Genomic DNA, 51097 nt, shown 5'->3' with positions numbered 1-51097 from the left:
GCGGCCGGCACTACCCCAGGTCGTCGAGCAGGTGCGCCGCCAGCACTTCACCACTGGCATCCGGCAGATGCGGCAGCCGTCCCCAGCACGGCATCGGCAGGCGCTGCTGCAGCGTGGCGATGTTCTCGTCCTGGCGCTGCATCGCCGGGTCGATGTGGTTGCCGATCCAGCCCAGGCAGTCCACGCCGCTGGCCTGCAGTGATTGCGCAGTCAACCGCGCGTGGTTGACGCAGCCCAGCCGCATGCCCACCACCAGCAGCACCGGCAGCTGCAGCGCACGCACCAGGTCGAGCTGGTCCAGCGTGGCCGAGACCGGCGCCAGCCAACCGCCCACGCCCTCCACCACGACGATATCGGCCTTCGCGCGCAGGCGTTCGAACGCGGCCACGATCGGCGCCAGCGCCACCTGCACGCCGTCCTCGGCAGCGGCCAGCTCCGGTGCCAGCGGCTGCCGCAGCGCATAGGGATTCAGGTCGGCATACTCCGGTACCGGCCAGCTGGCCGCCTGCAGCGCCAGCGCGTCCTCGTTGCGCAGGCCCTGCCCCAGGTCCTCGCTGCCGCTGGCCACGGGCTTCATGCCCACCGCGCGCAGGCCACGCTGGCGCAGTGCATGCAGCAGCGCGGTGCTGGCCGCGGTCTTGCCGATTTCGGTGTCGGTGCCGGTAACGAACAGGGCGGGCGGCAGCGTAGCGGGCAACGGCATCGATGGGCTCCAACAGGGCAACAGTGCGTGCATTATCGCCGGCCCGGTGCACTTGCTAGACTGCAGGCATGTTCGCCAATGCCTCGCTCACCGGCAGCAAGCCGGAACAATACGCCCAGCTGCTGGAACAGGCCCGTGGCCTGGTCTACGCCGAGTCCGACCGCATCGCCAACGCGGCCAACCTCTCCGCACTGGTCTATCACGCCCTGCCCGACCTGAACTGGGTGGGCTTCTACCTGTATGACGGCAAGGAACTGGTGGTCGGCCCGTTCCAGGGCCTGCCGGCCTGCGTGCGCATCCCGCTGGACAAGGGCGTGTGCGGTGCCGCCGCCAGCCAGCGCGTAACCCAGCGCGTGGACGACGTCGATGCCTTCCCCGGCCACATCGCCTGCGATTCGGCCTCGCGTTCGGAGCTGGTGGTGCCGCTGCTGCGCGGCGATGAACTGATCGGCGTGTTCGATATCGACAGCCCGAAGGTCGGCCGCTTCGACGCCGACGATCAGGCCGGCCTGGAAGCCATCGCCCGCGTGTTCGTCGAGGCACTGGGATGAGCGCACCGAAGCTGCGCAACATCGGCCCGAAGAGTGCAGCCTGGCTGCGCCAGGTCGGGCTGCGCAGCCGCGAGGACCTGGTGGCGATCGGCGCAGTCGGCGCCTTCGTCAAGGTCAAGCGGGCCGGCTTCAAGCCCAGCCTGAACCTGCTGTACTCGCTGGAAGGCGCATTGCTGGACTGCCACTGGCAGGAGCTGAGCGAGCCGCAGCGTGAGGCGCTGGTGCAGGACTATGAGGCGCGCATCGCCGCGCATCCGCTGAAGGCGGCCGGCCCGGCGTCGGGCCCGGTGCACGAGCAGCGCTTCGATGCCGACGATGACGCCGAGGACAACGTGGCCGAGCGCGCGGACGAGGATTGAGCCGCGCCCTCCTGTAGAGCCGAGCCCACGCTCGGCTGGCCTTTCTGATCGAAGTGCAGCCGAGCATGGCTCGGCTCTACAAGAGCAGATCAGGGCTGCTGCAGTTCCAGCAGCTCGCCCACCAGCCCGACCTCGCCCCGCTCCAGCCACACCCGCAGGCGCGTGCCGTGGTCGATGCGCAGGGCCCAGCACAGCGACATCGGCAGGCCGCAAACCTGCGACAACACCATGCGCAGCGGGCCACCATGGCTGACCACCAGCGTCGGCACCGGATGATCATCATCATCGAGCAGGCGATCCAGCGCGCGCGCGATACGCCGCTCGAAATGCCCCCAGCTCTCGCCGTTCGGCGGCGGGAACGCATTCGGATCGGCGTGGAAGGCGGCCAGCGCATCTTCCGGCAGGTCGAACAGCGACTGCCCGTCCCAATCGCCGAAATCCAGTTCTTCCCATTCCTCGTCCGCTTCGACGTCCAGCCCGCGTGGGGTGGCCAGCGCCATCGCCGTGTGCAGCGCGCGCAACCGCGGTGAACTGATCACCCGCTCCCAGCGTTGCTCGGCATAGGCCTCGACCAGCTCCTGCGGCAGGCCGGCCAGCTGCGGTGGATCGCTGCGGCCATCAAGGAACTCATCGCGACCGTTGCCGGCATGGCGGACCAGGTCGAGGATCATGCGTGCGTCCCGGACGGGCAACGCAGGTACAACGGAGAACGGGCAGACATCGGTAACGGCACCACGGGATCGAGCAACCATTCTAAAGGCACAGCAAAGGCAGCCGCGCAGGCGCGACGCAACGGGACGGCCTGCGATGCCGTAGACTGCGCGCACTTCCAGGTGACCTGCGGCCGTGGCCGGCAGGTTGAAACGGGAAGCCGGTGACGCGTGATTCCACGCCAGGCCGGCGCTGCCCCCGCAACGGTAAGCACGTCAGTTCCAGGCAACACCGCCACTGTGCCGCAGGCATGGGAAGGCGCCTGGACGGTGGCCTCGCGCCACCCGGCGGCAAGCCCGGAGACCGGCCCGGAAGCCTCAGGTCGCGATGCGGTGGGCATGGCGCTGGATGACCGTGGCGTGCGCTGCGGCATCGGCGCGTGCCTGCCTTCGCGGCTCCGCCCCTTCGCCACGCGGGCGTGCGTGGCACCTGGAGTCCCCCATGAAGCTGCAGTCCCGAATGCTGTCCCTGGCCGTACTGGCCGCCCTGCCCGCGCTGGCACAGGCCGCCGATGACACCACCGCGCTCGACCAGATCCTGGTCACCGCCACGCGCACCCCGATCGCCCTGCAGGACAGCATCGCGCCGGCCCAGGTGATCGACCGCGCGCAGATCGAATCCAGCCAGGCCACCTCGCTGCAGGAACTGCTGCGCGGCCGCGCCGGCATCAACCTGACCAATGCCGGTGGGCTCGGCAAGCAGAGCTCGCTGTTCCTGCGCGGCACCAACTCGGGCCACACCGTGGTGCTGGTCGACGGCGTGCGCATCAACAGTGCCGACCTCGGCCTGGCGATGTACCAGGACCTGCCGCTGGCGCAGATCGAGCGCGTGGAAATCGTGCGTGGCCCGCAGTCGAGCCTGTACGGCGCCGATGCCATTGGCGGCGTGATCCAGATCTTCACCCGCCGCAACCAGGGTGATTTCGCCCCGCACTTCCAGCTCGGTGGCGGCAGCAACGGCCTGCGCGAAGCCAGCGGCGGGATCGGCGGCGGGACCGAACGCGGCTGGTTCGGCGCCGACATCGCCTACCAGCATTCCGATGGCATCGATGCCTGCCGCGGCTCGGCAACGCTGTTCACCGGCTGCTTTGCCGACGAACATGACCGCGATGGCTACCGCAACCTGTCCAAGAGCCTGCGCGGTGGCTACACCTTCAACGACCAATGGAACGTGGAAGGCAGTGCATTGCGTGCCGACGGAAAGAACCATTACGACGGCTACTACAACTATTCGGAAACCCGCCAGCAGGTGCTGGCCGGCAAGGTGCGCTACACCCCGTCCGAACGCCTGGCGTTCACCGCCAATGTCGGGCGCAGTGACAACGAGTCGGACAACTTCGGTGACTTCGGTGCCCGTGGCAGCGCTCAGACCCACCGCGACAGTGCCTCGCTGCAGGGTGACTTCGCCTTGGCCGAAGGCCAGCTGCTGAGCACCGGCGTGGACTGGAGCGAAGACAACCTCGATGGCAGCAGTGCCGGATATCGGGTCGACAGCCGCCGCAACACCGGCGTGTTCGTGCAGTACCAGGGACGCTTCGGCCGCCACCAGCTGCAGGCCAGCGCGCGCAACGACGACAACCAGCAGTTCGGCAACCATGCCACGGGCAGCCTCGGCTGGGCGATGGAGCTCGGCCACGGCCTGCGTGTCAATGCCAGTTACGGCACCGCGTTCAAGGCGCCGACCTTCAGCGACCTGTATGACCCGTGGAGCGGTGTGCCGACGTTGAACCCGGAGAAGTCCAAGAGCGCCAACCTGGGCGTTTCGCAGCAGGCACAGGGCTGGCACTGGGGCCTGGACGTCTATGAAACCCGCATCGATGATCTGATCACCTACGATGCGGCGACCTTCAGGATGCAGCAGGTGGAGAAGGCGCGCATCCGCGGTGCCGAACTGACCGGTGGCGTGCTGCTGGCCGGCTTCGACATCAACGCCCAGCTGAGCTACACCGACCCACGCAACCGCACCGGCGGCAGCACGCAGTTCGACAACTGGCTGCCGCGTCGTGCACAGCAGACCGCGCGCTTGGACATCGACCGGCGTTTCGGGGACTTCCGCGCAGGCCTGACGGTTCAGGGTGCGGGCAAGCGCTATGACGATGCCGCCAACGCGGTGAAGGTGGGGGGGTACGGCACGCTGGATCTGCGCGCCGAGTACGCGCTGACGCCGTCGTGGTCGCTGCTGGCGCGTGCCACCAACGTGTTCGACCGCAGGTATGAGACGGTGGCGTGGTTCAACCAGCCGGGCCGTGAGTACCAGTTGAGTGTGCGTTACCAGCCGAAATGAAAGAAGGCGCCGGGCATTGCCCGGCGCTTTCTCTGTAGAGCCGAGCCCATGCTCGGCTCAGGCAGCAAAGCAGCCGAGCATGGGCTCGGCTCTACACCGGGACGCCGGCGGTCAACCCCGGCAGTTCACGCAGGTCGTCGATCACCGCCACCGCATGCGCGCTGGCCAGGTCCAGGCCGCGCGGATAGCCGTAGCGCACCAGCGCGATCGGCATGCCCGCATCTTCGGCGGCGCGGTAGTCGGTCAACGAATCTCCCACCATCAGGCACGCCTGCACCGGCAGCCCGAAGTGCGTGGCGATGTGCCGCAGCGGTTCGCCGCTGGGCTTGCGCTGTGGCAGTGAATCGCCGCCCAGTACCAGCGCGAACGCATCACCGATGCCCAGGTGCTGCAGCAGCGGCGGCACCAGTGCTTCGGGCTTGTTGGTGCAGATCGCCAGTGGCACGTCGCGCGCGCGCAGCTGCGCCAGTGCCTCGGCCACGCCATCGAACAGGCGCGGGCTGCGCAGCAGGCATTCACGGTAGTGCACCATGAACACCGGCATGACCTCGGCCAGATCGACCTCAAGACCGGCGGCGTGCACGGCCTGTTCGACCAGGCGGCGCACCCCGTCGCCGATCCAGCCGAGCACGGTGGCTTCCGGCACGCGTGCCATGCCGATGGCTTCCAGCGTGCGGTTCAGCGCTTCGGCGATGTCAGATGCGCTGTCGACCAGCGTGCCATCGAGATCGAATACGACCAGCGGATAGGGATACGACAAGGGACGACGCCTGTACAACGTGGGGCCGTCCATTGTACGCCGCGCTTTTCCCCCGGGATCCGCCTCAGCCGATCCTGCGTGCGCGGGTGGCCAGAAAGGTGGGCAGGTAACGGTCGATCAGGAAGCGTGGCTTCGGCTGCCAGTCTTCCATGAACCGATCAATCACGAAGCCTGCATCCAGCTGCCCGCCGATCAGTTCGGTCAGGCTGTGGCCAAAGGTCAGCGCATCACCGCGCGCGAGTTTCGCCTCACGCTCTGCGGCGGGCAGGTCTTCCAGGTCCGAATAGGGAATGGCGTACTGCGGCCGGATCAAACCCTGTGCATCCAGCTGCGGATCACGTGCACCGACGAACAGCACCGGGTTGTAGAAACTGGCCATCAACATGCCATCGCGCGCCAGCACGCGGCGGCATTCGGTCCACACCGGGCGCACGTCGGGCACGTACAGGTTGGAGATCGGATGGAACACCACGTCGAAACTGTCGTTGGCGAATACGTGCAGGTCGCGCATGTCGCCCTGCACCGTGCGCAGCTGCAGTCCATCACGCGCAGCGACCCGGCGGTCCTGTTCCAGCTGCCCGTCGGACAGGTCGAACACGGTGACGTCGGCGCCCGCAGCGGCCAGCACGGGGGCCTGCTGGCCACCACCCGAGGCCAGGCACAGGATGCGGCGGCCGCGCACGTCGCCCAGCCAGTCCAGTGGCAGCGCGCGTGGGGTCAGGTGCACCTGCCAGCGGCCTTCGCGCGCGGCGGCAATGGTTGAACTCTCCACCGGGCGCGACCATTCGCGCACTTCGCTGGCCTGGCGGTCCCAGGCAGCACGGTTGTGGTCGATCAAGGCCTGTCCATGGTTCATGTGTTCTCCTTGCCCGGTGGGCGCCAATCCAGATCCTGGAAGGCCGGGCTGGCGAAACACTCGGCCAGGTAATCCAGGAATCGCCGCATGATAGCGGGCTGCTGGCGCCGTGATGCGTACACGGCATGAATGCCGAGCTCGTCCAGACTGAATCCGGGCAGCAGTTCGATCAGCTCGCCGCTGCGCAGCAGTGGCGCCACCTGGTAGGTCGGCAGCATGGCGATCCCGGCACCGGCGCGTACCGCCTCCAGCAGCAGCGAGGCATCGTTGGCGCTGATGTTGCCGCCCACCGCCACCGACAGCGAACGGCCATCGCGGTGCAGCTGCCACAGGCTCTTGCCGACGTAGTGGTGGGTCAGGCAGTTGTGCGCGGCCAGGTGCTCCGGCGCGGTCGGCGTGCCACGCGCCTGCAGGTACGACGGCGTCGCGCACAGCACCGAGCGGCAGGTGGCCAGCCGCCGCGCGATCAGGCTGGGGTCGATCTGGCGCGCGATGCGCACGGCCAGGTCCACGCGCTCCTCGACCAGGTTCACCGTGCGGTCGACCAGCAGCAGCTCGATGCGCGCCGCCGGATGGCGTGCGACGAAACCGGCCACCGCCCGCGCCAGGTGGCTCTGCCCGAACGACACGCTGGCGGTCACCCGCAGCGTGCCGTGCGGCTCGGGATCATCACTGGCCAGCTCGCCCTGCAGTTCTTCGCCGATTGCCAGCATCTGCCGGAAGCGCGCCAGCGCCGCCTCGCCCGGGCCGGTCAGGCTGACCCGGCGTGTGGTCCGGTGCAGCAGGCGTGCGCCCAGCCAGCCCTCGACCTCGGCCAGGTAGCGGCTGACCATCGCCCGCGACATGTCCAGCACTTCTGCGGCGGCGGTGAGGCTGCCGCGCTCGGCCACCTCGACAAACACGGCCATGGCGGTCAATCGGTCCATATGCTCGATCCACGCAACAAACAAGCGCGTTATACGCTGTTTTTCGAACGACTGCAGCGGCCTAGAGTGGCCCCATTCCCAGCCCACATCGCCCCACGGAGTCCTGCCATGAAGATCGCCCTCGTTGGTTCCACCGGCAACATCGGCCGCCAGATCGCCCGCCACGCGCTGGCCCACGGCCACGAACTCACCGTCATCGTGCGCAGCGCGCAGGACCTTCCGGCCGAACTGGCCGGTGCCCATCCGGTGATCGCCTCGTTGGATGACCAGGACGCGCTGGTCGCCGCCATCGCTGGCCACGACGTGCTGGCCAGCGCCTACGGCCCGCGTCCGGGCGATGACATCGGCCGCGTGGGCGAGATCGCCGCGCAGCTGGCGGCCGCCGCGCGCAAGGCCGGCGTACCGCGCCTGATGGTGGTGGGTGGCGCCGGCAGCCTGGAAGTCGCGCCGGGCGTGCAGCTGGTCGATACCCCCACCTTCCCGGAAGCCTACAAGCCGTACGCGCTGGCCCATCGTGAAGCCTTCAATCGCCTGCAGGCAGTGGACGACCTGGACTGGACCTTCTTCTCGCCGGCCGCCGAAATCGGCCCGGGCGAAGAGCGCGGCCAGTACCGTGTGCAGCCCAAGGCCTTCCTGGCCGACGCCAGCGGCCACAGCCGCATCAGTTATGCCGACTACGGCGCCGCGTTCGTCGCCGAGCTGGAAGCGCACCAGTACCCGAAGCAGATCATCACGGCCGCGTACTGATCGACGCGCGAGCCCTGTAGGGCCAAGCCCACGCTCGGCTCCCTATCCGACACAAGGAATTCCCCATGCGTACCGCTGCCCTGCTGCTTCCCCTCGCCCTGGCCGCCACGTTCACCAGTGCGCCGCTGCTGGCCGCACCGGCCACCGCGGCGCCGACCATCGCGACGAAATCACGACTGCACCTGCAGACCTTCCATCCCGGCCCGCAGGCGATGTTCTCGGTATCCTCGGTGCTGATCGAAGGCCGCCACGACGCGATCCTGGTCGATGCACAGTTTGGTGCCAGCGACGCGCGCAAGCTGGTCGAACGGATCCGCGCCAGTGGCAAGCAGCTGACCATGATCTACATCAGCCACGGCGATCCGGACTACTACTTCGGCCTGGCCACCCTGCAGGATGCCTTCCCGCAGGCACGCATCGTCGCCACTGCGCAGACCGTCGCCCACATCCAGCAGACCCAGGCCGGCAAGCTGGCCTACTGGGGACCGAAGATGGGCGCCGACGTGCCGGCACGCATCGTGGTGCCGCAGGTACTGGACGGCGATGCCCTGCAGCTGGAAGGCCAGCGCCTGCCACTGATCGGCCTGGATGGCCCGACCCCGGACCGCACGGTGCTGTGGGTACCGTCGCTGCGCGCGATCGTTGGCGGCATTCCGGTGGTGGCCGGTGAGCACGTGTGGATGGCCGACACGCAGACGACGAAGTCGCACGCTGACTGGCTGCAGACCCTGCAGCGGTTGCAGGCACTGAAGCCGAAGGTGGTGGTACCGGGGCATTACGCGCCGGGTGCGGCGCTGGATGCCAGTGCGCTGCGCTTCACTGCGGACTACATCCGCGCGTTCGACGCCGAGGCGGCAAAGGCCAAGGACAGCGCGGCACTGGTGAAGGCGATGCAGGCGCGCTATCCGAAGCTGGACGGCGTGGCGTCGCTGGAGCTGAGTGCGAAGGTGGCCAAGGGCGAGATGCAGTGGCCATGAGGTGGGGAGTTTTCTTTTGCAGGGCTGCGCCCTGCACCTGCAGAGGCAACAGCAACAGCAACAGCTGGCTATCGGTGGGAAGGCGAGGTGGGTCCGGTTGCGGGGGGCGCTGCAAGTACGTCCATGTAAGCTCGGTCGCCGCATCCATGCGGCTCACGCCCCCCGCAACCGGACCCACCCCGCCTTCGACAGTTTCCCGCTATCTGTCGGAACCTGCTGCTGATGGTGGGTGCCGACCGTTGGTCGGCACGGGGTCAGAGCCCGTTGCTGCGCAACGGGCTCTGACCCCACTATTTGATGATTAGGTATCTGTGGGATTGTTCATGTCGTGCTCGAACAATTCCCCCTGCACCACCGGTTCCTTTTCGCGGAAGCCGCCCAGCCCGACACCCACCAGCCGATAGCGCGTCTCCGCTGGCAGGTCGACGCGGGCGCGCAGGGCCAGTGCGATGTCGCGCAGTTCTTCCATCGACTCCGGCGGACGTTCCGGGGTGAAGCTGCGGGTGAGAATGCGGAACTGCGCGGTTTTCAACTTCAGCACCACGGTATGGCCGACACGCTCGGTCTTGCGGGTCGCCTTCCAGGTCTTCTCTGCCAGCTGCACGATGGCCTCGGTCAGGTCTTCCAGCAGCAGGTCTTCGGCGAACGTGTCCTCCGAGGAAATCGACTGCACCTGCTGGTCCGGTTCCACCGGCCGCTCGTCGATGCCGCGTGCGCGGTTGTACAGGCTGCGGCCGAAACTGCCGAACGCTTCTTCCAGATCGATCAGTGCCCACTGCCGCAGGTCGCCGCAGGTGGCGATGCCGCGCGCGGCCAGCTTGCCTTCCATCACCTTGCCGACGCCAGGCACCCGGCTCACCGGTAACGGCAGCAGGAAGGCGTCCACCCGCTGCGGCGGAATCACGAACTGGCCATCGGGCTTGCGCCAGTCCGAGGCGATCTTGGCCAGGAACTTGTTCGGCGCGATCCCGGCTGAAGCAGTCAGGTTCGTCTCCTCACGGATCTGCATGCGGATGGTACGGGCGATATCGGTCGCCAGTTCGATGCCGCTCTTCGGCTCGGTCACGTCCAGGTAGGCTTCGTCCAGCGACAACGGCTCAACCAGGTCGGTGTGGCGCAGGAAGATCTCGCGCACCTGGCGTGACACCGCCTTGTAACGTGCGAAGTCGGGCGGCACGAAGATCGCATCCGGGCACAGGCGTTCGGCCCGCACTGCCGGCATGGCCGAACGCACGCCGAACACGCGTGCCTCGTACGATGCCGCGCACACCACCGAGCGTGCGCCGCGCCATGCCACAACCACCGGCTTGCCGCGCAGTGACGGATCGTCGCGCTGCTCCACCGACGCGTAGAACGCGTCCATGTCAACGTGGATGATCTTGCGCAGTCGGGTCATGTCAGGTGGAAAAGTCGGGGCCGGGCCGGGTGGGCCACACGCCGAAGTATGGTCGTTGCACATCAACAGGATGCGCGTATTCCCTTGAAAACACTACGGTTGCGTACGGTTGAAATGTTTGATCGGCGCAGTTTCCACGGGCATTCTCGGGCGCTTGTTTCCCTGTTCTCCGCTTCCAGGATTGTGCTTCATGACCCGTCTCCACGCGTTCAACCGCGAACAGCTGCTGGCCAGCGCACGCGGTGAACTGTTCGGCACCGCCGCCGGCCGTTTGCCCAACGACCCGATGCTGATGTTCGACCGCATCACCGACATCCGAGAGGACGGCGGACCGCATGGCAAGGGCATGGTACGCGCCGAACTGGATATCCGCCCGGACCTGTGGTTCTTCGGCTGCCACTTCATCGGCGACCCGGTGATGCCAGGCTGCCTGGGCCTGGATGCCATGTGGCAGCTGACCGGCTTCTTCCTGACCTGGCTGGGTGCACCCGGCAAGGGCCGCGCGCTGGGCTGTGGCGAGGTGAAGTTCACCGGCCAGGTATTGCCGGACGCCAAGCTCGTACGCTACGAGATCGACATCAACCGGGTCATCAACCGCAAGCTGGTGATGGCCCAGTCGGACGCCCGCATGTACGTGGACGACCGCGAAATCTACAGCGCGCGCGACCTGCGCGTCGGCCTGTTCACCGAAACCGGGAGCTTCTGATGCGTCGCGTCGTCATCACCGGCATGGGCATCACGTCCTGCCTCGGCAATGATCTGGATACCGTTTCGGCCGCGCTGCGTGAGGGACGCTCGGGCATCACCGCCTTGGCCGACCACGCCGAAGCAGGCCTGCGCAGCCAGGTCGGTGGCCGCGTCGACCTCGACCTGGACGCCTTGATCGACCGCAAGCAGAAGCGCTTCATGAGCGACGCGGCGGCCTTCGCCTACCTGGCCATGCGCGATGCCATCGCCGATGCCGGGCTCAGCCCCGAGCAGGTCAGCAGCCTGCGCACCGGCCTGATCGCCGGTTCCGGTGGCGGCTCCAGCGAATGGCAGATCGGTGCCGTCGACCTGCTGCGCGAACGTGGCGTGCGCAAGGTCGGCCCGTACATGGTGCCGCGCACGATGTGTTCGACGGTCTCGGCCTGCCTGGCCACGGCCTACCAGATCAAGGGCGTCAGCTACTCGCTGTCGGCTGCCTGCGCGACCTCGGCGCATTGCATCGGCGCCGCTGCGGACATGATCCGGCACGGTGCGCAGGACATCATGTTCGCCGGCGGTGGCGAAGACCTGCACTGGTCGATGAGCGTGATGTTCGATGCGATGGGCGCGCTGTCGACCAGCTTCAACGAAACCCCGGCCAGCGCCTCGCGCCCGTACGACAAGGACCGCGACGGCTTCGTCATCGCCGGTGGTGGCGGCATGCTGGTGCTGGAGGATTACGACCACGCCGTCGCACGCGGTGCCCACATCCATGCCGAGCTGATCGGCTATGGCGTCACCTCCGACGGTGCCGACATGGTGGCGCCCTCCGGTGAAGGTGCGGTGCGCTGCATGAAGATGGCGCTGCAGGGTGTCGATCGCCCGCTGGACTACCTGAACACCCACGGCACCTCGACCCCGCTTGGCGATGTCACCGAGCTCAACGCGATCCGCGAAGTGTTCGGCGATGCGGTGCCGCCGCTGTCTTCGACCAAGGCGTTGTCCGGGCACTCGCTCGGTGCAGCCAGCGTGCACGAGGCGATCTACTGCCTGCTGATGATGCGCGATGGCTTCGTTGCCGGTTCGGCCAACATCGGCGAGCTGGACCCGAAGGTGGAGAGCTTCCCGATCCTGCGCGAGAGCCGCGAGCAGAAACTGGATACGGTGATGTCCAACAGCTTCGGCTTCGGTGGCACCAACGCCGCGCTGGTGTTCGGGCGGGTGTGATGGGGACGGGCGTGCCGACCAACGGTCGGCACCCACCCAAGGATGTAGAGCCGAGCCATGCTCGGCTCTGTGCCAACCAAGGTTGGCACCTACCGGGGCACTGGGCCGACCAACGGTCGGCACCCACCTTACTTCGGCAGCAACGGCAGCAGCAGCGCGTGCGCGTCCACCAGGGATCCAACGATGCGGTGTCCCAGGGCACGCAGCTCTTCATCCGGATGCACCAGGTCAGGCACCTGGATCACGGTCATGCCGGCCGCCAGCGCCGCGCGCGTACCGGCCGGTGAATCCTCCAGCGCCAGGCAACGCCCGGGCACCTGCCCCAATCGCTGCGCGGCCAGCAGGTAGATATCCGGCGCCGGTTTCGGCCGCGCCACGTCGCCACTGGTGATCACCGCATCGAAATACGGCAGCAGGCCAGCAGCGGCCAGCTTGCGGTTGGCCCTCGGCTGCCGCGTGGTGGTGGCCACCGCCCGCGGTACCGCGTGCGCTTTCAGCAGCTCCAGCAGTTCCAGGATGCCTGGACGCAACGGCAACCCGGTCTGTGTGCGTGCCTCATACAGGTCGTGGCAACGTGCGGCCACCGCATCGATCACGCTGTCCTCGATGCCCTGCGCGCGCAGCAGCGCGTGCGAATCGCGGTCGCCGAGGCCGACCATGCGCAGGAACACCGCCTCGTCCAGGCCCAGCCCGAATTCATCGGCGGCCTGGCCCCAGCAGTCCAACGAGACACGCTCGCTGTCGATCATCAGGCCGTCCATGTCAAAGATGACGGCGTCGGGAAGAAACGGCAGCGCAGCGATGGGGGTCATGGAGCGAACAGCGTATCCAGGTCGGTAGGGGTGAGCTGCCGCCATTGCCCTTCGTCCAGCCCCTGCAGGTCCAGCCCGCCGACGCGGCTGCGGTGCAGGGCCTGCACGTGGTTGCCGGTGGCGGCGAACATGCGGCGTACCTGATGGTAGCGGCCTTCGTGCAGCACCAGCCGCGCACGGCGCGCATCCAGCACTTCCAGTTCAGCCGGCAGCAGGGGCGTCTTCTCCGATTCCAGCATCAGCGTGCCGCTGGCGAACAGCGCCACCTCGTCGCCGCGCAGGTCCTCGCTCAACTCGACCTCATAGACTTTCGGCAGCTTCGACTTCGGCGAGATGATCCGGTGCAGCAGGCCACCATCGTCGGTCAGCAACAGCAGGCCACTGGTCTCGCGGTCGAGGCGGCCGACCGTGGACAGCACCGGATCGCGGTCACGGAAGCGCGGCGGCAGCAGGTCGTAGATCAGGCGCCCGGTGTCCTTGGTCGAACAGGTGTAGCCGGCCGGCTTGTGCAGCGCGATCGACAGCCCCGGCGGTGGGTCCAGCGGCTCGCCATCGACCCGGATGGCGTCATGCGGCACCTGGTCGTCGGCATACAGCACCTCGCCGTCGGCGTCGGTGACGCGGCCTTCGCGGAACATCCATTGCACCTGCTTGCGGCTGCCATAGCCCAGGTTGGCGATGTGCTTGACCAGCTTCACTTGCCCTTCCCCTTCACGGCTTCCACCAGCTTGAAACCGTCGCGCTCGGCGACCACGCGCACCGCGCCGAAGCTGTCGTTGAGGGTGTGCTCGTAAGGCAGGTGGCGGTTGGCCACCACGTACAGGCGCCCGCCCGGGCGCAACGCCTGCGCAGCCACGGCGATGAAGCGCTGGCCGATGTCCGGGCGGTCAGCGCGCGAAGGCGTGTGGAACGGCGGGTTGCTGATGATGACGTCGTAGCCCGGCTCGATGCCGGCGGTGACGTCCTGCCACAGGAAACGCAGCGGCAGCGGTCGCGGCGGCGGCGCCAGATTGAGCTCGGCCAGTGCCAGCGCGCGCTGCTCGGCCTCGTACAGGTCCAGCGCGGTGATCTTCGGGCAGCGTTCCAGAAGTTCGCGCGACAGATAGCCGTAGCCCGCGCCGAGGTCGGCGGCGCGTCCGGCCAGGTCGGCCGGCAGGTGCTCGGCCAGCAGCGCCGACGCCGGATCGATGCGATCCCAGGCGAACACGCCCGGGCGGCTGAGGAAGCGACCGCCCACGATCGGGCGCACCGCATCCAGCGCCGACCAGCGCTTGGCCAGGTCAACGTCGTGCCGGCCCTGCAGCGGGGCGGTCCAGTACACGCGGCAGTGGTTCTTGGTCAGGCAGCCACCGAGGCCGGCCAACTGCTTGAGGTCGCCCTCGCCCGAACGCGCACCTTCGTTGTTGGACTGGCAGGCAACGATGCGGCCGCCATCGGCGACCAGCGCCAGCGCACGGGCGAACAGCGCACGGGCTTCTTCGCGCTGGCGCGGCGGCAGCACCAGCACCAACGGGTAGCGGCCCTTGCCGGCCGCGTCATCCAGCTGGCCGCTGACGGTCCAGCCGGCAGCCTGCTGCAGCGGTTGCGCGAACGGGGCGAAGCTCTGTTCGCAGTGCACCTCGCGGTTGCCGGCCACTTCGCGCAATGGCCAGCCATCGCGGGCACGCAGGAAAGCCACCGGGCCCTCCGGCCAGCGCAGGGCGCCTTGGGAGAACGGCAGGAGCAGGGTCTGCAGGGGGGCGTCGTCGCTGGAGGCCATCGGCGCGGGTACTTCAAGCGTGAGGGCCGTCCATTGTACCGGCTTGGCCGGGCCGGCCCCGGCGGCCCGCTTTGCGAAACCCGAACGGGGCCTTGATCCGCCAGAAACATTGAAACGTTCAGGGTAGAGGCTCCCCCGGAAACCCAGGAGAACCTGCATGCGAGCCTTGTTCGTCGGTGGCGTGGTCGACAACAGTGAAATGGACCTGGAAGGCAGCCATCCGCCCGTGCACTACCCCGAGGACACCGGCGGCGGCCACTCGCGCTACCGGCTGCATCAGATCGGTCATGGTGCCGACGGCAGCGTTGCCTACGCCGTCTATGGGGCACCGGACCTGGCCGATGACGAGGTGGCGAGGGTTGCAGAGGAGCGTGCGTACGCACGCCGATTCGAGGCGACGCCGACGTTGTTCGAGCACTGACACATCCGTAGCGCCCGAGCCCACGCTCGGGCGGCGGCAGAGCCGAGCGTGGGCTCGGCTCTACACCGGATCAAGGCGCCTTGGGTGGCAGGCGGTTGATACTGGCGATTTCATCCAGCCACACATGGTGCTGCTGCACCGGCGTGTCGTAGTCATCCAGGCGCAACTGGCCGTTGCTGCCTTCATCACCAGCGGCGTTGCGGTATTGCTGCACAGTTGGCCTCACCGCCACCGTGCCGAGCAGGCGGCGGCCATCGTGCAGAATCAGTTCCACCTGCGTTTCGCCATCCAGCTGCGGCAGCAGGGCTTCCAGGCGCGCGATCTGCGCCGGATCGGTGTGGATACGTGGAGCTATACGGGACATCGGCGACCTCCTGATTGCAGGGTCGCCGATCGGCCGTGAATGTTCAGTGCAGCGCGCTGTCCGCGCGCGGCACCTGCACCTTGCGCACGGCAGCCACCAGCTGCGCTACCGAGTACGGCTTGGCCACATGCTCCTGGAAGCCCGAGGCCAGCGCGCGGCGACGGTCGTCGGCACGCGCCAGTGCAGTCACCGCCACCGCAGGCAAGGTCGCCGCATCCACGCCCATGTCCTCGCGCAAGGTGCGCACCAGCCCATAGCCATCCATGCCCGGCATGCCGATGTCGGTCAGCAGCACGTGGTATTGCAGGTGGCCGGTGTCGGCCAGCAGTGCCAGCGCTTCGCCGGCCGAACTGGCCGCAGACACGCTGGCGCCCTGCTCTTCCAGCATGCGCCGCAGGTACTCCAGCACTTCCGGCTGGTCTTCCACCGCCAGCACATGCATGCCGCGCAGCGGATACGGCTCGACGATCACCGGCTCCAGGATCGGCCCGCTGATCACTTCGCGCAGCGGCCGCCGTTCGGCATCGGGAACGTGCTGGGGCAGGCGCACGGTGAAGGTCGCGCCGTGGCCGTGGCCCTCGCTGGCCGCAGTGACCGTGCCACCATGCAGTTCGACCAGCTGCTGCACGATCGCAAGGCCCAGGCCCAGGCCGCCATGGCGGCGGGTGGTGGTGCCGTCGGCCTGGCGGAAGCGGCTGAACAGATGATTGAGGAATTCGGGTGCGATGCCATCACCGCTGTCACGCACGGTGATCTCCCAGTAGTTGCCGTCAGCCCGCAGCTGCAGGTCGATGCGGCCTTCAGCCGGGGTGAACTTGATCGCGTTCGAGAGCAGGTTCCAGAACACCTGCTGCAGGCGCGTGGCGTCGCCCAGCACCAGGCTGGGTTGCGTGGGCAGCTGCAGGTGCACGTCCAGCGCCTTGCCTTCGGCCACCAGTTCCTGCGCGCCGATCGCCTCACCCAGCACCGCGCACAGGTCCAGCACTTCCACCTCCAGCTGCACCTTGCCCAGCAGCATGCTGCTGAGGTCGAGCATGTCCGAGATCAGCCGCTTCTGCGCACCGGCGCTGTTGGCGATCACGTTCAGGCCCTTGTACAGCGGACTGGTGTTGTCCACTCGCTGCAGAAGCAATTCGCTCCAGCCGAGGATGGTGGTCAACGGCGTACGCAGCTCATGCGACAGCGTGGCCAGGAATTCATCCTTCAGCCGCGCCATGTTTTCCGCAGCACTGCGCGCGGCACGCTCGGACTGCAGCAGTTCCTCGCGGGCCAGCTCGATCTCGCGGCGTTCGGTCACGTCCGGGCTGCTGCCGGCCAGGCCGATGAAGCGGCCCATGCGCGAGAAGCGCGGGCGGGCGTTCATCTCCAGCCAGCGCCACTGGCCATCGGCACGGCGTGCGCGCACCAGCGCATGCATCGAGCGCTGCGCCTTCAATGCTTCCTGCAGTTCGTACTCGAAGACCGATGCGTCGTCCGGATGCACCAGGCCGCGCCAGACGTCCTCCGGCACGCGCGTCTCGTCACCGCCGAAGAACTCGCTGAAGGCACTGTTGACGAAACGGGCATGGCCGCGCTCGTCCAAGACCCACACCGGCATCGGCAGGCCGTCGGCCAGCGCACTGAAGCGGGCTTCGCTTTCGCCCAGCTCCACTTCCATCTGCTTGCGTGCGGTGATGTCGAAGAACAGGATGCCGACCTTGTCCTCGCCCGGCCGGCCCACGCGCACCGCATCCACCGCGAACGAGCGGCCCAGCGCACGCGCCTCCATCTCGAACTGGGCCGGGCGGCCGCTGCGTGCGACCTCGCCATAGATGCGGAACCAGTCCTGCTCATGGCCGGGCTCCAGCGCCGTCATGCGCTTTCCACGCGCATCCTTCAGCCCGGTGTGGCGCTCGAAGGCATCGTTGACCTCGATGAAGCGGTAGTCGACCGCACGATCACCCTCGAACAGCACCTGGATCACGCAGAAACCGGCGTTGATGCGCTCAAGCACGCCATGATGCAGGTCGGGTTCGGGCGCCGGCACCGTCATCGGTGGGCGCTCCACGAGGGGCGGCAGTGTGGACAAGGGTGTCTGTGCAGGCCAGGTTGGAGGCACAGCATCTTCCAAAGGGCGTATTCACAGCGTCAAGCGCCGTCAGTCATGGTTGACGTCGATGAATTGGCGGCAACCGCTCTTGCAGACGACGCATGCGGCCATTGCCGATACCGGGAAGCAGGATCACACTCGATCTGTGATCAACATCGCCCCCATCGAGGGGACGCAGGAGACCGTGATGAAACGCTCACTCGCGATTGCCCTGTTGGCAGGCGCCCTGGCGGCGGGCGGCGCCAGCGCGGCCCCGCGCACCGTGACCGACCCGGAAGCTCCCCGCGCATTGCAGGCCGATGGCCCGGTCAGCGTGAAGTGGGACGATCCGGCCCAATTCACCGAGATCCGCCAGAGTACCAACCGCTTCGAAGCCGAGCGTGGCGACTGGGTGCAGCAGCTGGCACGCTACCTGCAGACCGCTGCCGCCAAACCGCTGCAACCGGGACAGACGCTTGATGTGACCCTGGTCGACATCAAGCGCGCCGGTGACTACGAGCCGTGGCACGGCCCGCGCGGCCGCGACATCCGGATCATGCGCGACATCTACCCACCGCGGATCAGCCTGCAGTACACGCTGAAGGACGCCAGCGGCCGCATCATCAGCGAGGGCGACGCGCGCCTGAGCGATACCGGCTACCTGCACAACATCGGCCTGAAGAGCGACAGCGATCCACTGCGCTACGAAAAGCGCCTGATCGACGACTGGGTGAAGCGGCAGCTGACAGCGCAGGCTACCGCAGCACGGTAGGCCCATCGGCAGGTATCGACCTTGGCCGACACGCATTCACAACGCCGACCAGGGTCGGCCGCTACTGAAGCCGAGCCTGCGCTCGGCTCTACACGTACACCTTCGCCACGCGCTTGACCGCGCACGGCAGCTGGTAGGCACTGACGCCACAGCGCGGCGCCAGCTCCGACAGCGTCGGCGCGGAGCCCCACAGCTCCACCACGCTGCCGATGCCGGCCTGCGGATGCGCGGTCAGGTCCACCGTCAACATGTCCATCGACACGCGCCCGATCAGCCCGCCGGGCTGGCCGTCGATCAGCACCGGGGTGCCATTCGGGGCGAACTGCGGGTAACCGTCGGCATAGCCAAGCGCGACCACGCCCACGCGGGTGCGCGCCTTGGCCACGAAGCGCGCGCCATATCCCACCGGTTCACCGGCTTCAATCCAGCGATCGGCGATCACCTTGGACTGCATCGTCATCACCGGGCGCAGTCGCGCGGTCAACGCGGTGTCATCCGGCAGCGGGTTGGCGCCGTACAGCATCAGGCCCGGGCGCACCCAATCGCTGCGCACCTCCGGCCAGCCCAGCAGCGCCGGCGAGTTGCACACGCTGGTCTCGCCCTCCAATCCATCAATGGCGCGCGCGAAGGTTGCGGCCTGCTCGCGGGTGCGCTCGCTGTCCAGTTCGTCGGCACGTGCCAGGTGGGTCATCAGCACGATGCGCTCGACCTGCGGCAGCGCCGACAGGCGTGCATGCGCCGCGCGGAAGCTGTCCACGTCCAGGCCGAGGCGGTGCATGCCGCTGTCCAGCTTCAGCCACACCGTCAACGGGCGCGGGCTGTCGAACGCCGCCAGTGCCTCCACTTGCCACGGCGAACCGACGGCGAACCAGAAGTCATGCTCGGCCACCAGCGCCATGTCGCTGGGCTCGAAGATGCCTTCCAGCAGCAGGATCGGCGCACGGATGCCGGCCTTGCGCAGCTCCAGTGCCTCTTCGATGGTGGCCACGCCGAATCCATCGGCCTCGCCCTCCAGCGCCTGCGCACAGCGCACCGCGCCATGCCCATAGGCATCGGCCTTGATGATCGCCAGGGCCTTGCCACCGCCCAGTTCACGGGCGAGCCGGTAGTTGCTGCGCAGGGCGTCCAGATCGATCAGCGCGCGGGCAGGACGCATGTGCGGTTCTCGAGTTGCGGCGCGTGACCGTACTGGCCGTAGCGGAAAATATCCAGGCCTTCGGTGCTGATCTGCGGCTGTCGCGCGCTCATCAGGTCGGCCAGGTAGCGGCCTGAGCCGCAGGCCATGGTCCAGCCCAGCGTGCCGTGTCCGGTGTTGAGGTACAGGTTGCGGAACGGCGTGGCGCCGATCACCGGCGTACCGTCCGGCGTAGCCGGGCGCAGGCCGGTCCAGAACTGCGCGCGCGACAGGTCGCCGCCCTTCGGATAGAGATCCCTGACCACCAGTTCCAGGGTCTCGCGGCGGCGCTGCGACAGCGACAGGTCGAAGCCGGCCACTTCGGCCATGCCACCGACACGGATGCGGTCGTCGAAGCGGGTCACCGCCACCTTGTAGCTCTCATCGAGGATGGTCGAGGTCGGCGCCATCGCCGGGTCGGTGATCGGCAGGGTCAGCGAATAGCCCTTCAGCGGGTACACCGGCAGGCGCATGCCCAGCGGTGCAACCAGCGCTGGCGAGTAGCTGCCAAGCGCAACCACGAAGCGGTCGGCGGTTTCCAGCTTGCCGTCGATGCGCACGCCGGTGATGCGGTCGCCATCGAATTCCAGGCCGGTGATGTCCTGGTCGAAGCGGAATTCGACGCCGGCATCCACGCACATCTGCGCCAGGCGGCGGGTGAACAGCTGGCAGTCGCCGGTCTGGTCACGCGGCAGGCGCAGCGCGCCGACCAGGCCATCGACGTGGGCCAGGGCCGGTTCGGCCTGGATGATGCCGGCCCGGTCCAGCACCTCGTACGGCACGCCGTACTGGGCCAGGATCTCGATGTCCTGCGCCGAGGCATCCAGCTGCTGCTGGGTGCGGAACAACTGGGTGGTGCCCAGGTCGCGGCCTTCGAATTCGATGCCGATCTGCGCGCGCAGCTCGTTCAGGCAGTCGCGGCTGTACTCGGACATGCGCACCATGCGCGCCTTGTTGATCGCATAACGCTCGTGGGTACAGTTGCGCAGCATCTGCCACAGCCAGCGGTACTGGGCCAGGTCCATGCCCGGCTTGATCGCCAGCGGCGCGTGTTTCTCGAACAGCCAGCCGATCGCCTTCTTCGGCACGCCCGGCGCCGCCCACGGCGAGGTGTAGCCGAATGACAGCTGGCCGGCATTGGCGAAGCTGGTCTCCAGCGCCGGGCCGGGCTGGCGGTCGATGACCGTGACTTCAAACCCGGCCTGTCGCAGGTACCAGGCACTGGTAGTGCCGATCACGCCGCTGCCGAGAACTAGGACTCGCATGGGACTTCTCCAACCCGATCATTCCCTGCACTGAAGCGTGCCGGGGCCATAATTGGGGAAGTATAGACAGCCAATACCAGTTGATTTGCCTGAATTGAAATCAACCGGCAGGATGTTCTCCTGCAATTCATTCCCCAAGGTTGACGGCCATGGCCACCCGTACCCGCGAACTGGACAAGATCGACCGCAAGATCCTGCGCATCCTGCAGGCCGAAGGCCGCATCTCCTTCACCGAGCTGGGCGAGCGGGTCGGCCTGTCGACCACCCCGTGCACCGAGCGGGTGCGCCGCCTGGAACGCGAAGGGGTAATCACCGGCTATCACGCCCACCTCGACCCGGCCGCGGTGAAGGCCAGCCTGCTGGTGTTCGTGGAGATCAGCCTGGCCTACAAGTCCGGCGACATCTTCGAGGAGTTCCGGCGCGCCGCGCTGAAGCTGCCCAACGTGCTGGAGTGCCACCTGGTGTCGGGCGACTTCGATTACCTGCTGAAAGCACGGATCAGTGAAATGGCTTCCTACCGCAAGCTGCTCGGCAGCACGTTGCTTACACTGCCGCATGTACGTGAGTCGAAGAGCTACATCGTGATGGAAGAGGTGAAGGAGACGCTGAGCCTGCCGATTCCGGATTGAGGCCGGCGATCAGGTCAGAGCCCGCAACGCGGGCTCCGACGCCGGATCCGTCAGCGTTGCTGCGGATGCTTCTGCGAGCGCTGCTCCTGCTGCTTGCCGCCCTTGTGCGGCGGCTGCGGCTCCATCTGTTGCTGTTGCTGTTGCTGCTGCGGGTTGCGGCCCTGCGGTTCCTTGCCGGGATGACGGTTCTGCTGGTTTTTCATGGTCGCGATCCAGTGGACGAAGGACATGCGGCGGCGGGATGCCGGCGCAGGGCCACGGTGGTCCCGGAACGGTTAATCGCAGGCGAAAAAGCAGTGATCGGCTGGATGCTGTTTTCGTGCGTTCAGCCCGCTCAGCGTCAGCCAGCAGCCAACCTTGGTGGCACCAGGACTCAGCGCTTGATCTGCTGCCCATCGCCGGCCGGCACGCTGTCGTAATAGCGGCCGGTGCGCGAATCGAACACGCGGTTCGGGCCGGCCGGGCGCACGCCCGGAACGATGCGGCCATTGCGGTCATAGACCTTGTCGGCCGGCTTCGGCACCGGCGTCGGCGCGACCCGGGCCGGACCGGTGGATCTGATCGGCTGCGCCGGCTGCGGCGACGGCAGCACCTGCGGTTGCGGGCGAGCGGCCTGTGGCGGTGGTGCCACGGGCTGCGGCGCCACGGTGGTCGCGCTGCGGGTCGCAGTCGGGTCGGCGGTCGGCACCTGCGCCAGCGCGACGATGGGCAACAGGGCCAGCAGCAGGGGAAGGATTGGTTTCATGGCACGCTCCGGCGTGGATCGCGTTCACCTTGCGCCCGCCCCTGTGTGCCGCCCATGAACGGCCATCACACTTGCAAGGTCGCGTCTTCACCCCCACGTTTTCCGCCATCCCCAGGCCATCGACCCCACGGAGCGCCGCCATGACCGCCTTCGACCTGACGCCCCCCACTGCCACCCAGACCGAGGCGCTGATCGCTGGCCTCAGCAGCGAGGAGCGCCGCGTGCTGCTGCAGCACGGCACCGAGGCGCCGTTCTGCGGCGTGTTCCTCGACAACAAGCGCGAGGGGGTCTACTGCTGCAGGCTGTGCGCGCTGCCACTGTTCCGCTCCAGCACCAAGTTCGATTCCGGCACCGGCTGGCCCAGCTTCTTCGCCCCGTTCGACCCGGCGCACGTGCGCGAGATCCGTGATACCAGCCACGGCATGGTGCGCACCGAGATCACCTGCGCGCGCTGCGGCAGCCACCTGGGCCACGTGTTCCCGGATGGTCCGCCGCCCACCTACGAGCGCCACTGCCTGAACTCCGTCTCACTTTCGTTCACCGGCAATGGCGAGCCCTGGCCCGATCCGTTGCAGCGTGGCGGCGCAGAAAGCGGCGTGGCGGGCTGAAACACCCCGCTGACCGATTTCACAGAATTCCCTCTTCAGAAAACCGGGCGACGGGCCGACAAGGAGATATCCCCTCTCCTTGCGTCGCCCCATGCTCATCATCGTTGGATTCCTGGTCGTCATCATCAGCGTGATCGGGGGCTACCTCGGTGCCCACGGCCGCCTGGGTGCCCTCTGGCAGCCCTATGAGCTGGTCATCATCGGCGGCGCCGCGCTCGGCGCCTTCCTGGTCGGTACCCCGGCCAAGACGGTCAAGCAGACCCTGCAGGCCATGGTGGGTGTGTTCAAGGGCCCGCGCTACAAGCAGCAGGACTACATCGATGTGCTCAGCCTGCTCTATGAACTGCTCAACAAGGCCCGCCGCGAAGGCTTCATGGCGTTGGAAGACCATGTCGAGCGCCCGGCCGAAAGCGCGCTGTTCGGCAACTACCCCAAGGTGCAGGCCGACCACCACCTGATCGATTTCATCACCGACTGCCTGCGCCTGATGATCGGCAGCAACATCGAGCCGCATGAGCTGGAGCCGCTGCTGGAACTGGAGCTGGAAAAGCACCACGCCGAGGCCATGGCGCCCTCACAGGTGCTGACCAAGGTCGCCGACGGGCTGCCCGGTTTCGGCATCGTGGCCGCGGTGCTGGGCATCGTCATCACCATGGGCTCGATCGGTGGCGACATCGTCGAGGTCGGTGGCCACGTGGCCGGTGCGCTGGTCGGCACCTTCCTCGGCATCCTGCTGGGCTACGGCTTCGTCGGCCCGATGGCAGCCGCGATGGAAGCGCGCGCCGAGCAGGACAGCCGCATCTACGAATCGGTCAAGACCGCCCTGCTGGCCTGCCTGCGCGGTTACAACCCGAAGATCGCGCTGGAGTTCGCCCGCAAGACGCTGCCGTCGAACGTGCGCCCGGCCTTCTCCGATTTCGAGCAGCACCTGAAGACGGTCAAGTAAGCCATGGCCGAGACCAAGCCCACCGTCATCGTCCGCCGGGTCAGGAAGGCCGGCCACGCCGCCCATCATGGTGGTTCGTGGAAGGTGGCCTATGCCGACTTCGTGACCGCGATGATGGCGTTCTTCCTGGTGCTGTGGCTGATGGCCACCACCAACAAGAACGACCGTGCGGCCATTTCCGAGTACTTCCGCAACCCCAGCCCGTTGAGCGGTCAGAGCGCCACGCCGGCGCCCGGCATGGCCGGCCCGGGCGGCGCCAGCACCTCGATGATCAAGCTGGGCGGTGCCACCGACATTTCGCGTGGCAACAGCAACGACCCGTTCCAGAACCAGAAGGAAGCGGTACCGCAGCCGGTGGACCAGCAGCAGCGCGACAAGCAGCAGCTGGAAACACTGATGAAGGAGCTGCAGGAAGCGATCAGCAGGAGCCAGGCCCTGGAGCCGTTCAAGGACCAGCTGCTGCTGGACCTGACCCCGGAGGGCCTGCGCATCCAGATCGTGGACAAGCAGAACCGGCCGATGTTCGACCTCGGCAGCGCCACGCTGAAACCGTACACGCAGCAGATCCTGCACGAGCTGGCCGAGTACCTGAACCACGTGCCGAACCGGATCAGCCTGACCGGCCACACCGACATCACCGCCTATTCGGCTGCGCGTGGCTACGGCAACTGGGAACTGAGCGCCGACCGCGCCAACGCTGCACGCCGTGCACTGGTGGACGGCGGCCTGGAGGACAGCAAGATCACCCGCGTGGTCGGCCTGTCTTCATCGGTGCTGTTCGACAAGGCCGACCCGCAGAACCCGATCAACCGCCGCATCAGCATCGTGGTGATGACCCAGGCCGCCGAAGCGGCCGCCTTGGCCGGTGCCGGTCCGCAGGTGGGGCTGTCGGCGCCGACCGCCGACCCGGACGTGCAGGCCGCGCAGGGGCCGGCAAAGTAAACGGCAGGTGCGGACCCTGGTCCGCACCTGCCAGGGGCATCACCCCGCACACCCGCTACAATGGTGGTCTTTCCGTTTCCAGGTGACCCCACCCCATGTCCCAGTCCTCCAAGGCCAAGCGTGACAAGCGCAAGAAGCAGCAGGGCAAGCGCCCGTTCCTGCGCCTGAATGCCCAGCAGCAGGTGCAGAACCATGCCGTGCTGACCAACGAAGACGGCCAGGTGGTGGCGGCCATCGGCCTGCAGGGCCGTGAATGGCTGCTGGCCATCGGCGGCCAGACCATGGGCAACGCCGAGAACCCGGTGCCGATGCTGGCCATGCTCAAGCACCTGGCCAACGTGCAGGAGAAGGAAGGCCGCAAGGTCAACCTGGAGTACTCCGAACTGCTGCAGAAGCTGCTGGACACCCTGGCCGCCGAATCCGGCCAGACCGCTGACGAGTACCTGGACAAGCTGGTGTCCGAGTTCGAGACCGTGGAAGCCGAAGAAGGCGAAGAAGCCGCTGAGGCCGCCGAAGGCGATGTGGTTGAAGCTGCTGCCGACGCCGAGGCCACCCCGGCCGCTGACAGCGACAGCAAGCCGCAGGCCTGAACCGGCCGCGGCGGTGACGGTCTACGTCGATGACGCGGTGCATCCCTGGCGCGGACAGCGCTGGGCGCACCTGATGGCCGACACCCTGGCCGAGCTGCACGCGATGGCGGCGCAGCTCGGCATCCCCCCGCGGGCCTTCCAGAACAAGGCCAGCGGTGCCCATTACGATGTCACGGTCGAGCTGCGCGCGCAGGCGATCGCGCTTGGCGCGCGAGCGATTTCCCGGCACACCGAGCGCGAACTGGTCAAGGCGGTGATCGCCAACGCCCGGGCGCAATACCGGCCATAGGCTCGGCTGCCGTTTGCCTCCTGTAGAGCCGGGCCGATGCTCGGCTGCTGTTCGCGGACTGCAGCCGAGCGCGGGCTCGGCTCTACATGCGCAGCGCTGCCTGCCCGCTCAGAACGGGTCGCTGCCCAGCCGGATTTCCACGTTCAGCAGCGAGCACAGCGCCAGCATCGCGTCGTCGTCACGGGTCAGCGCCATCACGCCGGTGAAGCCGTCGCTGCCGGCATCCACGCTCCACAGCGTGTAGTTGTGCTCGCGCAGGCGGTCGAAGGCGGTGGCCATCAGCTGCACGCCGTCCAGGCCTTCGGCAAAGTCCTCGTCGTCCAGGTCGCCACCCCAGTCCAGCTGCAGGTTGAAGCGCGCCGACAGCTCGTTGACCGCCGACTGCAGCGATTCCAGGTCGTCGCGCTCCACATCGAAACCGGACTGCCAGGCGATGGCGGTGAACAGCGCCGGCAGCCAGTCGCTGTCCGCTTCCAGCGGCTGCCCGTCCTCGGACAGGTGCTCGCGCCAGCGGTTGAACTGCTGCAGGGCCAACTCTTCGTCGCCCGGGTTGATCAGCACCAGCAGGTTCCAGACCCGCGCCTCGAATCCATCCTCGTCGAAGTCGTGGATGTCTTCCTCGAAGTCGAAATAGTCGCTGTTGTCGGGCATGGCGGAACGTCCTCTGGGGCAGGCCGGCATTCTACGGTTTATCCTGTGCCGCTGAAGCCGGCCTTGGTGGCCGTCACTGTGAATGAAGCGATGAGCGATACCCCTCCCGACCACCTGGCGATCAACCCGGCCAGCCCCTTCCATGATGCGCAGGCGCTGGAGCGCGGCGTCGGCGTGCGTTTCAACGACGTCGAGCGCGACAACGTCGAGGAATACTCGGTCAGCGAAGGCTGGATCCGCGTGCAGGCCGGCAAGGCCCGCGACCGCCGCGGCAACCCGATGACGATCAAGGTCAAGGGCAAGGTCGAGGTGTATTTCCTGGACCAGAAGCCGGAATAACCGGCACCGGCATGTAGAGCCGAGCCTGTGCTCGGCTGCTTTTCGTTCCGGGTTCATGACGCCTGAAGCAAGCGCAGCCGAGCATGGGCTCGGCTCTACATGCCAGGGCGGAATCCGCGTCAGCGTCTGCAACGCCCGGTCCCAGGCGTCATTCGCGCTTCCGCGATTCCAGCAGGTCCAGGTTGCGGATCAGGCGCCGCGAGATCTCATCGGAGATCACCCCGCGCCGGGTCAACCGGAACAGTTCCTCGCGCTCGGCATTGAGGCCGGCGCTGCGCAGCTGGCGGTACCCCAGCTCCATGCGCCGCACCTTCTCCGGGTCCACGTCGGGCCCATCGTTGTCCTTCTCCAGGTGCCGCTGGTACAGCAGGCTCACCCGCGAGGCAGCGTCGTTGTACAGCTGCACGTTCTCGGTGTTCTGGTTCATCACCAGCTGCTGGCGCATGCGCTCGACCCCGGCCAGCGCGGCCTTTGACGACAGCCGGCGTGCCAGGTCCTCTTCCTTGCGCTCGCCCGAATCGGCCGGCAGCTGCAGGCCCTTCAGCAGCTGCGGCAGCGCCACGCTGGCGCCGACCAGCGAGAACAGGATCACCGCCGCGGCCAGGAAGATCACCAGGTCGCGCGCCGGGAACGCGCTGCCATCAGGCAGGAACAACGGCAGGGTCAGCACGCCGGCCAGGGTGATCGCGCCGCGCACGCCGGCCACCGAGGTCGCCACCACGATGCGCCAGTTCGGTGCCTCGCCGCGTTCCAGGCCTCGGCGGCGTGCACGCAGCAGGTTCCAGCGCAGCGACAACCATACCCACAGCAGGCGCAACAGGATCAGCGCCAGGTTGATCACCACCACGTACACCAGCAGCCACCATGCACTCTGGTGGCCGGACTCGTTCATGGTGGTGGTGGCGCGCTCGACGATGCCGGGCAGCTGCTCGCCCAGCAGCACGAACATGATGCCGTTGAAGCTGAACTGCAGCATGTTCCAGACGCCCGCGCGCTGTACGCGCATGCTGCCGGAGACACGGCCGGTCAGCTCGACGTAGCTCATCGCGATACCGGCGGCGACTGCGGCGAGGATGCCCGAGGCATGGATTTCTTCGGCCAGCAGGTAGGCCGCGAACGGGATCAGCAGGTTGACCAGCATCGCCGCACCCGGTTCCTCGCCGAAGCGGCGCCACAGCCAGCGCTGGAACGTGGACACGCCGAGGGTAACCGCCACGCCCACGGCAAGGCCGGCCACCGCCACCCACAGGAAGGTCAGCGAGGCCGTGGCCAGCGAGAAGGAACCGGTCATCACCGCCGCCACCGCGAAGCGGAAGCAGACCAGGCCGGACGCATCGTTGAGCAGCGACTCGCCTTCCAGGATGTGCATCAGTCGCTTGGGAATCGGTGCCTTGGAAGCGATCGCGCCGACCGCCACCGGATCGGTCGGCGAGACGATGGCCGCCAGCGCAAAGCACACCGCCAGCGGCATCACCGGAATCATCCAGTGGATCAGCAGGCCGGCACCGATGACGGTGAACACCACCAGGCCGAAAGCCAGTTCGAGGATCGCGCCCTTGTCGCGGAACAGGCCCTGCTTGGGGATGCGCCAGCCATCAAGGAACAGCAGCGGCGGCAGGAACAGCAGGAAGAACACTTCCGGCTCCAGCGCGTGGCCGCGGTTGAACACCCCGGCGATGACCGCGCCCAGGCCGATCTGCACCAGCGGCAGCGGCAACGAGAACGGGAGGACGCGAACCAGGTAGCCGCTGGCGACAACGGCCACCAGCATCGCCAGGACGACTTCAATGGTATGCATGCTTCTTCCAGGAAGCGGCGCGCGGGGAGGCTCGAAGGCCAGCGCCGGAAACCCGGAAAAAACTACCACATGCGGCCATGAGCGCGACGGCCGGGGCGGTCGCGCGTCAGCCCCGGCTCATGCCCCGTCGAAGCGGTACAGGTCCATGGCGAGGAAGCCGGCATCGATGCCGGCATCGATGCGGCGCGCACCGAAGCTGTCCTCGCCGGCTGCGCCCATCGCGAAGAACAGCGGCAGCAGGTGCTCGTCGGTCGGGTGCGCGCGTTCGGCGAACGGCGCCTGCCGGCGGTAGTCGAACAGGGCCTGGCGATCATCGGCGGCCAGGCGCTGTTCCACCCATTCGATGAAGGGCCGCACGTACGGCGCTTCCTTGCCGTCCTGGTAGTCGCCCCAGTCGTGCAGGTTGTGGGTGATGCTGCCCGAGCCGACCAGCAGCACGCCCTGCTCTCGCAGTGGCGCCAGCGCGCGGCCCAGCGCGAACTGGTGCCCGGGGCCGAGCAGCGGCTGGATCGACAGCGGCACCACCGGGATGTCGGCTTGCGGGCGCAGCAGCCGCAGCGGCACCCACGCGCCATGGTCGAGGCCACGCTCAGGGTCGAGCGCCACCGGCAGGCCGGCAGCGGCGATGCGGCCGGCCACGTCTTCGGCCAGCGCCGGATCGCCCGGCGCCGGGTACTGCAGTTCGAACAGTGCGCGCGGGAAGCCGCCGAAGTCATGGATCGTCGGCGGCTGCGGATGCGCGCCGACCTGCGGCTGCCGCCCCAGCCAGTGCGCCGAGGCCATCACGATGGCGCGCGGCGTCGGCAGGTCGCGCGCCAGCTCGGCCAGGCGCACGCCGACCTGGCCCGGATGCAGGGCGGTCATCGGCGAACCATGGGAGATGTACAGCGAAGGCAGGCGGGACATGGAATCCTCCGGTTGCAGGGTCAGGCGGCGATCAGCGCGAACGCAGGGTCCACTTGCCGTCGCCGACCAGGAACAGCACCACCAGCGCCAATGCCCAGAACGCCGGGTATTCCCAGCCGCCGCCGGCATTGGCGAAACCGAAGCCGTTGGCGCCGTGCACGGTGACGATGGTGCCCAGCAGCAACGGGACGCCGGCCAGGCCCACCCAGCGCGCGTAGATGCCCAGCAGCAGCGCAGTGGTGATCACCAGCTCGGCGCCGATGGTGAGGTAAGCCAGCACGCCGGGCAGGCCCAGCGATTCGAAAAATGCCGCCGTACCGGCCGGGGTGAATACCAGCAGCTTGATCAGCGCATGGACCAGGAACAGCACGCCCAGGGCCAGGCGCAGCAGGGTGGCACCGTACGGGGCCAGCGGCGAGACAGGAGCGGTCGTGGTGTGCATGGCAAAGCACCTTGACGGGAGTGGAGACAGGTTATTGCGCCTTCATGAGACGATAAATACGATCGTTTGACCTTATTTATTTCAGAAGGCGCAACAATGGACACCCTCGAGGCGATGCGCGTGTTCGTAGCGGTGGTCGAGCGCAACGGCTTCAGTGCCGCCGCGCAGGCCCTGGACATGTCGACCGCCGGCGTCACCCGCCAGGTCGCGGCACTGGAAAAGCGCCTGTCCACCCGCCTGCTCCACCGCACCACCCGGCGGGTCAGCCCCACCAGCACCGGCGCCGCCTACTACGCCCAGTGCGTGCGCCTGCTGGCCGAGTTCGACGCGCTGGAGGCCAGCATCGGCGCGCAGGCGCTGGAACCCTCCGGCACGCTGCGCATCAACGCACCGGTCAGCTGGGGCATCGCCCGCCTTGGCCCGTTGCTGGCCAGCTACCGCGAGCGCTTCCCGCAGGTGGAACTGGACCTGGCCCTGTCCGACCGCCTGGTGGACATGGTCGAGGAAGGCTACGACGTGGCCATCCGCATCACCCGCGAGCCGAGCCCGGCGCTGATCGCGCGCCGGCTGGGCGAATCGCGGGTGAGCCTGTGCGCGGCGCCGTCCTACCTGGCTGCACGCGGCACCCCACAGACGCCGCAGGACCTGCAGGATCACGCGTGCCTGAGCTACAGCTACTGGGCCGCTGGCGACCACTGGCCGCTGCAGGGACCCGGCGGTGAAGTGAAGGTGGCGGTGAACAGCCTGCTGCACGCCAACAACGGCGACGTGCTGCGCGAAGCGGCGATCGCCGGCATGGGTGTGATCCTGCAACCCGACTTCCTGCTGAAAGACGCGCTGGCCGATGGCCGCCTGGTGCGCGTGCTACCGGAATGGGAGGCCTCGCCGATCGGCATCTTCGCGGTGTATGCCAGCCGTAGCCACCTGGCGCCGAAGGTGCGCAGTTTCATCAACCACCTGGTGGAGGCCGGGGTGTAGCCGAGTCTCGCGCTTGCCGGCCAGCGGCCGGCACTACCGTCATGCTTCCGTCTGATGCTTGCCGGCCAGCGACCGGCACTACCGTCATGCTTCAGTCGGGCGCCTGCCGGCCAGCGGCCGGCACTACCGTCATGCTTCGGTCGGATGCCTGCCGGCCAGCGGCCGGCACTACCGTCATGCTTCGGTCGGATGCCTGCCGGCCAGCGGCCGGCACTACCGTCATGCTTCGGTCGGGCGCCTGCCGGCCAGCGACCGGCACTACCGTCATGCTTCAGTCGGGTGTGCTGGCCGCTGGCCGGCAAATACGAAAATCCGTAATGTTTCGGTCGGGTAGTGCCGGCCGCTGGCCGGCAAATACGAAGCCCCGATCAGGCAGGGACTTCATCCAGCGCGTCGATGATCCGCTCCAGCGGCGCCGGCCGCCCCAGCAGGTAGCCCTGCACCTGGTCGCAGCCGTGCGCGGCCAGCCAGTCCAGCTGCCCCGGCGTTTCAACGCCCTCGGCGATGATGGTCAGGCCCATGCTGTGGCCGAGCGACAGCAATGCGCGGCAGATCGAGGCGTTGCGCGGATTGGTTTCCACGTCGGCGACGAAACTGCGATCGATCTTCAGGATGTCCAGCGGCAGGTGTTGCAGGTAGGACATGCTGGAATAGCCGGTGCCGAAATCATCCAGCGACACGCGGATGCCCTGCTCGTGCAGGCGTTGCATGGTCTGCATCGCCTGCGCCGGCTTGCGCATCAGGCTGCTCTCGGTCAGCTCCACGTGCAGTGCGCCGCGAGCCAGTCCGAACTCCTGCTGGACGCGGGTGAATTCGGCCACCAGGTCGCTGTTGAAGAACTGCACTGCCGACACGTTGACCGCGATCGGCAGCTCGCCCCAACCGGCCTCGACCAACCGGCGCTGTGCCTTCGCCGCGGCGCGGATCACCCAGCGGCCCAGTGCCAGGATCAACCCGGTGTCCTCGCACAGCTGGATGAACTCGTTGGGCGGGATGAAGCTGCCATCGGCCTGCGGCCAGCGCAGCAGTGCCTCCAGCGCGGCCGGGCTGCCATCGCTGGCATGCCGGATGGGCTGGAAATACAGCTGGAACTCGTTGTCGATGGCGGCGTGGATGCGCCCGGCCAGGCGCAGGCGGTCGGCCAGCCGCGTGGTCACTGCCGCATCGAACCAGACCACCACGTTGCCCTCGGCACGCGCCGCGTGCGCGGCCTGTGCGGCCATGCCGATCACCTGCTCGGCGCTGTGGCCGTCACCGGCAGTACGGCCACACCGATGCGCGGTTCGAACTGGTGCAGCGAATCCTTGCCACGCATCGGCGCTGACACGATCTGCAGCAGGTCATCCAGCACGCGCTGGGTATCGTACTCGGCCCCGATCGCGAACACGAAGTCTTCCGCCGGCTGGAATGCCAGCGTGCCGCAACGCGCCCCCAGTCCACCGAGCCGGGTCGCCATCGACTGCAGGACCGCATCGCCGATCTCGCGGCCCAGCGTATCGGCCACAAGCTGCAGGCCACGCAACTGCACGAAGGCGATGGTGTAGCCCTGCTGCTGCTCGTCCAGCTGTTCGGTCAGGGCGCGCACGTTGAGCAGGCCAGTGGCCGGGTTGTGCCGTGCCCGATAGGCCAGGTCGCGCTCGTAGGCCAGCCTTTCGCTGACATCCTCGGCCAGCACGAGGCACGCCGGCTGTCCATCGAAATCGAGTTTGGACAGGTGTGCGCGCACCTCGAACACACTACCGTCCTTGCGCCGGTGCAGGCGCACGGTCGCGTCCGGAGGATCGCCCACCTGTGCGCGCTGGATGGCACCACGCACCTCGTCCCAGCCTTCGCGCGGGCGGATGTCGAGGATGCTCATCGCCAGGAACTCGTCGCGGCTGTAGCCGTACTGGCGCACCGCAGCGTCGTTGACCTCGATGAAGCGCAGCGTATCCGGGTCGAACACCCAGAACGGTGCAGGATTGCGGTCGAACAGCAGCCGGAAGCGCCGTTCCACTTCGCTCACCTGCTCGCGCGCCTGGTAACGCTCGCTCAGGTCGGTCAGCGCGCCGATCATGCGCCGCTCGCTGTCGGCCACTTCCACCCGCTGCCCACGCGCGCCCACCCAGCGCACCTCGCCCCCGGGCAATACCAGGCGGAACACCTGGTCGAGCACGGCGCCGCCGGCGAATGCCTGGTCAAAGGCATGCTGCAGGCGCGCGGCATCGTCGCGGTGCACGCGTGCGAAGAAATCGGCCACCGACAGCGCATCGGTCTGCACGCCAAAAATCTCGCGCGCCAGCGGCGACCAGCGCAGCAATGCGGCGTCCTCATCCACGTACCAGGTACAGACACGACCGACCTGGTGCGCAAGACGCAGCTCGGCGTGGCCTGTTTTCAGCTCCTCGGCCATCGCCTGCTGGCTGCGGGTGCTGCGCCGCACGGCGTACAGCAGCACCAGCAACACCGCGATGTAAGCCAGTACGATCGCCACCGACGCCTGCAGGTACGGCCACCACGGCGCCAGTACGTCTTCGTCGGCCAGGCCGACCTGCACCGCCAGCGGGCTGTGTTCCAGCGTGCTGATGGTCATGATGCGCGGTACGCCGTCGACCACACCCGGCACGCTGCCCAGCTCGACCACCGCCTGCGTGCCGAGCAGGTCACGGCGCGGCAGGCCGTAGCGGCGGCCCACCGTGCCGTGCGGATCAGGCACGCGGGCCAGCATGTAACCCTCGGCATCGCTGATCGAGACCAGTCCGTTGGGGCCGACATCGAGGCCGCCGACGATGCGTTGCAGTTCGCCACAGCGCAGCCGTGCCAGCAGCCAGCGTTCGCCGGCCATCGGCAGCGCCAACGGCACCACCCAACCGCCATCGCTGGCCCGCTGCGGCGGGCCGATGTACAGGGCGCTGCCCTGGCCACGACGCTGCGGGTCGGTCCACAGCGGCAGCTGCAGGTCGCCCTCGCCGGCCGTCAACGGTCGGCCATGGCGGTCGAGCACGGCGATGCTGTGCAGTTCGGCATGCCGGCCCAGCACCCCGCCGATGGAGGCATCCATCAAGGCCGGCGCCTGCGCAGGCACGCTGCGGAACAGCTCGGCGGCGTCGGCGGCGATGCCGGACATGGCGCGCTCCAGGTTGCGCAGTTCCAGCGCCAGCAGGCGCTCGCTGCCCACCGCCAGCGCCCGGCTCTGCCGCTGTGCCGCTTCCAGGCGGCGGTGGTAGTCATTGACCAGCATGAGGGTCAGGCCGGTTACCAGCAGCACGCCCAGCAGCACTCCGCCCCAGGTAATGGCGCGCAGCGGGCGGGCCAACGCGCGTTTCAGCGCGGGCATCGGCGGGTGTTCCTTGTGCAGTCGGCTGGCTTCATGCGCGAACGAATCCTCCACGTCCCCGACCTCAACGGCCGGTGGACGCCATTCTTGACGCCTGACCCGCCCCCGCATGGCCACCTCCCCGTGTCCGCGCAGGGCTCCAGGGTCCAGCATGCACCACCCCGGTGACGGCGTGAAGATCGCGTCTGCGCGTTCAGCCAGATCCTGCACAGGACGGGCGGCGCAAGGACGCGGCCAGTGGCGCCGGAGCGGATTAGACTTGGGGTTTTCCGCTGCAAGAGAAGTCCATGTCCAAGCTGCGCCGTCCCACCCTGGCGCTGGCCATCGTTGCCAGCCTGTCCCTGGCCGCCTGTGACCGCCCGGCCGAACCGGCCGCCGGTGCCACCGCGCCGGCCGATGCCGCCCCCGCTGCGGCCAAGCCGATGCTAGGCAGTTTCGGCTTCGATGCCAGCGGCATGGATCGCAGCATCGCCGCCGGCGACGACTTCTTCGGCTTCGCCAATGGCACCTGGGTGAAGAACACCGAGATTCCGGCCGACCGCTCGCGCTTCGGCAGCTTCAACGTCATTGCCGAGAAGACCCTGGCCGACACCCGCGCCATCCTTGAAGGGGCGGCCGGCAACACCAAGGCCAGCGGTGACGACAAGCTGATCGGCGACTACTACGCTGCCTACATGGACGAAGCCGGCATCGAGCAGCGCGGCGTTGCACCCGTGGAGCCGCAGCTGAAGGCGATCGATGCGATCGCCGACAAGGCCGGGCTGGCCCGCGCCCTCGGCGGCGACCTGCGCGCCGACGTCGACCTGCTCAATGCCACCAACTTCTACACCGACCGCCTGTTCGGCCTGTGGGTGTCGGTGGACCTGCTGCAGCCGGACCGCACCGCGCCGTACTTGGTGCAGGGCGGGCTGGGCATGCCCGACCGCGATTTCTACCTGGGCGGCGGCCGCATGGCCGAGCTGCGCAAGCAGTACCAGGCCTACATCGCGCAGATGCTGCAGCTGGCCGGTGTGGCCGATCCGGCCGGCAAGGCGCAGCGCATCCTGGCACTGGAAACGAAGATCGCGCAGGCGCATGCCACCCAGGAAGAAACCAATGATGTGACCAAGGGTGCCAATCCGTGGACCCAGGCCGACTTCAATGCCAAGGCGCCCGGCATGGACTGGAACGCCTTCCTCGACGCGGCCGCGCTGGGCAAGCAGCAGGACTTCATCGTGTGGCAGCCCAAGGCCGTGGCCGGCCTGTCCAGGCTGGTCGCCACCGAGCCACTGGAGGTGTGGAAGGACTACCTGGCCTTCCACGCGCTGGACCGTGCCGCCGCCTACCTGCCGAAGAAGTTCGCCGATGCCCGCTTCGCCTTCCATGGCACCGCGCTGAGCGGCACGCCGCAGCAGAGCGACCGCTGGAAGCGCGCCGTGGATGATGCCAACCATGCCGTCGGCGAAGCGATCGGCAAGCGCTATGTCGAGAAGCACTTCGACGCGAAGACCAAGGAACGCGCGGACGAGATGGCCAAGAACATCATCGCCGCCTTCGCCAAGCGCATCGACGCGTTGGCGTGGATGTCCCCGCAGACCAAGGCGAGCGCCAAGGCGAAGGTGGCCGGCCTGACCGTGGGCATGGGCTATCCGGAAAAGTGGCGCGACTACACCGGCCTTGAGATCCGCCGTGATGACCCGCTGGGCAATGCGCAGCGCGCCGAGCTGTTCGAGTACCAGCGCAACATCGCCAAGCTGGGCAAGCCGGTCGACCACAGCGAGTGGGCGATGCTGCCGCAGACCATCAACGCGATGAACGTACCGCTGGAGAATCGCCTGGTGTTCCCGGCCGCGATCCTGCAGCCGCCGTTCTTCGACGGCGCCGCCGACGACGCGGTGAACTACGGTGCGATCGGCGCGGTGATCGGCCACGAGATCAGCCATGGCTTCGACAACGCCGGCGCGCTGTTCGATGAAACCGGCAAGCTGCACAACTGGTGGACCGCCGAGGACCTGAAGCAGTTCAACGCCGCCGGTGATGCGCTGGCCGCGCAGTTCAGCAGCTACGAGCCGTTCCCCGGCGTGCATGTGAACGGCAAGCTGACCCTGGGCGAGAACATTGCCGACGTGGCCGGCCTGGGCACCGCCTACGATGCCTACCAGCTGTCGCTGCAGGGCAAGCCGGGCCAGACCCTGGAAGGCTTTACCCCGGACCAGCGCTTCTTCCTCGGCTTCGCCCAGGCGTGGCGCAGCAAGAGCCGCGAGCAGGCGCTGCGCAACTCGCTGCTGACCGATGTGCATGCACCGGGCCAGTTCCGCGCACTGACCGTGCGCAACATCGACGCCTGGTACCCGGCGTTCGAGGTGAAGGAAGGCCAGAAGCTGTACCTGGCCCCGGACAAGCGGGTCAAGGTGTGGTGATGTAACCGGAACGGGCGCCGCAAGGCGCCCGTTTCACTTGCGGGTAGCTGCCAACCTTGGTTGGCGCTTCCGCGGCACCGCGAAAAGCGTGCCAACCAAGGTTGGCACCTACCAGGCAACCGCGGGCCACTCGCGCAGGATCTCCACCGGCGCGCCCATGCGTGCACAGGCGCGGCTGGCGAGGCCGTCGGGCAGCGCACGGCGGAACAGCGGCGCCATGCCCTGCATCAGCTTCGCAGACGCCGCAGCCTGGGCGCGCTGACGGCCACTGCGTGCAAGCATGCCTTCGGCCCAGTCCGGCAGCAGCGCCGCGCCCGCACCGAGGAACACCTCGCGCGACAGCCCCGGCACCGGTACCGGCAGGCGCACGCCGGACAGCACCTCCAGCACCTCGCGCGAGCGCTCATCCACACGCAGCTCCGGCTGACGTGCACAGAAGTACGCCGCCACTTCCGCTTCGCTGCGCGGCACATCCACCGCGCCCAGTGCCTCGGCCACGCAACGGTACTCGTCGTAATAGCGATCGGCGATGTGCGCCGGCACCTCGCGCCCGTAGCGTCGGAACCCCTGCAGGAAACCGAAGGCTTCGGTCACGTGCACCCAGGTCAGCAACTGCGGATCGTCGGCGGCGTAGGGCTCGCCCTGCGCGGTCTGGCCGCGGATCTGCGCATGGATGCGGCGCACCCTGGCCACCAGCGCCTCCACCTCGCCGCTGGGCGCATAGCTGGTGCCGGCGACGAAGGCGGTGGTGCGGCGCAGCCGACCCACCAGGTCCTGGCGGAAATTGGAGTGGTCATAGACCCCGGCCAGCGCGCGTGGGTGCAGGGTCTGCAGCATCAGCGCGCACAGGCCACCGGCGAGCATCGAGGGAAATTCGGCGTGCAGCCGCCAGGTGACGCTGTCCGGCCCGAACCAGCCCGGGTCGCCCTGCGGATGGTCGTAGTCGATACCACTCTGGCCGCGCGGGAAGGCGTCCAGTACCCAGCGTCGGATCGGCGCCGTGACGGGGCGGGAGAGTCGCTGCAGCAAAGCCGGCATCACAGGTCCAGGAGAGGCGGAAGAACAGTCGCGTCTTGCGCGGTTGGCTCCGATTCTCGGCGATCACGCCTCCGGCGGCGAGCCTCCCCGCTCAGCGACGGTTTCATGTGCGGCCGCAGCACGTTTCACCCTGCGACATCCTGTCGCAGGCCGTGACTGCGCTGCTGCATTGCATCAATTTTCACTCCCGCCGGTCAAACCCTTGCGCCGCTTGGCATTGCCCCCATTGCACGGCTCGCTGGAAGTGCTAGAACTGGATCCGCCACACCGTCCAATGCTGATCGACGCACGTTCCACAAGGAGCCAGCCATGATTGCCTTGTTCAAGGGTTTGGGAATTCTGCTTCGCGACAACGAGCTCTACAGCAGCCCGTTCGACAAACAGGTGGCGCACTGGCGCAACCTCAGCGAGCAGCAGATCCGCGATGAAGTGGCTGTGCTGGCCCAGGCCAAGTGCCAGTGGCTGATCGCCTCGATCGTCGGCTGGCAGGCGGCCTCGCTGCTGATCCTGGGCCTGATCGCCAACTACCTGTGGCGCGACGACTTCCATATCACCTTCACCCGCGTGGTGATCGTGTTCGGCTCGTGGGTCTCGATCCTGTTCGTGATCTGGTTCATGGCCAACATGTTCGATCAGCAGGCCGGCTTCGAGCGCTGGATGAAGGCGTTCAACAGCCGCGCCCGCATCAGTTCCAAGGCCGACAGCGTGGAGCACGTGGCCGAGGCGCTGGACCTGGCCGAGCACTACCCGGAAGTGCTGGACTATAAGCAGGCGGTCACCGCCAGGCGCGAACTGCGCCACGAGGACATCCGCATCATGACCGAGATCGGCCGGATGAAGCAGCACTCCGAACTGGTCGGCCGCCTCAACCATGTGGGCGAGACCGAGCACCATCACGACCTGACACTGCAACCTGCCTACTGAGCCTTCAGGGAAGCGGGGGGACCCACACTGCCACCGTGATCACTCACGGTGGCAGTGTTCTATCGGGTCCTGGCTGACGCACTGGCGGAAGCCGTCGGGTAGCCCACGCATGGCCTCGGTCTTGCCTGCTGCAACGGCAAACCGGCGCAGCGGCGGTGTGGTGCACGCGGCATCGGTGCTGCACGCTGGGTCCAGCACCAGGTAATGGCAGTGGCCACTGCTGCTGGCAATGCACTGAAAGCGCGCCTCGCCATCGACCACCGTACTCTTGCTGTACAACGTGTCCACGCCGTTGGCATGGGTGCGGGTGATCGAGGTGTTGCGGGATTTTTCGCAGCCGGCCAGTGCCAGCACGGCAACGCACGCAATCAGCAGACGGGACATGTTCATTCCTCGGTGCAGGGGGATGCGGCTGCGGCTACATGCCGCGGAACAGGCTCATGAACGGCTGGCTGACCACCAGCGTCTCCGTCCGCCCGCGCAGGCGCAGCACGCCGCGCCCGGTATCGTCGCGGCTGACCGCCGCCACTGCCTTCATGTTGACGATGGTCGAACGATGGATCTGGCGGAAGTGCTGCGCATCGAGCACTTCCAGCAGCTCGCGCAATGGCGTGCGCAGCAGGCTTTCGCCGCTGGCGGTGACCACGGTCGTGTACTTGTTGTCCGCGCGGAAGTACGCCACGTCTTCCAGCATGATCAGCTGCGTCTCGCGCCCATTGCTGGCGGTGATCCAGGCCAGTGGCGGGCGCTCGGCCGCGCCCTGCGACGGGCCCAGCCGCTGCAGCAGGCGCTCGAGCACGGCATCGTCCTGGCGCGTCGATGGCAGCCGCGACAGGATGCGTTCGCGGGTGGCCAGCAGGCGCTCGTCGCTGACCGGCTTCAACAGGTAATCCATCGCGCCCTGCTCGAACGCATCGATGGCGTACTGGTCGTAGGCGGTGACGAACACTACCTGGGTGCGCGGGCTCAGCTCGGACAGCGCGCGTGCCACCTCGATGCCGCTGATGCCAGGCATGCGGATATCGAGAAAGGCGATGTCCGGCTGCTTCTCGGCCAGCTGCTCCAGCGCGCTGGCGCCGTCCTCGCACTCGGCCACCAGCTTCAGGTCCGGCCACAGCCGGCGAAGTTGCTCCACCAGCGACTGCCGCAGCAGTTCTTCGTCTTCAGCGATCAGTGCCTCAAGCGGCATGGCTGCGCTCCTTGTGCGACTGCGGCAGGGTCATGGTCGCTGCCACGCCACTGGGGAAGTTGGCGACGATCGCCACGCCGGCCTGCTCACCACAGGTCAGGCGCAGGCGCTCGCGCAGGTTCTTCAGGCCGATGCCGGTACCACTGGTGCCCTGGCCGAAGCCGAGCCCATCGTCGGCCACGGTCACCGTCACGTGGTCATCGAAGCCGCGCGCCAGGATCCAGATCGTGCCTCCGCCGGGCTTGGGTTCAAGGCCATGCTTGATCGCGTTTTCCACCAGCGTCTGCAGCGCCATCGCCGGCAGGTGCACGCCATGCAGTTCGCTGGGCACCTGCACTTCCACCGCCAGCCGTGCGCCCATGCGGATGCGCAGGATCTCCAGGTAGGCGCGGGTGCGTTCCAGCTCCACGCCCAGCGTGGACACCGATTCGTCCACCTGTGGCAACGAGCTGCGCAGGTACTGGATCAGGTGGCCGAGCATCTGCTCGGCCCGTGCCGGGTCGGTGCGGGTCAATACCTGCGCGTTGGCCAGCGTGTTGTAGAGGAAGTGCGGTTCCACCTGCGCATGCAGCAGGTTCAGCCGCGCCACCGACAGTTCCTTTTCCACCTGGGTCTGTTCGGCCGCAGCCTGTTCGTCGCGGCGCTGGTCGGCGACGCGGCGACTGATCGCACGGGTGACTGCTTCAGCGTTCTCGAAGTTGCTGCCCTCGTCCAGCGCCAGCAGGTCGGCCCACCAGCCGGCATCGGGTTCGAACAGCAGGGTAACGGTGCTGGTGCCCTGCCCCGGCGTGACCGTTGCCAGCACGCTGTTGCGCTTGATCGCCAGCCGCGCAGGCAGGTTCCAGCGCGACGGCTGGCGGCCATTCCAGAGATCGACCCGGCGCACATAGGCGCGCACCTGCAGGCTGCCGGCCGAGCTTTCCACGTCTTCCACGCGGGGTAGTTCGGAGATTGCCGCCTCCACCACCGAGAAGGCGTGGCCGGCGTCCATCGGCAGTTCGATCTGGCGGCGCTGGCGACCGGACAGGGTGGTGGCGTCCAGGCGACCGGCCACCAGCCAGACCCGGCGGATGTGGGTGATGGCACTGCCCAGCGCGGAAATGATCAGGAACATCGCCAGCAGGCCGAAAATCCAGCCCGGGCCATCGTTCATGCCACTGAAGATGCCGCTCCAGACCATGCCAGCGACGAACAGCGCCGCAGCCCAGGCCAGCAGGTGACGGAACAGGAGTGAGAGGCTGGCGAACACGGCGGCGCCTTGGAGGAAGGGGGTGAGCCGAGCATAGGGCGGCCGGCCGGGCAAGCAAGCGGCCTGCGACGAAGGGCCGGAAAGTGCGGATGGAAGCCGTTCTGGTAGTGCCCTGCCGCTGGCCGGCATCCCGTTATGTCCGCAAACCTGGCAGCAGTGCCGGCCAGCGGCCGGCACTACCGGTGCTTCTTACTTGCGCTGGCCGGCGCTGGCGTCACGCACGGCGCGGAACGACTCGTCCTTGCTCCAGTTCGGCCAGGCACGGGAGTTGGCCAGCTGGTTGCCCAGCGTGTACAGCACTTCCAGGTCGCGGGCGGCACCGGCGAACACCCAGTCCGGCTGCCATTCGTCGCCCTGCTGGTGGTAACGCTTGGCGGTGTAGTCCTCGGAGGCTTTCTTGCCTGCGGCGACGCCACCGTCCACCCAGTCCTGGCCGGCCGACCAGGACAGCGCCGGCACGCCACGCTTGGCGAACGGGAAGTGATCGGAGCGGAAGAACAGGCCCGCTTCCGGCTTCGGGTCCGGCGTGTAGCGGATATCCCAGCCCTTGGCCACGTCCTTCAGCTGGTCCAGCAGCTCGAAACGCGCGGCGCCGTAGATGCCGAAGTCACGCGACGGGCCGAACGGCGCCATGCCGTCCATGTTGATCACCGCCACGGTCTTTTCCAGCGGGTACAGCGGATGGGTGGCGTAGTACTCCGACCCCAGCAGGCCCTTTTCCTCGGCGGTGACCGCCAGGAACAGCAGCGAGCGCTCCGGGCGCTTTTCCTTGGCGAAGCCACGGGCAAGCTCGATCAGCGAGGCGGTACCGCTGGCGTTGTCCAGTGCGCCGTTGAAGATGCGGTCGCCACGCGCGTCCGGCTCGCCCACGCCGATGTGGTCCCAGTGCGCGCTGTAGATGATCGTCTCGTCCGGGTGGCGGCTGCCTTCCAGGCGTGCGGCCACGTTGTGCGAGGTGATCACTTCGGTCTTCACCGCGTACTTCGCGTCCAGGCTGGCGCCGGTCAGCGGCACCGGGGTGAAGTCGCGCTGCTGCGCCTTCTTCTTCAGCGCCTCGAAGTCCTGCCCGGCGGAGCGGAACAGCTCCACCGCCAGGTCGCGCTGGATCCAGCCTTCCAGCAGCGGGTGGCTTTCGGCCGGGTTGTCGCGCACCACGTCGAACATGGTGTTGGTGTTGGAACCGGCCACGGTGGCCCAGCCATAGGAGGCCGGTGCGGTCTCGTGCACGATCAGCACGCCCAGTGCACCCTGGCGCGCGCCTTCCTCGTACTTGTAGGTCCAGCGGCCGTAGTAGGTCATGCCCTTGCCGTCGAAATCACCCTGGCCGGTCTCGAAGTCCGGATCGTTGATCAGTACGACGGCGATCTTGCCCTTCAGGTCCACGCCCTTGAAGTCGTCCCAGTTGCGCTCCGGCGCTTTCACGCCATAGCCGAGGAACACCAGCGGGGCCTTGCTGATGTCGACGTTGCTGGCGCCGTTCATGGCGGCGCGCACGGCAATCTGCTTGCCCTGCTCCAGCGCAACGGTCTTGCCGCCCTGGTGCAGCGCCAGCTGCGGTGTGCCGACGATGTCGCCCTTGCGCAGCGGCACGGCCTGGGTCCACAGGCGCTTGCCGTCCTTCAGGTCGCCGCCCGGCTGCAGCCCGGCATCGGCGAACTGCTTGCTGAGATAGGCGATGGTCTTCTCTTCGCCGGCGGTGGCCGGCGAGCGGCCTTCGTAGGCGTCGGAGGCCAGTTCCTTGACGTCGGCGGAGATCCGCGCGCCATCGAATTTCGGGGTGGCCGCCATCAGTGCGCTCGACACCGACAGGGCCAGCACGCCCAGTACCACTCGTTTCATTGCTCTCTCCAGCAGGGAAATCCTTCTGGAGTGTAATGGGATTCGGCAGGGCTGCGCCCTGCGCCTGCCGAAACAACGGCAACAGCCGAAGCAACAGCAAAAGCTGGTTTCCTGAGGGTAGGCGGGGTGGGTCCGGCTGCTGTTGGTGGGGTCTCGACCTTGGTCGACACGAACGGAAACACGAAGGGGTCAGATCCCTTTCCCGGCAGGAAAGGGTTCTGACCCCATCTGTGTGTCGCTTGGGCGTGTTACCAGTTCGGGTCTTCGGCCGGGGCGGCAGCAGGTTTGGGCTTCGGCTTGGCCACCGGGCGCGCGGCGGTAGCCGGTGCTGCCGAGGCCGTTGCGCCAGCAGCGGCGGCAGCCGGCTTGCTGCCCAGCTTCTGGCGCAGTTCGATCTGGCCCGGACGGAAGCCGCCGCGCATCGCGTCAACGCCATCTTCGATGGTGCCGTACGAGGTCTGCGCAGCCACGCGGTCGATGCGGATGGTGCAGCACGGGTGTTCGCTGCGGCCCAGCGAACGGCCGGTCTGCGGGTCCTTCAGTTCCTCGCCCAGGCGCACGGCCTGCCAGCGCTGGCCGGCCTGCACGGTGTCACCGCCCTGGCTCAGCACCACCTGATCACCGTCCACCGACACCACCGATACCGGGAACAGCGTGGTGACGATGCTGGTGCCGATCTGGCCGGACAGCGATTCCATCATCGCCGCAGCCATGTTGCGGCCGTTGACCACACGCGGCAGGGTGCTCGGGCCGGTCGAGGCCAACTGGTGGTCGAAGCTGTCGGACATCACCACCTGGCCGGTGGTGGCGTTGATCAGGCGCAGGGTGATGCGGCCGCCACCGGAATACGAGGTCACCTGGCGGTCGGACATGCGCAGGTTGCGCACGCTGCGCGGGTACTCGAAGCGTTCGATGGTCGGGATCAGGATCAGGTCGGTCGCCAGCTGCTGGCCGACGCGGGCAGTGTCCTGCAAACGCACGTTGCCGCTGTTGATGTGGTCGATCTCGGCCTGCAGTTCGTCGCCGAACTCGCGATCCAGCACGATGAAGCGCTGGGTATGGGTCAACGTGTCGGACAGGCGTGCGCGGATCGCGTCGGCCACTTCATCGGCGCTCACGCGGCCATCGCCCACGGCATAGCTGCCGGCCTTCGTACGCGGCAGCGCGACCACGATCTTCGGCTTGCCCTGCTCGTCCGGTGCGCGGTACTGGGCGATCTGGGCACGCACGCGTACCTTCCAGTAGCTGCGCATGCTGCGGTGGGTCACGTCGGAATCGAACGAGCTTGCGCCACGCTTGGCATCGACGCTGACCTTCTCGTCGTAGCTTTCCCTGACGCTGGCCGAGGCACCGCCGCCCTTGGCCGTGGCTTCGCCAGAGGCGCTGGCAGAGGCCGAGCCCTTGAAGCTCCAGCCTTCATCGCTGGCGCGCACGCGGGCGATGGTTTCCTCGTCCAGCTGCCGCACTTCGTCCTGCGACAGGATTTCATAGCCCAGCACCGCGCCCTGCGAGCCGGCGATCATCTGCTGGGTGAACGCGTCGGCGCGGATATCGCCGACGTGTTCATCATCCACGTCCACATGCAGGCCTGCGCGCAGGCTCTGCATCTGGCTGGCCACGCGTACGCCGTTGACCTGCGCCACCGCCGACTGCAGCGCCGCCAGCACCGCCAGTTCCGGGGTGCTGCCGATGCCGTCGGCCTCGCGCGCGACCTGGGTGGTGCCGCCGAAATCCGGCGTGCCACGCAGGGGCGCTGCTTCCACTGGCGCATTGCTGGCCAGTGCACTGGTTGCCTTGTCCTTGGCGGGTGTGGGCGCATCGGCGGCCGGGGTGTCCTGCTTGCCGCAGGCTGCAAGCAGCACGGCAGCCAGGCCCAGGCCGATCAAACGGGAGGTCGTACGCATGGGGTTGATCCTCGGATCAGATCGAGTCGAGCATCGAATCGGCGTTCGACGGCACCTTCACCTTGCTCTTCTTGGCGAAGGTCACGGCCGACTTGGTCGAGCCGTACAGGCCCTGGATGAAGCCCGGCGATTCCTTGGCCACCCATGCACCGGCAGCCAGCTTGCGGCCGACGGTCGCCATCTGGGTGGCGCCCAGGTTCTTCATGCCGGCGGTGAAGTTGCTGGCTTCGCCGCCCAGCTTCTGCGCTTCGGCAGCCGACGCCAGCAGCGAGACCAGGCCTTCGGCATAGTGCTGCTTGGATTCAGCGTTCAGCTCCGGCTGCGCGGCCTGGCGCTCGTCGATCGCGGCCTGAGCGGCTTCGCTGACCGACACCGACTTCTTCATCGCATCGACGCTGACCGAACCCGACGACAGCGCCTGGCGCTCGGCTTCCAGCAGCTGCACCTGCTCGGCCAGGCCGAAGGCACGGGCGAACGAGGTCTGGGCCTGCAGCGAGTGCGACTGCGAGCTGACGAAACGACGCACCAGTGCTTCCTGCGCGGCTTCATCCGGTGCGGCGGCGCTGGAGGCGCTGCTGCTGGAGGTACCGGTGGCGGCGCCGGCCAGGTCCTTCAGCTTGCCCAGGCCAGCGTGCGCCGGCATCGACAGGGTGGCGGCCGCGATGGCCAGGACAAGAGCGGTATTGCGGATCATGTGAGAGTCCTTTGGGAGAGACGGCCGCGGTGCGGCACGTGGGGAATCGGTAAGCCCCGGTGGATGCCGAGCGCGCTCGGCACCCACGGGGGCGGCGGATCAGCGGACCGCCTTGACGTTCAGTTCGTTGATCATCTGCTGGGCGGCCTTTTCGGCAGCCAGCTGCAGGGCATTGGTACGGGCCACGGTTTCATTCGGGCCGGTGCCGGAGAACTGCACCGGGCCGACCGACGACACGGTGCGCGGGAAACGACCGGTCACATCCAGCACCTTGCCGGTGACGGTGACGAACACGCGGGTGTTGCCACTGGCCGGATCACGGTCGCGCATGCCGATGTCGAGGGTGCCGACGGCGATGTACGGAATGTTGGCCGCACGGATGCCGTTGGCGGTGTCACGCAGGGTGGCCGGGGCCAGGTCGTTGCCGGTGCTGAAGTCCTTGCGGATGCGCTCGATGCTGAGCAGGCCACGCGATTCGCCTTCCACGTATTCGGCTTCAACCACTTCGTAGCCCGCGGCGCTGAAGGCCCCGGTCATCGCGGTGTTGACCTCGGCGGCGTTGGCCACCTTCCAGGTGATGTTGTCGGCGCGCGCGGTGGTGCTGCCGCCGCTGGTGACCGACACCGAACCATTCTGGTTGATGCTGCCGTTGGTGCTGACCGAGTTGCCGCGGAAGCTGTCGCCCTCACGGGTGTTCTCGCTGTAGCTGCTGCTGGCGTCGACGCGGCGGTATTCCTTGTCCTGGAACGACTGCACGGTGTCCTGCGAGCGCGCCATGAACAGGAAGGTCAGCAGCGAGCGCTGCGCGGCGGTGGCACCGGCCACGGCCGAACCCGCATCCAGCTTGGTCTGCAGCAGGGTGGTGTTGATCTCGGCACGGACGGTGACGGTGTAGGTCTTGGCTTTCTTGTCTTCGGTGTCCGACAGCGGCACGGCGCTGAGCACGTAGCGGTCGATCTCACCGATGAACTCGGCGCGGCGCGCTTCGAACAGGCGCAGCTTGGCCGCACCGGTTTCGGCGATGTACGCCTCCAGGGCATTGACCTTGGCCTTGTTCAGGGCCTGGGCACGGGTATCGGCACTCAGGCGCAGGCCGTAGCTGGCCGAGCCGGTGCCGCGCGAACTCGCGGTCTGCGCAGCGACCGGCGAGGCCACCACCAGCGCGATGAGGATGAGCAGGATGGTACGCATCAACGACATGACTTGATCAACTCCTGGAGGGCTTGGGTCTGCTGCTGCAACGGGCGGCCGCCCGGCTTCTGTTCGTCCAGCCAGGCGCGCGAATCGGCACGCTTGGCGGCGGCGCCGGCGAAGGCGTCGAGCCCGGCCAGCAGGGTTTCGTAGCTGGCCGACCACTGGTCGACCTGCCACTGCGTGGCCGGCACCACCTTGGTGGCGCCCTTGCGCAGCGGCTGTTCGAAATAGACCTTCCCCGAGAACGGCTCGGTCACCCTGGCGGTGAAGAAGGCGCCGAACAGCATCGTCTTCATCGCCGGGGTTTCCTCGATCACACCGCTCTTCAGTGCATCGACCTGCAGGTTGATGACGTAGTCGGGCTCGGGAATCTTCAGCTGGTAGACCTTGCCGTCGGCAAAGCGGGCAGCCATCGCGCCACCGATCGCCTGGCCCGAGGCCGGCGGCAGCAGCCCGACGCCGGTGTTGGACGACAGCGTCTTGGACAGTTCATGGGCGAGGGTGGCGCGCAGCGGCGCTTCCCACTTCGGGTCGGGCAGCTTGGCGCGGACCGCGTCGGACAGGGTTACACCACCGACCTGCAGACGGCGCACCGCCGCGTCGGGCAACCTGGCCTGGGCGAGGCTGGCCGCCAGCACCTGCGACAGGCTGGTATCGGCGCCGCCATACAGCAGATCGGCGACGATCGCGTCGATATCGTCGTTGTCCGGTCGGTAATCCTGCACGTCGATGCGCTGCAGGGTCAGCGGATAGGACGCGATCACCTGGCGCTCGCGGAAGTCGAAGAACAACGCCTGCAGCGCCACTTCCACCAGCACCTTGTACTGGTCGCCGATCGGCTCGACCGAGACCAGTTCGCGGTCCAGCGCGGCGGCCAGCACGGTGGCGCTGGTGGTGCCGTCGAGCATCGCCACCGGCTGGTCGATCAGCTCCAGGTGGGCCGGTGCGCGGCGCTTGAGCGACTGCGCCAGCGTCTGGTTCAGCGGGATCAGGCCACGCCGTTCCAGCACCGCATGCGCATGTGGGGTGGTCGCCTGCACGGCGGCGGCGTCAGCGGTATAGGCAAAACCGGCCCAATAGGCCTGCTGCGATTTGTCCGCGGCCTGCACGGCCATCGGCCATACGGCCAGGCACAGGGCACAGGCAAGCAGGCGCGCAAAAGCGCGCGATGCGCTCTTCGTCCTTGAATACATCCAACCGCTCCTCGGTCAATACGCACGGAATGCGGGCGCTGATGCGTCCGCTGGGCGCGAAACATAGCCGCTAAGGCGCGCGGCGACAAGTGCTGTCCTTGTCGGCTCAGTCCGTGGGGGGCAGGCCCGCCCGCTGCCGCAACAGTCCACGCTCGGCCTGGTTCTGGCTGAGCCGAGCCGCCTCGCCAAAAGCGTCACGCGCATCCTGCTCGCGCCCCAGTGCCTGCAACAGCTCGCCACGCACCACCTGCAGCGGCGCGTAGTCACGCAGGCGCGCGTCGACCAGCAAGGGCTGCAGCTGCGCCCAGGCGGCAAAGGGACCGTCGCTGCGCAGGATCGCCACCACCCGGTTCAATGCCACCACTGGCGAAGGCTGCACCTGCAGAAGCTGTGCATAGAGCGCAGCAATGCGCGGCCAATCGGTATCCTCGGGGCGGCGCGCCGCTGCATGGCAGGCCGCAATGCGCGCCTGCAGCACGTAGGGATCGTCGCCACCACCCGCGGCCAGCGCACGCGCCAGCACCTGCTGCCCACGTTCGATCTGCAGCCAATCCCAGCGTGCGCGGTTCTGCTGGTCCAGCAGCACCGGCACGCCCTGCGCGTCCACCCGCGCCGCTGCGCGCGAGGCCTGCAGCTCCATCAGCGCCAGCAGGCCCAGTACCGGCGGCACCGGCAACCGATGGGCCAGGACGCGGGCCAGCCGCAGCGCTTCCTCGCACAGCGCCGGGCGCATCCAGTCGTCGCCGGCGCTGGCCGCATAGCCTTCGTTGAACACCAGGTAGATCGCCTCCAGCACCGAGGCCAGGCGCTCCGGCATCGCCTCCGCGCGCGGCACTTCATAGGGCACCTGCTTCTGCGTCAGGGTGCGCTTGGCGCGCACGATGCGCTGGGCGATGGTCGGTTCCGGCTGCAGGAACGCGCGCGCGATCTCCACCGTGGTCAGGCCACCGAGCAGGCGCAGGGTGAGCGCCACGCGCGCATCGGCCGGCAGCACGGGATGGCAGGCCACGAACATCAGCCGCAGCAGGTCATCGCCCAGGTCGTCCTCCAGCGCCTGGCTGTCATCGGGTGCCGGCAGCGCCGCCGGATGCAGTTCCTCGCCCCATTGCGCGTGCTGCTGAGCCACGCGTTGGTGCTGGCGCAGCACATCGATGGCACGGTTGCGCGCGGTGGTCATCAGCCAGGCTCCGGGGTTGTCCGGGATGCCCTGCTCCGGCCAACGCTCCAGCGCGGCCAGCCAGGTGTCCTGGGCCAGTTCCTCGGCACGGCCGACATCGCCACCGAGCAGCCGCGCCAGGCGCGCGATCAGCACTGGCGACTCCATCCGCCAGAGGGTTTCCAGACGCTGCGTCAGTGCGGGCTCGAGCATGCGCCGATCACAGCACGCAGGCCCGGCCCGCACAAGCGCCGCAGCTCACGCTTCAACAATCGGCTTGAAGCCGCCCCAGAACATGCGCTTCGTATCGAACGGCATGTCCTTCGGGCCCAGCGACGCCAGTCGCGGGTCGGCCATCACCTTTGCGTTGATGCGGTCGCGTGCCGCGCGCGAGCGGAACACCACGAAGGCGACGATCACCGTCTCGCCCGGTTTCGCCTTGACCGCGCGCGGCAACGAGGTGCTCTTGCCCGGCTCCACATCGTCGGCCACGCATTCCATGTACTGCAGCGCGCCATGGTCCTTCCACACCGCGCCGGCCTTGCGGGCAAGGCGGCGGTAGGCCGCCACCTTGTCCTGCGGGCACGGCAGCACGTAAGCGTCCACGTAAGCCATGCGGGTTCTCCTGCGGCGGCCGTCAGCCCGGCTCGCCGTCCATGTGTGCGATCTCCCAGAGATGGCCGTCCAGGTCCTGGAAGCCACGCTGGTACATGAAGCCGTAGTCGCGCGCCGGCTGCGGTTCGCTGGCGCCGGCGGCCAGGGCCTTGTCCACCAACTCGTCAACGGCCTTGCGACTGGGTGCCGAGAGTGCGTTGATCACTTCGGTGTGGGTGTGCGCGTCGGCAATCGGCTTGTTGGTGAACTGCTGGAAGAAGGGCTGGGTCAGCAGCATCACGTAGATGCTTTCGCTGATGACCATGCCGGCCGCGTCGTCGTTGGTGTAGGTCGGATTGAAGCTGTAGCCCAGCGCGGTGAAGAACGCCTTGGACTTCTCCAGGTCCTGCACGGGCAGGTTGACGAAGATCATCTGCGGTTGTGGTGCACTCATCGTTGAAGCTCCTTGTGGATGACAGAGGCGGGATCAGGGCTGCTTCATGCAGTTGACCATCCACGGCTTGCCGTAACGGTCGATCAGCATGCCCCAGCGATGTGCCCAGAACGTTTCGCCGATCGGCATCTGCACCTGGCCACCTTCGGCCAGCGCGGCGAACACGCGTTCGGCTTCTTCGATGCTGTCGACATCGACATTGATGGTGGTCGAGCCGCCCTCGCCTCCGCCGGGGCCGTCGGCTGCCATCAGGATGGCGTTGCCGATCTCGAGCTGGCTGTGCGCGACGTGGTCGAGGGTTTCCGGCGGCATTTCGTTGCAGCCCGGCGAGCCATCGGAGGGCGGCATGTCGCGGTACTTCAATTCCGAGGTGACCTGGCCACCGAGTGCCTTGGCATAGAACGCCATTGCCTCGTGGGCCTGGCCGCTGAAGCCGAGGAAGGGAATCAGTCTCATGGCAATACTCCGTTGTGCGGTTCAGGGTGGTAGTGCCGGGGCGTGCCCGGTTGGGAGAGGAATCGGGTCAGCCTTCCAGCTGTGCACGCAGACGCTGTTCCTGCTGCTGTAATTCGGGGGTGAAGGCTTCACCAAAGTCTTCTGCGGAGATCAGGGGACGCAGTTCCAGCGTGCCGCCCTCGCCGAACGGCGCACGGCTGGCCCATTCAACGGCCTCGTCCAGCGACCGCACCTCCCACAGCCAGAAGCCGGCGATCTGTTCGCTGGCAGGACCGAACGGACCGGCCTCGACCTTGGGTGCCCCGGCGCCGAAATGAATGCGACGGCCGCGCTGGGTGGCGTGCAGGCCTTCACCGGCCAGCATGATGCCGGCGGCCACCAGTTGTTCGTTGAAGGCGCCCATTTCGGACAGTTCCTGTTCGCTGGGCATGCGGCCGGCTTCGGAGTCGGCGTTGGCCTTCACGATCACCATCACTTTCATTTTGGTCTCCCGTGGGACGCGTGGTGCGTGCCCTTCACTGGGTACAACGAACCAGGGGGCTGGGAATCGACACGTCCTCTGAAAATTATTTCTTCCGTGGAAAGCGCGCCTTCGGCGAAGGTCGGCGAACGGCGGAGCCCCTCCGCGGTGGGTTTGGGTGGTCGCTGAAAGCGCGGGTTCATGGCTTTGGCCGGGTGGGTAGGCGGGTCGGGGGACGCCGTAAACCCATCCATGGGGGCTTGGCCGCGGCTTGCTCGTGTGCGCTGTCCTGCGCACACGGCAAGACCGGGGTTGGGCATCGTGCCCAACCCGCCCGAGGCATGCCTCGGGCCCATG

52 protein-coding genes, 1 pseudogene and 1 riboswitch are annotated in these 51097 nt (G+C 67.6%); of the genes and pseudogenes, 19 read left to right on the top strand and 34 right to left on the bottom strand.

Annotated elements, in window-relative coordinates; genetic code table 11:
* Positions 1–10 precede the first annotated feature (10 nt).
* Positions 11–703, bottom strand: coding sequence for a dethiobiotin synthase (gene bioD / locus A7X97_RS14065; protein WP_111008079.1), 693 nt, complete (start codon positions 701–703; stop codon positions 11–13).
* A 68-nt stretch (positions 704–771) separates the two neighbouring features.
* Between bioD and A7X97_RS14060 the strand changes: the two genes are divergently transcribed.
* Positions 772–1254 carry a GAF domain-containing protein gene (locus tag A7X97_RS14060; protein WP_004140850.1) on the top strand — a complete coding sequence of 161 codons (483 nt, stop codon included), beginning with the start codon at positions 772–774 and terminating at the stop codon, positions 1252–1254.
* Positions 1251–1613: a TfoX/Sxy family protein gene (locus A7X97_RS14055; RefSeq protein WP_053498035.1), complete on the top strand. Its 363-nt coding sequence runs from the start codon at positions 1251–1253 to the stop codon at positions 1611–1613. Before A7X97_RS14060 ends, A7X97_RS14055 begins: the two co-directional genes overlap by 4 nt.
* Before the next feature lie 89 nt (positions 1614–1702).
* Here the strand turns inward: A7X97_RS14055 and A7X97_RS14050 are convergent, their stop codons facing one another.
* Positions 1703–2284 (bottom strand): histidine phosphatase family protein, encoded by a 582-nt coding sequence (locus A7X97_RS14050; RefSeq protein ID WP_111008078.1) that lies wholly within the window; start codon positions 2282–2284, stop codon positions 1703–1705.
* A 143-nt stretch (positions 2285–2427) separates the two neighbouring features.
* A riboswitch (cobalamin riboswitch) is annotated at positions 2428–2650 on the top strand.
* 115 nt (positions 2651–2765) lie between these two features.
* Here A7X97_RS14050 and btuB point away from each other — a divergent pair.
* Positions 2766–4607 (top strand): TonB-dependent vitamin B12 receptor, encoded by a 1842-nt coding sequence (gene btuB / locus A7X97_RS14045; protein ID WP_111008077.1) that lies wholly within the window; start codon positions 2766–2768, stop codon positions 4605–4607.
* 91 nt (positions 4608–4698) lie between these two features.
* Here btuB and gph read toward each other — a convergent pair whose 3' ends face one another.
* From gph to A7X97_RS14030, 3 genes are all read right to left on the bottom strand, one after another.
* The gene (gph, locus tag A7X97_RS14040; protein WP_088496580.1) at positions 4699–5367 is read right to left on the bottom strand and encodes a phosphoglycolate phosphatase; all 669 of its coding nucleotides are present in this window, start codon (positions 5365–5367) and stop codon (positions 4699–4701) included.
* Between the two features lie 64 nt (positions 5368–5431).
* Positions 5432–6223: a class I SAM-dependent methyltransferase gene (locus tag A7X97_RS14035; protein WP_005415136.1), complete on the bottom strand. Its 792-nt coding sequence runs from the start codon at positions 6221–6223 to the stop codon at positions 5432–5434.
* A complete protein-coding gene (locus A7X97_RS14030) occupies positions 6220–7149 on the bottom strand; it encodes a LysR family transcriptional regulator (protein WP_072167744.1) in 930 nt (309 codons plus the stop codon). Before A7X97_RS14030 ends, A7X97_RS14035 begins: the two co-directional genes overlap by 4 nt.
* A gap of 108 nt (positions 7150–7257) precedes the next feature.
* Between A7X97_RS14030 and A7X97_RS14025 the strand changes: the two genes are divergently transcribed.
* On the top strand, positions 7258–7896 hold the full coding sequence (locus A7X97_RS14025) for an NAD(P)-dependent oxidoreductase (protein ID WP_111008076.1): 639 nt from the start codon (positions 7258–7260) through the stop codon (positions 7894–7896).
* Between the two features lie 65 nt (positions 7897–7961).
* On the top strand, positions 7962–8873 hold the full coding sequence (locus A7X97_RS14020; RefSeq protein ID WP_111008075.1) for an MBL fold metallo-hydrolase: 912 nt from the start codon (positions 7962–7964) through the stop codon (positions 8871–8873).
* 301 nt (positions 8874–9174) lie between these two features.
* On the opposite strand, the gene dinB is transcribed toward A7X97_RS14020, so the two are convergent.
* Positions 9175–10269 (bottom strand): DNA polymerase IV, encoded by a 1095-nt coding sequence (gene dinB, locus A7X97_RS14015; protein ID WP_088496438.1) that lies wholly within the window; start codon positions 10267–10269, stop codon positions 9175–9177.
* A 190-nt stretch (positions 10270–10459) separates the two neighbouring features.
* On the opposite strand from dinB, the gene fabA reads away from it, so the two are divergent.
* Together fabA and fabB are read left to right on the top strand one after the other, a co-directional pair.
* Positions 10460–10975, top strand: coding sequence for a 3-hydroxyacyl-[acyl-carrier-protein] dehydratase FabA (fabA, locus tag A7X97_RS14010; RefSeq protein WP_111008074.1), 516 nt, complete (start codon positions 10460–10462; stop codon positions 10973–10975).
* Complete coding sequence (gene fabB, locus A7X97_RS14005) at positions 10975–12183, top strand: beta-ketoacyl-ACP synthase I (protein ID WP_005415129.1); 1209 nt, start codon at positions 10975–10977, stop codon at positions 12181–12183. Before fabA ends, fabB begins: the two co-directional genes overlap by 1 nt.
* A gap of 128 nt (positions 12184–12311) precedes the next feature.
* Here fabB and A7X97_RS14000 read toward each other — a convergent pair whose 3' ends face one another.
* Genes A7X97_RS14000 through A7X97_RS13990 form a run of 3 tightly spaced genes read right to left on the bottom strand, consistent with a single transcriptional unit; the run spans position 12312 to position 14754 of the window.
* A complete protein-coding gene (locus A7X97_RS14000) occupies positions 12312–12995 on the bottom strand; it encodes an HAD family hydrolase (protein WP_111008073.1) in 684 nt (227 codons plus the stop codon).
* On the bottom strand, positions 12992–13693 hold the full coding sequence (locus tag A7X97_RS13995; RefSeq protein WP_072167738.1) for a pseudouridine synthase: 702 nt from the start codon (positions 13691–13693) through the stop codon (positions 12992–12994). Before A7X97_RS13995 ends, A7X97_RS14000 begins: the two co-directional genes overlap by 4 nt.
* Positions 13690–14754, bottom strand: a complete 1065-nt coding sequence (locus tag A7X97_RS13990; RefSeq protein ID WP_072167737.1) for a class I SAM-dependent methyltransferase — start codon at positions 14752–14754, stop codon at positions 13690–13692. The genes A7X97_RS13995 and A7X97_RS13990 overlap by 4 nt, the downstream gene beginning before the upstream one ends.
* A gap of 157 nt (positions 14755–14911) precedes the next feature.
* Here A7X97_RS13990 and A7X97_RS13985 point away from each other — a divergent pair, with 157 nt between their 5' ends.
* A complete protein-coding gene (locus A7X97_RS13985) occupies positions 14912–15175 on the top strand; it encodes a hypothetical protein (RefSeq protein ID WP_005415125.1) in 264 nt (87 codons plus the stop codon).
* 70 nt (positions 15176–15245) lie between these two features.
* Here the strand turns inward: A7X97_RS13985 and A7X97_RS13980 are convergent, their stop codons facing one another.
* Complete coding sequence (locus A7X97_RS13980; protein ID WP_019660923.1) at positions 15246–15539, bottom strand: DUF3247 family protein; 294 nt, start codon at positions 15537–15539, stop codon at positions 15246–15248.
* A gap of 43 nt (positions 15540–15582) precedes the next feature.
* On the bottom strand, positions 15583–17571 hold the full coding sequence (locus A7X97_RS13975; RefSeq protein ID WP_005415123.1) for a hybrid sensor histidine kinase/response regulator: 1989 nt from the start codon (positions 17569–17571) through the stop codon (positions 15583–15585).
* Between the two features lie 244 nt (positions 17572–17815).
* Between A7X97_RS13975 and A7X97_RS13970 the strand changes: the two genes are divergently transcribed.
* Positions 17816–18379 carry a DUF3016 domain-containing protein gene (locus A7X97_RS13970; RefSeq protein WP_111008080.1) on the top strand — a complete coding sequence of 188 codons (564 nt, stop codon included), beginning with the start codon at positions 17816–17818 and terminating at the stop codon, positions 18377–18379.
* 88 nt (positions 18380–18467) lie between these two features.
* Here A7X97_RS13970 and alr read toward each other — a convergent pair whose 3' ends face one another.
* Both alr and A7X97_RS13960 read right to left on the bottom strand, forming a co-directional pair.
* Complete coding sequence (alr, locus tag A7X97_RS13965) at positions 18468–19535, bottom strand: alanine racemase (RefSeq protein WP_061478637.1); 1068 nt, start codon at positions 19533–19535, stop codon at positions 18468–18470.
* Positions 19514–20818, bottom strand: coding sequence for a D-amino acid dehydrogenase (locus tag A7X97_RS13960; RefSeq protein ID WP_111008072.1), 1305 nt, complete (start codon positions 20816–20818; stop codon positions 19514–19516). Before A7X97_RS13960 ends, alr begins: the two co-directional genes overlap by 22 nt.
* A gap of 149 nt (positions 20819–20967) precedes the next feature.
* Between A7X97_RS13960 and A7X97_RS13955 the strand changes: the two genes are divergently transcribed.
* On the top strand, positions 20968–21447 hold the full coding sequence (locus A7X97_RS13955; RefSeq protein ID WP_005407919.1) for a winged helix-turn-helix transcriptional regulator: 480 nt from the start codon (positions 20968–20970) through the stop codon (positions 21445–21447).
* Between the two features lie 50 nt (positions 21448–21497).
* On the opposite strand, the gene A7X97_RS13950 is transcribed toward A7X97_RS13955, so the two are convergent.
* Together A7X97_RS13950 and A7X97_RS13945 are read right to left on the bottom strand one after the other, a co-directional pair.
* Positions 21498–21677: a lana protein gene (locus A7X97_RS13950; RefSeq protein WP_072167733.1), complete on the bottom strand. Its 180-nt coding sequence runs from the start codon at positions 21675–21677 to the stop codon at positions 21498–21500.
* Positions 21678–21820: 143 nt separating this feature from the next.
* Positions 21821–22192: a hypothetical protein gene (locus tag A7X97_RS13945; protein WP_053498066.1), complete on the bottom strand. Its 372-nt coding sequence runs from the start codon at positions 22190–22192 to the stop codon at positions 21821–21823.
* A gap of 140 nt (positions 22193–22332) precedes the next feature.
* Between A7X97_RS13945 and msrB the strand changes: the two genes are divergently transcribed.
* From msrB to A7X97_RS13920, 5 genes are all read left to right on the top strand, one after another.
* Complete coding sequence (msrB, locus tag A7X97_RS13940; protein ID WP_005415117.1) at positions 22333–22800, top strand: peptide-methionine (R)-S-oxide reductase MsrB; 468 nt, start codon at positions 22333–22335, stop codon at positions 22798–22800.
* A gap of 91 nt (positions 22801–22891) precedes the next feature.
* Positions 22892–23746, top strand: coding sequence for a flagellar motor stator protein MotA (gene motA, locus A7X97_RS13935; protein ID WP_005407915.1), 855 nt, complete (start codon positions 22892–22894; stop codon positions 23744–23746).
* A gap of 3 nt (positions 23747–23749) precedes the next feature.
* Positions 23750–24688, top strand: coding sequence for a flagellar motor protein MotB (gene motB / locus A7X97_RS13930; RefSeq protein WP_111008071.1), 939 nt, complete (start codon positions 23750–23752; stop codon positions 24686–24688).
* A gap of 95 nt (positions 24689–24783) precedes the next feature.
* On the top strand, positions 24784–25278 hold the full coding sequence (locus tag A7X97_RS13925) for a hypothetical protein (protein WP_072167729.1): 495 nt from the start codon (positions 24784–24786) through the stop codon (positions 25276–25278).
* Between the two features lie 13 nt (positions 25279–25291).
* On the top strand, positions 25292–25567 hold the full coding sequence (locus A7X97_RS13920; RefSeq protein WP_061478631.1) for a DUF4031 domain-containing protein: 276 nt from the start codon (positions 25292–25294) through the stop codon (positions 25565–25567).
* A gap of 108 nt (positions 25568–25675) precedes the next feature.
* On the opposite strand, the gene A7X97_RS13915 is transcribed toward A7X97_RS13920, so the two are convergent.
* The gene (locus A7X97_RS13915) at positions 25676–26218 is read right to left on the bottom strand and encodes a DUF6630 family protein (protein WP_061478630.1); all 543 of its coding nucleotides are present in this window, start codon (positions 26216–26218) and stop codon (positions 25676–25678) included.
* Positions 26219–26308: 90 nt separating this feature from the next.
* Here A7X97_RS13915 and A7X97_RS13910 point away from each other — a divergent pair, with 90 nt between their 5' ends.
* Complete coding sequence (locus A7X97_RS13910) at positions 26309–26557, top strand: DUF3297 family protein (RefSeq protein ID WP_005415112.1); 249 nt, start codon at positions 26309–26311, stop codon at positions 26555–26557.
* Between the two features lie 148 nt (positions 26558–26705).
* Here A7X97_RS13910 and A7X97_RS13905 read toward each other — a convergent pair whose 3' ends face one another.
* The 3 genes from A7X97_RS13905 to A7X97_RS13895 all read right to left on the bottom strand — a co-directional run bounded on the left by A7X97_RS13905 (position 26706) and on the right by A7X97_RS13895 (position 29703).
* Positions 26706–28355 carry a Na+/H+ antiporter gene (locus A7X97_RS13905; RefSeq protein ID WP_005415111.1) on the bottom strand — a complete coding sequence of 550 codons (1650 nt, stop codon included), beginning with the start codon at positions 28353–28355 and terminating at the stop codon, positions 26706–26708.
* Between the two features lie 117 nt (positions 28356–28472).
* Positions 28473–29261: a dioxygenase family protein gene (locus tag A7X97_RS13900; RefSeq protein ID WP_111008070.1), complete on the bottom strand. Its 789-nt coding sequence runs from the start codon at positions 29259–29261 to the stop codon at positions 28473–28475.
* A gap of 31 nt (positions 29262–29292) precedes the next feature.
* Positions 29293–29703: a DoxX family protein gene (locus A7X97_RS13895; RefSeq protein WP_061478627.1), complete on the bottom strand. Its 411-nt coding sequence runs from the start codon at positions 29701–29703 to the stop codon at positions 29293–29295.
* Positions 29704–29799: 96 nt separating this feature from the next.
* Here A7X97_RS13895 and A7X97_RS13890 point away from each other — a divergent pair, with 96 nt between their 5' ends.
* A complete protein-coding gene (locus A7X97_RS13890; RefSeq protein WP_072167727.1) occupies positions 29800–30681 on the top strand; it encodes a LysR family transcriptional regulator in 882 nt (293 codons plus the stop codon).
* 368 nt (positions 30682–31049) lie between these two features.
* Here the strand turns inward: A7X97_RS13890 and A7X97_RS13885 are convergent.
* Positions 31050–34108, bottom strand: a pseudogene (locus A7X97_RS13885) (bifunctional diguanylate cyclase/phosphodiesterase).
* A 176-nt stretch (positions 34109–34284) separates the two neighbouring features.
* Here A7X97_RS13885 and A7X97_RS13880 point away from each other — a divergent pair.
* Positions 34285–36396 (top strand): M13 family metallopeptidase, encoded by a 2112-nt coding sequence (locus tag A7X97_RS13880; RefSeq protein WP_072167725.1) that lies wholly within the window; start codon positions 34285–34287, stop codon positions 36394–36396.
* A gap of 108 nt (positions 36397–36504) precedes the next feature.
* Here the strand turns inward: A7X97_RS13880 and A7X97_RS13875 are convergent, their stop codons facing one another.
* Positions 36505–37434, bottom strand: a complete 930-nt coding sequence (locus tag A7X97_RS13875; protein ID WP_072167724.1) for an oxygenase MpaB family protein — start codon at positions 37432–37434, stop codon at positions 36505–36507.
* A 309-nt stretch (positions 37435–37743) separates the two neighbouring features.
* Between A7X97_RS13875 and A7X97_RS13870 the strand changes: the two genes are divergently transcribed.
* Positions 37744–38358, top strand: a complete 615-nt coding sequence (locus tag A7X97_RS13870; RefSeq protein ID WP_049411437.1) for a hypothetical protein — start codon at positions 37744–37746, stop codon at positions 38356–38358.
* A 39-nt stretch (positions 38359–38397) separates the two neighbouring features.
* Here A7X97_RS13870 and A7X97_RS13865 read toward each other — a convergent pair whose 3' ends face one another.
* From A7X97_RS13865 to A7X97_RS13805, 13 genes are all read right to left on the bottom strand, one after another.
* Complete coding sequence (locus A7X97_RS13865; RefSeq protein ID WP_031270794.1) at positions 38398–38742, bottom strand: hypothetical protein; 345 nt, start codon at positions 38740–38742, stop codon at positions 38398–38400.
* Between the two features lie 34 nt (positions 38743–38776).
* Positions 38777–39547 (bottom strand): LytR/AlgR family response regulator transcription factor, encoded by a 771-nt coding sequence (locus A7X97_RS13860; RefSeq protein ID WP_088496427.1) that lies wholly within the window; start codon positions 39545–39547, stop codon positions 38777–38779.
* Positions 39537–40796 (bottom strand): sensor histidine kinase, encoded by a 1260-nt coding sequence (locus A7X97_RS13855; RefSeq protein WP_069140068.1) that lies wholly within the window; start codon positions 40794–40796, stop codon positions 39537–39539. Before A7X97_RS13855 ends, A7X97_RS13860 begins: the two co-directional genes overlap by 11 nt.
* A 189-nt stretch (positions 40797–40985) precedes the next feature.
* Positions 40986–42635, bottom strand: a complete 1650-nt coding sequence (locus tag A7X97_RS13850) for a M28 family metallopeptidase (protein WP_072167722.1) — start codon at positions 42633–42635, stop codon at positions 40986–40988.
* Positions 42636–42883: 248 nt separating this feature from the next.
* Positions 42884–44539 (bottom strand): CsgG/HfaB family protein, encoded by a 1656-nt coding sequence (locus A7X97_RS13845; RefSeq protein WP_072167721.1) that lies wholly within the window; start codon positions 44537–44539, stop codon positions 42884–42886.
* Between the two features lie 16 nt (positions 44540–44555).
* Entirely contained in the window at positions 44556–45233 is a 678-nt protein-coding gene (locus A7X97_RS13840) for a hypothetical protein (protein ID WP_005415096.1), read from the bottom strand.
* 99 nt (positions 45234–45332) lie between these two features.
* Entirely contained in the window at positions 45333–46433 is a 1101-nt protein-coding gene (locus A7X97_RS13835; protein WP_061478618.1) for a hypothetical protein, read from the bottom strand.
* Positions 46424–47620 (bottom strand): hypothetical protein, encoded by a 1197-nt coding sequence (locus A7X97_RS13830; protein ID WP_111008069.1) that lies wholly within the window; start codon positions 47618–47620, stop codon positions 46424–46426. The genes A7X97_RS13835 and A7X97_RS13830 overlap by 10 nt, the downstream gene beginning before the upstream one ends.
* Before the next feature lie 106 nt (positions 47621–47726).
* Positions 47727–48989 carry an RNA polymerase sigma factor gene (locus A7X97_RS13825; protein ID WP_111008068.1) on the bottom strand — a complete coding sequence of 421 codons (1263 nt, stop codon included), beginning with the start codon at positions 48987–48989 and terminating at the stop codon, positions 47727–47729.
* Positions 48990–49034: 45 nt separating this feature from the next.
* Positions 49035–49391 carry a DUF1428 domain-containing protein gene (locus A7X97_RS13820; RefSeq protein ID WP_111008067.1) on the bottom strand — a complete coding sequence of 119 codons (357 nt, stop codon included), beginning with the start codon at positions 49389–49391 and terminating at the stop codon, positions 49035–49037.
* Positions 49392–49413: 22 nt separating this feature from the next.
* Positions 49414–49824 (bottom strand): VOC family protein, encoded by a 411-nt coding sequence (locus A7X97_RS13815; RefSeq protein ID WP_005415091.1) that lies wholly within the window; start codon positions 49822–49824, stop codon positions 49414–49416.
* A 33-nt stretch (positions 49825–49857) separates the two neighbouring features.
* Complete coding sequence (locus A7X97_RS13810; protein ID WP_088496423.1) at positions 49858–50280, bottom strand: VOC family protein; 423 nt, start codon at positions 50278–50280, stop codon at positions 49858–49860.
* Between the two features lie 67 nt (positions 50281–50347).
* Positions 50348–50761 (bottom strand): YciI family protein, encoded by a 414-nt coding sequence (locus tag A7X97_RS13805; RefSeq protein WP_032953878.1) that lies wholly within the window; start codon positions 50759–50761, stop codon positions 50348–50350.
* Between the last annotated feature and the right edge of the window lie 336 nt (positions 50762–51097).

The sequence above is a fragment of the Stenotrophomonas sepilia genome, from assembly GCF_003244875.1.
Taxonomy (GTDB): domain Bacteria; phylum Pseudomonadota; class Gammaproteobacteria; order Xanthomonadales; family Xanthomonadaceae; genus Stenotrophomonas; species Stenotrophomonas sepilia.
This window is presented reverse-complemented; position numbering and strand designations above follow the sequence as displayed.

Excerpts from the sequence above, each read along its gene's own strand:
- bioD (WP_111008079.1), bottom strand. The coding sequence starts at position 703 with ATGCCGTTGCCCGCTACGCTGCCGCCCGCCCTGTTCGTTACCGGCACC.
- A7X97_RS14060 (WP_004140850.1), top strand. The coding sequence starts at position 772 with ATGTTCGCCAATGCCTCGCTCACCGGCAGCAAGCCGGAACAATACGCC.
- A7X97_RS14055 (WP_053498035.1), top strand. The coding sequence starts at position 1,251 with ATGAGCGCACCGAAGCTGCGCAACATCGGCCCGAAGAGTGCAGCCTGG.
- A7X97_RS14050 (WP_111008078.1), bottom strand. The coding sequence starts at position 2,284 with ATGATCCTCGACCTGGTCCGCCATGCCGGCAACGGTCGCGATGAGTTC.
- btuB (WP_111008077.1), top strand. The coding sequence starts at position 2,766 with ATGAAGCTGCAGTCCCGAATGCTGTCCCTGGCCGTACTGGCCGCCCTG.
- A7X97_RS14035 (WP_005415136.1), bottom strand. The coding sequence starts at position 6,223 with ATGAACCATGGACAGGCCTTGATCGACCACAACCGTGCTGCCTGGGAC.
- A7X97_RS14030 (WP_072167744.1), bottom strand. The coding sequence starts at position 7,149 with ATGGACCGATTGACCGCCATGGCCGTGTTTGTCGAGGTGGCCGAGCGC.
- A7X97_RS14025 (WP_111008076.1), top strand. The coding sequence starts at position 7,258 with ATGAAGATCGCCCTCGTTGGTTCCACCGGCAACATCGGCCGCCAGATC.
- A7X97_RS14020 (WP_111008075.1), top strand. The coding sequence starts at position 7,962 with ATGCGTACCGCTGCCCTGCTGCTTCCCCTCGCCCTGGCCGCCACGTTC.
- dinB (WP_088496438.1), bottom strand. The coding sequence starts at position 10,269 with ATGACCCGACTGCGCAAGATCATCCACGTTGACATGGACGCGTTCTAC.
- fabA (WP_111008074.1), top strand. The coding sequence starts at position 10,460 with ATGACCCGTCTCCACGCGTTCAACCGCGAACAGCTGCTGGCCAGCGCA.
- fabB (WP_005415129.1), top strand. The coding sequence starts at position 10,975 with ATGCGTCGCGTCGTCATCACCGGCATGGGCATCACGTCCTGCCTCGGC.
- A7X97_RS14000 (WP_111008073.1), bottom strand. The coding sequence starts at position 12,995 with ATGACCCCCATCGCTGCGCTGCCGTTTCTTCCCGACGCCGTCATCTTT.
- A7X97_RS13990 (WP_072167737.1), bottom strand. The coding sequence starts at position 14,754 with ATGGCCTCCAGCGACGACGCCCCCCTGCAGACCCTGCTCCTGCCGTTC.
- A7X97_RS13985 (WP_005415125.1), top strand. The coding sequence starts at position 14,912 with ATGCGAGCCTTGTTCGTCGGTGGCGTGGTCGACAACAGTGAAATGGAC.
- A7X97_RS13980 (WP_019660923.1), bottom strand. The coding sequence starts at position 15,539 with ATGTCCCGTATAGCTCCACGTATCCACACCGATCCGGCGCAGATCGCG.
- A7X97_RS13975 (WP_005415123.1), bottom strand. The coding sequence starts at position 17,571 with ATGACGGTGCCGGCGCCCGAACCCGACCTGCATCATGGCGTGCTTGAG.
- A7X97_RS13970 (WP_111008080.1), top strand. The coding sequence starts at position 17,816 with ATGAAACGCTCACTCGCGATTGCCCTGTTGGCAGGCGCCCTGGCGGCG.
- alr (WP_061478637.1), bottom strand. The coding sequence starts at position 19,535 with ATGCGTCCTGCCCGCGCGCTGATCGATCTGGACGCCCTGCGCAGCAAC.
- A7X97_RS13960 (WP_111008072.1), bottom strand. The coding sequence starts at position 20,818 with ATGCGAGTCCTAGTTCTCGGCAGCGGCGTGATCGGCACTACCAGTGCC.
- A7X97_RS13955 (WP_005407919.1), top strand. The coding sequence starts at position 20,968 with ATGGCCACCCGTACCCGCGAACTGGACAAGATCGACCGCAAGATCCTG.
- A7X97_RS13950 (WP_072167733.1), bottom strand. The coding sequence starts at position 21,677 with ATGTCCTTCGTCCACTGGATCGCGACCATGAAAAACCAGCAGAACCGT.
- A7X97_RS13945 (WP_053498066.1), bottom strand. The coding sequence starts at position 22,192 with ATGAAACCAATCCTTCCCCTGCTGCTGGCCCTGTTGCCCATCGTCGCG.
- msrB (WP_005415117.1), top strand. The coding sequence starts at position 22,333 with ATGACCGCCTTCGACCTGACGCCCCCCACTGCCACCCAGACCGAGGCG.
- motA (WP_005407915.1), top strand. The coding sequence starts at position 22,892 with ATGCTCATCATCGTTGGATTCCTGGTCGTCATCATCAGCGTGATCGGG.
- motB (WP_111008071.1), top strand. The coding sequence starts at position 23,750 with ATGGCCGAGACCAAGCCCACCGTCATCGTCCGCCGGGTCAGGAAGGCC.
- A7X97_RS13925 (WP_072167729.1), top strand. The coding sequence starts at position 24,784 with ATGTCCCAGTCCTCCAAGGCCAAGCGTGACAAGCGCAAGAAGCAGCAG.
- A7X97_RS13915 (WP_061478630.1), bottom strand. The coding sequence starts at position 26,218 with ATGCCCGACAACAGCGACTATTTCGACTTCGAGGAAGACATCCACGAC.
- A7X97_RS13910 (WP_005415112.1), top strand. The coding sequence starts at position 26,309 with ATGAGCGATACCCCTCCCGACCACCTGGCGATCAACCCGGCCAGCCCC.
- A7X97_RS13905 (WP_005415111.1), bottom strand. The coding sequence starts at position 28,355 with ATGCATACCATTGAAGTCGTCCTGGCGATGCTGGTGGCCGTTGTCGCC.
- A7X97_RS13900 (WP_111008070.1), bottom strand. The coding sequence starts at position 29,261 with ATGTCCCGCCTGCCTTCGCTGTACATCTCCCATGGTTCGCCGATGACC.
- A7X97_RS13895 (WP_061478627.1), bottom strand. The coding sequence starts at position 29,703 with ATGCACACCACGACCGCTCCTGTCTCGCCGCTGGCCCCGTACGGTGCC.
- A7X97_RS13890 (WP_072167727.1), top strand. The coding sequence starts at position 29,800 with ATGGACACCCTCGAGGCGATGCGCGTGTTCGTAGCGGTGGTCGAGCGC.
- A7X97_RS13880 (WP_072167725.1), top strand. The coding sequence starts at position 34,285 with ATGTCCAAGCTGCGCCGTCCCACCCTGGCGCTGGCCATCGTTGCCAGC.
- A7X97_RS13875 (WP_072167724.1), bottom strand. The coding sequence starts at position 37,434 with ATGCCGGCTTTGCTGCAGCGACTCTCCCGCCCCGTCACGGCGCCGATC.
- A7X97_RS13870 (WP_049411437.1), top strand. The coding sequence starts at position 37,744 with ATGATTGCCTTGTTCAAGGGTTTGGGAATTCTGCTTCGCGACAACGAG.
- A7X97_RS13865 (WP_031270794.1), bottom strand. The coding sequence starts at position 38,742 with ATGTCCCGTCTGCTGATTGCGTGCGTTGCCGTGCTGGCACTGGCCGGC.
- A7X97_RS13860 (WP_088496427.1), bottom strand. The coding sequence starts at position 39,547 with ATGCCGCTTGAGGCACTGATCGCTGAAGACGAAGAACTGCTGCGGCAG.
- A7X97_RS13850 (WP_072167722.1), bottom strand. The coding sequence starts at position 42,635 with ATGAAACGAGTGGTACTGGGCGTGCTGGCCCTGTCGGTGTCGAGCGCA.
- A7X97_RS13845 (WP_072167721.1), bottom strand. The coding sequence starts at position 44,539 with ATGCGTACGACCTCCCGTTTGATCGGCCTGGGCCTGGCTGCCGTGCTG.
- A7X97_RS13840 (WP_005415096.1), bottom strand. The coding sequence starts at position 45,233 with ATGATCCGCAATACCGCTCTTGTCCTGGCCATCGCGGCCGCCACCCTG.
- A7X97_RS13835 (WP_061478618.1), bottom strand. The coding sequence starts at position 46,433 with ATGTCGTTGATGCGTACCATCCTGCTCATCCTCATCGCGCTGGTGGTG.
- A7X97_RS13830 (WP_111008069.1), bottom strand. The coding sequence starts at position 47,620 with ATGTATTCAAGGACGAAGAGCGCATCGCGCGCTTTTGCGCGCCTGCTT.
- A7X97_RS13825 (WP_111008068.1), bottom strand. The coding sequence starts at position 48,989 with ATGCTCGAGCCCGCACTGACGCAGCGTCTGGAAACCCTCTGGCGGATG.
- A7X97_RS13820 (WP_111008067.1), bottom strand. The coding sequence starts at position 49,391 with ATGGCTTACGTGGACGCTTACGTGCTGCCGTGCCCGCAGGACAAGGTG.
- A7X97_RS13815 (WP_005415091.1), bottom strand. The coding sequence starts at position 49,824 with ATGAGTGCACCACAACCGCAGATGATCTTCGTCAACCTGCCCGTGCAG.
- A7X97_RS13810 (WP_088496423.1), bottom strand. The coding sequence starts at position 50,280 with ATGAGACTGATTCCCTTCCTCGGCTTCAGCGGCCAGGCCCACGAGGCA.
- A7X97_RS13805 (WP_032953878.1), bottom strand. The coding sequence starts at position 50,761 with ATGAAAGTGATGGTGATCGTGAAGGCCAACGCCGACTCCGAAGCCGGC.